At 73.1% G+C, this 54235-nt stretch carries 56 protein-coding genes and 1 pseudogene (2 of these 57 only partly in view); 31 read left to right on the forward strand and 26 right to left on the reverse strand.

Annotation, left to right across the window (positions count from 1 at the left end; genetic code table 11):
- From ACIRYZ_RS07900 to ACIRYZ_RS07910, 3 genes are all read left to right on the forward strand, one after another.
- Window positions 1–409: the 3' end of a hemolysin family protein gene (locus tag ACIRYZ_RS07900; RefSeq protein ID WP_402941045.1), read on the forward strand. The gene continues 935 nt to the left of window position 1, outside the view; 409 of the gene's 1344 nt are visible here — the last part of the coding sequence; the start codon falls outside the window, past its left edge; it ends in the stop codon at window positions 407–409.
- Window positions 406–1452 (forward strand): hemolysin family protein, encoded by a 1047-nt coding sequence (locus tag ACIRYZ_RS07905; RefSeq protein ID WP_402941048.1) that lies wholly within the window; start codon window positions 406–408, stop codon window positions 1450–1452. Before ACIRYZ_RS07900 ends, ACIRYZ_RS07905 begins: the two co-directional genes overlap by 4 nt.
- A 98-nt stretch (window positions 1453–1550) precedes the next feature.
- Window positions 1551–2537 carry an NAD-dependent epimerase/dehydratase family protein gene (locus ACIRYZ_RS07910; protein ID WP_402941050.1) on the forward strand — a complete coding sequence of 329 codons (987 nt, stop codon included), beginning with the start codon at window positions 1551–1553 and terminating at the stop codon, window positions 2535–2537.
- 52 nt (window positions 2538–2589) lie between these two features.
- On the opposite strand, the gene ACIRYZ_RS07915 is transcribed toward ACIRYZ_RS07910, so the two are convergent.
- Complete coding sequence (locus ACIRYZ_RS07915; RefSeq protein WP_402941445.1) at window positions 2590–4545, reverse strand: AAA family ATPase; 1956 nt, start codon at window positions 4543–4545, stop codon at window positions 2590–2592.
- A 421-nt stretch (window positions 4546–4966) separates the two neighbouring features.
- Window positions 4967–5599 carry a uridine kinase gene (locus ACIRYZ_RS07920; protein ID WP_402941052.1) on the reverse strand — a complete coding sequence of 211 codons (633 nt, stop codon included), beginning with the start codon at window positions 5597–5599 and terminating at the stop codon, window positions 4967–4969.
- A 213-nt stretch (window positions 5600–5812) separates the two neighbouring features.
- Between ACIRYZ_RS07920 and ACIRYZ_RS07925 the strand changes: the two genes are divergently transcribed.
- Complete coding sequence (locus tag ACIRYZ_RS07925; RefSeq protein WP_402941054.1) at window positions 5813–6976, forward strand: acyl-CoA dehydrogenase family protein; 1164 nt, start codon at window positions 5813–5815, stop codon at window positions 6974–6976.
- Between the two features lie 101 nt (window positions 6977–7077).
- Here ACIRYZ_RS07925 and ACIRYZ_RS07930 read toward each other — a convergent pair whose 3' ends face one another.
- Window positions 7078–7551, reverse strand: coding sequence for a hypothetical protein (locus ACIRYZ_RS07930; RefSeq protein WP_402941057.1), 474 nt, complete (start codon window positions 7549–7551; stop codon window positions 7078–7080).
- A 382-nt stretch (window positions 7552–7933) separates the two neighbouring features.
- Between ACIRYZ_RS07930 and ACIRYZ_RS07935 the strand changes: the two genes are divergently transcribed.
- From ACIRYZ_RS07935 to fxsA, 5 genes are all read left to right on the forward strand, one after another.
- A complete protein-coding gene (locus tag ACIRYZ_RS07935; RefSeq protein ID WP_045694655.1) occupies window positions 7934–8374 on the forward strand; it encodes an Lrp/AsnC family transcriptional regulator in 441 nt (146 codons plus the stop codon).
- A 31-nt stretch (window positions 8375–8405) separates the two neighbouring features.
- A complete protein-coding gene (locus tag ACIRYZ_RS07940; protein ID WP_402941059.1) occupies window positions 8406–10046 on the forward strand; it encodes an amidohydrolase in 1641 nt (546 codons plus the stop codon).
- A gap of 42 nt (window positions 10047–10088) precedes the next feature.
- Window positions 10089–10547 (forward strand): N-acetyltransferase, encoded by a 459-nt coding sequence (locus ACIRYZ_RS07945; RefSeq protein ID WP_402941061.1) that lies wholly within the window; start codon window positions 10089–10091, stop codon window positions 10545–10547.
- A gap of 159 nt (window positions 10548–10706) precedes the next feature.
- Window positions 10707–12356: an apolipoprotein N-acyltransferase gene (gene lnt / locus ACIRYZ_RS07950; RefSeq protein WP_402941063.1), complete on the forward strand. Its 1650-nt coding sequence runs from the start codon at window positions 10707–10709 to the stop codon at window positions 12354–12356.
- Window positions 12357–12411: 55 nt separating this feature from the next.
- On the forward strand, window positions 12412–12990 hold the full coding sequence (gene fxsA, locus ACIRYZ_RS07955) for an FxsA family membrane protein (RefSeq protein ID WP_402941066.1): 579 nt from the start codon (window positions 12412–12414) through the stop codon (window positions 12988–12990).
- A 199-nt stretch (window positions 12991–13189) separates the two neighbouring features.
- On the opposite strand, the gene ACIRYZ_RS07960 is transcribed toward fxsA, so the two are convergent.
- The 3 genes from ACIRYZ_RS07960 to ACIRYZ_RS07970 all read right to left on the reverse strand — a co-directional run bounded on the left by ACIRYZ_RS07960 (window position 13190) and on the right by ACIRYZ_RS07970 (window position 15760).
- Window positions 13190–13564, reverse strand: coding sequence for an RNA polymerase-binding protein RbpA (locus tag ACIRYZ_RS07960; protein WP_402941068.1), 375 nt, complete (start codon window positions 13562–13564; stop codon window positions 13190–13192).
- A gap of 276 nt (window positions 13565–13840) precedes the next feature.
- Window positions 13841–15454, reverse strand: coding sequence for a hypothetical protein (locus tag ACIRYZ_RS07965; RefSeq protein ID WP_402941071.1), 1614 nt, complete (start codon window positions 15452–15454; stop codon window positions 13841–13843).
- A 111-nt stretch (window positions 15455–15565) separates the two neighbouring features.
- Window positions 15566–15760 (reverse strand): hypothetical protein, encoded by a 195-nt coding sequence (locus ACIRYZ_RS07970; protein WP_355669189.1) that lies wholly within the window; start codon window positions 15758–15760, stop codon window positions 15566–15568.
- Window positions 15761–16145: 385 nt separating this feature from the next.
- Between ACIRYZ_RS07970 and ACIRYZ_RS07975 the strand changes: the two genes are divergently transcribed.
- From ACIRYZ_RS07975 to ACIRYZ_RS07990, 4 genes are all read left to right on the forward strand, one after another.
- Window positions 16146–16538: an ankyrin repeat domain-containing protein gene (locus ACIRYZ_RS07975; RefSeq protein ID WP_393028589.1), complete on the forward strand. Its 393-nt coding sequence runs from the start codon at window positions 16146–16148 to the stop codon at window positions 16536–16538.
- Between the two features lie 24 nt (window positions 16539–16562).
- On the forward strand, window positions 16563–17078 hold the full coding sequence (locus ACIRYZ_RS07980; protein WP_402941074.1) for a GNAT family N-acetyltransferase: 516 nt from the start codon (window positions 16563–16565) through the stop codon (window positions 17076–17078).
- A 29-nt stretch (window positions 17079–17107) separates the two neighbouring features.
- The gene (locus tag ACIRYZ_RS07985) at window positions 17108–18181 is read left to right on the forward strand and encodes a serine hydrolase domain-containing protein (RefSeq protein WP_402941077.1); all 1074 of its coding nucleotides are present in this window, start codon (window positions 17108–17110) and stop codon (window positions 18179–18181) included.
- A 128-nt stretch (window positions 18182–18309) separates the two neighbouring features.
- A complete protein-coding gene (locus tag ACIRYZ_RS07990; protein WP_402941079.1) occupies window positions 18310–18810 on the forward strand; it encodes an NUDIX domain-containing protein in 501 nt (166 codons plus the stop codon).
- A 7-nt stretch (window positions 18811–18817) separates the two neighbouring features.
- On the opposite strand, the gene ACIRYZ_RS07995 is transcribed toward ACIRYZ_RS07990, so the two are convergent.
- The 3 genes from ACIRYZ_RS07995 to ACIRYZ_RS08005 all read right to left on the reverse strand — a co-directional run bounded on the left by ACIRYZ_RS07995 (window position 18818) and on the right by ACIRYZ_RS08005 (window position 21194).
- Entirely contained in the window at window positions 18818–19474 is a 657-nt protein-coding gene (locus ACIRYZ_RS07995) for a vitamin K epoxide reductase family protein (RefSeq protein WP_402941081.1), read from the reverse strand.
- Between the two features lie 84 nt (window positions 19475–19558).
- Entirely contained in the window at window positions 19559–20374 is an 816-nt protein-coding gene (locus tag ACIRYZ_RS08000; RefSeq protein ID WP_402941083.1) for a DsbA family protein, read from the reverse strand.
- 145 nt (window positions 20375–20519) lie between these two features.
- Window positions 20520–21194 carry a hypothetical protein gene (locus ACIRYZ_RS08005; protein WP_393028595.1) on the reverse strand — a complete coding sequence of 225 codons (675 nt, stop codon included), beginning with the start codon at window positions 21192–21194 and terminating at the stop codon, window positions 20520–20522.
- A gap of 159 nt (window positions 21195–21353) precedes the next feature.
- Between ACIRYZ_RS08005 and ACIRYZ_RS08010 the strand changes: the two genes are divergently transcribed.
- On the forward strand, window positions 21354–22232 hold the full coding sequence (locus tag ACIRYZ_RS08010; RefSeq protein WP_402941086.1) for a CHAD domain-containing protein: 879 nt from the start codon (window positions 21354–21356) through the stop codon (window positions 22230–22232).
- 47 nt (window positions 22233–22279) lie between these two features.
- Here the strand turns inward: ACIRYZ_RS08010 and ACIRYZ_RS08015 are convergent, their stop codons facing one another.
- The gene (locus tag ACIRYZ_RS08015) at window positions 22280–23053 is read right to left on the reverse strand and encodes a uracil-DNA glycosylase (RefSeq protein ID WP_402941089.1); all 774 of its coding nucleotides are present in this window, start codon (window positions 23051–23053) and stop codon (window positions 22280–22282) included.
- A gap of 163 nt (window positions 23054–23216) precedes the next feature.
- Here ACIRYZ_RS08015 and ACIRYZ_RS08020 point away from each other — a divergent pair, with 163 nt between their 5' ends.
- Both ACIRYZ_RS08020 and ACIRYZ_RS08025 read left to right on the forward strand, forming a co-directional pair.
- Window positions 23217–24227, forward strand: coding sequence for a slipin family protein (locus tag ACIRYZ_RS08020; RefSeq protein WP_402941092.1), 1011 nt, complete (start codon window positions 23217–23219; stop codon window positions 24225–24227).
- A gap of 76 nt (window positions 24228–24303) precedes the next feature.
- Window positions 24304–24756 carry a CBS domain-containing protein gene (locus tag ACIRYZ_RS08025; RefSeq protein ID WP_402941095.1) on the forward strand — a complete coding sequence of 151 codons (453 nt, stop codon included), beginning with the start codon at window positions 24304–24306 and terminating at the stop codon, window positions 24754–24756.
- 672 nt (window positions 24757–25428) lie between these two features.
- On the opposite strand, the gene ACIRYZ_RS08030 is transcribed toward ACIRYZ_RS08025, so the two are convergent.
- Complete coding sequence (locus ACIRYZ_RS08030) at window positions 25429–26049, reverse strand: TetR/AcrR family transcriptional regulator (RefSeq protein ID WP_402941098.1); 621 nt, start codon at window positions 26047–26049, stop codon at window positions 25429–25431.
- Between the two features lie 72 nt (window positions 26050–26121).
- Here ACIRYZ_RS08030 and ACIRYZ_RS08035 point away from each other — a divergent pair, with 72 nt between their 5' ends.
- Together ACIRYZ_RS08035 and ACIRYZ_RS08040 are read left to right on the forward strand one after the other, a co-directional pair.
- Entirely contained in the window at window positions 26122–26628 is a 507-nt protein-coding gene (locus ACIRYZ_RS08035) for a DUF1453 domain-containing protein (RefSeq protein WP_402941100.1), read from the forward strand.
- Between the two features lie 48 nt (window positions 26629–26676).
- A complete protein-coding gene (locus ACIRYZ_RS08040) occupies window positions 26677–27270 on the forward strand; it encodes a hypothetical protein (protein ID WP_402941103.1) in 594 nt (197 codons plus the stop codon).
- On the opposite strand, the gene ACIRYZ_RS08045 is transcribed toward ACIRYZ_RS08040, so the two are convergent.
- On the reverse strand, window positions 27188–30067 hold the full coding sequence (locus ACIRYZ_RS08045) for an FAD-binding and (Fe-S)-binding domain-containing protein (RefSeq protein ID WP_402941106.1): 2880 nt from the start codon (window positions 30065–30067) through the stop codon (window positions 27188–27190). The two genes, ACIRYZ_RS08040 and ACIRYZ_RS08045, sit on opposite strands and share 83 nt — an antisense overlap.
- Before the next feature lie 96 nt (window positions 30068–30163).
- On the opposite strand from ACIRYZ_RS08045, the gene ACIRYZ_RS08050 reads away from it, so the two are divergent.
- Complete coding sequence (locus tag ACIRYZ_RS08050) at window positions 30164–30511, forward strand: hypothetical protein (RefSeq protein ID WP_402941108.1); 348 nt, start codon at window positions 30164–30166, stop codon at window positions 30509–30511.
- A gap of 6 nt (window positions 30512–30517) precedes the next feature.
- Here the strand turns inward: ACIRYZ_RS08050 and ACIRYZ_RS08055 are convergent, their stop codons facing one another.
- The 4 genes from ACIRYZ_RS08055 to ACIRYZ_RS08070 all read right to left on the reverse strand — a co-directional run bounded on the left by ACIRYZ_RS08055 (window position 30518) and on the right by ACIRYZ_RS08070 (window position 34969).
- Window positions 30518–31522 (reverse strand): glycosyltransferase family 2 protein, encoded by a 1005-nt coding sequence (locus ACIRYZ_RS08055; RefSeq protein ID WP_402941111.1) that lies wholly within the window; start codon window positions 31520–31522, stop codon window positions 30518–30520.
- A 198-nt stretch (window positions 31523–31720) separates the two neighbouring features.
- A complete protein-coding gene (locus ACIRYZ_RS08060) occupies window positions 31721–32413 on the reverse strand; it encodes a transglycosylase SLT domain-containing protein (RefSeq protein ID WP_402941114.1) in 693 nt (230 codons plus the stop codon).
- A gap of 634 nt (window positions 32414–33047) precedes the next feature.
- Window positions 33048–34487 carry an amino acid permease gene (locus ACIRYZ_RS08065; RefSeq protein ID WP_402941117.1) on the reverse strand — a complete coding sequence of 480 codons (1440 nt, stop codon included), beginning with the start codon at window positions 34485–34487 and terminating at the stop codon, window positions 33048–33050.
- 251 nt (window positions 34488–34738) lie between these two features.
- Entirely contained in the window at window positions 34739–34969 is a 231-nt protein-coding gene (locus tag ACIRYZ_RS08070; RefSeq protein WP_402941119.1) for a hypothetical protein, read from the reverse strand.
- A 117-nt stretch (window positions 34970–35086) separates the two neighbouring features.
- On the opposite strand from ACIRYZ_RS08070, the gene ACIRYZ_RS08075 reads away from it, so the two are divergent.
- Both ACIRYZ_RS08075 and ACIRYZ_RS08080 read left to right on the forward strand, forming a co-directional pair.
- On the forward strand, window positions 35087–36007 hold the full coding sequence (locus ACIRYZ_RS08075; protein ID WP_402941122.1) for a Ku protein: 921 nt from the start codon (window positions 35087–35089) through the stop codon (window positions 36005–36007).
- 59 nt (window positions 36008–36066) lie between these two features.
- Complete coding sequence (locus ACIRYZ_RS08080) at window positions 36067–36351, forward strand: hypothetical protein (RefSeq protein WP_393028621.1); 285 nt, start codon at window positions 36067–36069, stop codon at window positions 36349–36351.
- A 30-nt stretch (window positions 36352–36381) separates the two neighbouring features.
- On the opposite strand, the gene ACIRYZ_RS08085 is transcribed toward ACIRYZ_RS08080, so the two are convergent.
- Complete coding sequence (locus ACIRYZ_RS08085) at window positions 36382–37770, reverse strand: NADP-dependent succinic semialdehyde dehydrogenase (protein ID WP_402941126.1); 1389 nt, start codon at window positions 37768–37770, stop codon at window positions 36382–36384.
- 117 nt (window positions 37771–37887) lie between these two features.
- Window positions 37888–38169 (reverse strand): DUF6158 family protein, encoded by a 282-nt coding sequence (locus ACIRYZ_RS08090; protein ID WP_393028625.1) that lies wholly within the window; start codon window positions 38167–38169, stop codon window positions 37888–37890.
- Between the two features lie 152 nt (window positions 38170–38321).
- On the opposite strand from ACIRYZ_RS08090, the gene ACIRYZ_RS08095 reads away from it, so the two are divergent.
- Genes ACIRYZ_RS08095 through ACIRYZ_RS08105 form a run of 3 tightly spaced genes read left to right on the forward strand, consistent with a single transcriptional unit; the run spans window position 38322 to window position 40433 of the window.
- Window positions 38322–38915 carry an ArsR/SmtB family transcription factor gene (locus ACIRYZ_RS08095; RefSeq protein ID WP_402941130.1) on the forward strand — a complete coding sequence of 198 codons (594 nt, stop codon included), beginning with the start codon at window positions 38322–38324 and terminating at the stop codon, window positions 38913–38915.
- Window positions 38912–39385, forward strand: coding sequence for a hypothetical protein (locus ACIRYZ_RS08100; protein ID WP_402941133.1), 474 nt, complete (start codon window positions 38912–38914; stop codon window positions 39383–39385). The genes ACIRYZ_RS08095 and ACIRYZ_RS08100 overlap by 4 nt, the downstream gene beginning before the upstream one ends.
- 49 nt (window positions 39386–39434) lie before the next feature.
- A complete protein-coding gene (locus ACIRYZ_RS08105) occupies window positions 39435–40433 on the forward strand; it encodes an adenosine deaminase (RefSeq protein WP_402941135.1) in 999 nt (332 codons plus the stop codon).
- Between the two features lie 70 nt (window positions 40434–40503).
- On the opposite strand, the gene ACIRYZ_RS08110 is transcribed toward ACIRYZ_RS08105, so the two are convergent.
- From ACIRYZ_RS08110 to ACIRYZ_RS08125, 4 genes are all read right to left on the reverse strand, one after another.
- Complete coding sequence (locus ACIRYZ_RS08110; protein ID WP_402941138.1) at window positions 40504–41151, reverse strand: vitamin K epoxide reductase family protein; 648 nt, start codon at window positions 41149–41151, stop codon at window positions 40504–40506.
- Window positions 41148–41942: a DsbA family protein gene (locus ACIRYZ_RS08115; RefSeq protein WP_402941140.1), complete on the reverse strand. Its 795-nt coding sequence runs from the start codon at window positions 41940–41942 to the stop codon at window positions 41148–41150. Before ACIRYZ_RS08115 ends, ACIRYZ_RS08110 begins: the two co-directional genes overlap by 4 nt.
- A 105-nt stretch (window positions 41943–42047) precedes the next feature.
- Window positions 42048–42707 carry a hypothetical protein gene (locus ACIRYZ_RS08120; RefSeq protein WP_402941143.1) on the reverse strand — a complete coding sequence of 220 codons (660 nt, stop codon included), beginning with the start codon at window positions 42705–42707 and terminating at the stop codon, window positions 42048–42050.
- 98 nt (window positions 42708–42805) lie between these two features.
- The gene (locus ACIRYZ_RS08125; protein WP_402941145.1) at window positions 42806–43279 is read right to left on the reverse strand and encodes an SRPBCC family protein; all 474 of its coding nucleotides are present in this window, start codon (window positions 43277–43279) and stop codon (window positions 42806–42808) included.
- Window positions 43280–43511: 232 nt separating this feature from the next.
- Between ACIRYZ_RS08125 and ACIRYZ_RS08130 the strand changes: the two genes are divergently transcribed.
- Window positions 43512–44381: an Fpg/Nei family DNA glycosylase gene (locus tag ACIRYZ_RS08130; protein ID WP_402941148.1), complete on the forward strand. Its 870-nt coding sequence runs from the start codon at window positions 43512–43514 to the stop codon at window positions 44379–44381.
- Between the two features lie 33 nt (window positions 44382–44414).
- Here ACIRYZ_RS08130 and ACIRYZ_RS08135 read toward each other — a convergent pair.
- From ACIRYZ_RS08135 to ACIRYZ_RS08145, 3 genes and pseudogenes are all read right to left on the reverse strand, one after another.
- Window positions 44415–45637 (reverse strand): annotated as a pseudogene (locus ACIRYZ_RS08135) (RNA-guided endonuclease InsQ/TnpB family protein).
- 212 nt (window positions 45638–45849) lie between these two features.
- Entirely contained in the window at window positions 45850–46710 is an 861-nt protein-coding gene (locus ACIRYZ_RS08140) for an SAM-dependent methyltransferase (RefSeq protein ID WP_402941150.1), read from the reverse strand.
- Between the two features lie 338 nt (window positions 46711–47048).
- Window positions 47049–47234 (reverse strand): hypothetical protein, encoded by a 186-nt coding sequence (locus ACIRYZ_RS08145; protein WP_402941153.1) that lies wholly within the window; start codon window positions 47232–47234, stop codon window positions 47049–47051.
- Here ACIRYZ_RS08145 and ACIRYZ_RS08150 point away from each other — a divergent pair.
- The 5 genes from ACIRYZ_RS08150 to ACIRYZ_RS08170 all read left to right on the forward strand — a co-directional run bounded on the left by ACIRYZ_RS08150 (window position 47227) and on the right by ACIRYZ_RS08170 (window position 52372).
- Window positions 47227–47835, forward strand: a complete 609-nt coding sequence (locus tag ACIRYZ_RS08150) for a polysaccharide deacetylase family protein (RefSeq protein WP_402941155.1) — start codon at window positions 47227–47229, stop codon at window positions 47833–47835. The genes ACIRYZ_RS08145 and ACIRYZ_RS08150 overlap by 8 nt on opposite strands.
- A 188-nt stretch (window positions 47836–48023) precedes the next feature.
- Window positions 48024–48350, forward strand: a complete 327-nt coding sequence (locus ACIRYZ_RS08155; RefSeq protein ID WP_402941158.1) for a hypothetical protein — start codon at window positions 48024–48026, stop codon at window positions 48348–48350.
- A 147-nt stretch (window positions 48351–48497) separates the two neighbouring features.
- Window positions 48498–49580 (forward strand): class I SAM-dependent methyltransferase, encoded by a 1083-nt coding sequence (locus ACIRYZ_RS08160; RefSeq protein ID WP_402941161.1) that lies wholly within the window; start codon window positions 48498–48500, stop codon window positions 49578–49580.
- 152 nt (window positions 49581–49732) lie between these two features.
- Window positions 49733–50605: a sulfurtransferase gene (locus tag ACIRYZ_RS08165; protein WP_402941164.1), complete on the forward strand. Its 873-nt coding sequence runs from the start codon at window positions 49733–49735 to the stop codon at window positions 50603–50605.
- A 240-nt stretch (window positions 50606–50845) separates the two neighbouring features.
- Window positions 50846–52372: a M1 family metallopeptidase gene (locus ACIRYZ_RS08170; protein ID WP_402941166.1), complete on the forward strand. Its 1527-nt coding sequence runs from the start codon at window positions 50846–50848 to the stop codon at window positions 52370–52372.
- Between the two features lie 64 nt (window positions 52373–52436).
- Here the strand turns inward: ACIRYZ_RS08170 and ACIRYZ_RS08175 are convergent, their stop codons facing one another.
- Complete coding sequence (locus ACIRYZ_RS08175) at window positions 52437–53246, reverse strand: aminoglycoside N(3)-acetyltransferase (RefSeq protein WP_402941169.1); 810 nt, start codon at window positions 53244–53246, stop codon at window positions 52437–52439.
- 236 nt (window positions 53247–53482) lie between these two features.
- Here ACIRYZ_RS08175 and ACIRYZ_RS08180 point away from each other — a divergent pair, with 236 nt between their 5' ends.
- Window positions 53483–54235 carry the 5' portion of an MFS transporter gene (locus tag ACIRYZ_RS08180; protein WP_402941172.1) on the forward strand. It continues 561 nt past the right edge of the window, so 753 of the gene's 1314 nt are visible here — the first part of the coding sequence; it begins with the start codon at window positions 53483–53485; its stop codon lies off the right edge, out of view.

The following is a 54235-nucleotide window of genomic DNA, read 5'->3' on the forward strand; positions in this document are numbered from 1 at the left end:
GATGGCCATCGTGGTCGACGAGTACGGCGGCACCGCCGGCGTCGTCACCGTCGAGGACATCGTCGAGGAGATCGTCGGCGAGGTGCAGGACGAGCACGACCCGGCCGACCGGCCCGAGCTGCTTCCGCTGCCGGCCGTCGACGGCCGGCCCGCCTGGGAGGCCGACGGCCGCGCCCGGCTCGACCAGCTGGAGACCATCGGCCTGAACGCCCCCGACGGCCCGTACGAGACCCTGGCCGGCCTGGTCGCCGACCTGCTCGGCAAGCTCCCCGAGGTGGGCGAGCAGGCCGGGCTCCCCGGCTGGCGGTTCACCGTGACCGGCGTCGACCGGCACCGCACCAGCCAGGTCCGGGTGGAGCGCACCTCCGTGTCCGCGCTGTTCGGCGAGGACGAGGAGGGGACCCGATGACCGTGCTGCAACTGGGCCTCGCCCTCCTGCTGCTGCTCGGCAACGCCTTCTTCGTCGGCGCCGAGTTCGCCGTCGTCTCGGTGCGTCGCAGCCAGATCGAGCCGCTCGCCGAGGCCGGGCACAAGCGCGCCCGCGTCGTGCTGCACGCGCTGTCCAACGTCTCCGCGATGCTGGCCGCCGCCCAGCTCGGCATCACCGTCTGCTCGCTGGGCCTCGGTGCGCTCGCCGAGCCGACCATCGCCGCCGTGCTGGAGGGTCCGTTCCATGCGATCGGCGTCCCGTCCGGCCTGATGCACCCGCTCTCCTACGGGATCTCGCTCGCCGTCGTGGTCTTCCTCCACATGGTGATGGGCGAGATGGTGCCGAAGAACATGGCCATGGCCGGACCGGAGAAGGCCGCGCTCTGGCTCGGCCCGCCGCTGGACCGGCTGGCCCGCTGGCTCGCCCCGGTGATCCGGCTGCTCAACGCCTCCGCCAACGGCGTGCTGAGGCTGTTCCGGGTCGAGCCCAAGGACGAGGTCGAATCGGTCTTCACCACCGAGCAGCTGATGTACCTGCTGGTCGACTCCCGGGACGCCGGCCTGCTCGACGAGGATCGGCAGGAGCGCCTGGAGGACGCCCTGGAGCTGGGCCGGCGACCGGTCACCGACGTGCTGCTGCGGCCCGAGGAACTGGTCACCGTGGACCCCAAGATGACCGCCGCCGAGGTCGAGGCGCTCGCCCTGCGCACCGGCTTCTCGCGCTTCCCGGTCACCGACGGCGACCCGGCCGGCCACGGCTACCTCGGGTACCTCCACCTCAAGGACATCCTCGACGTGGAGGACCCGTCGGCGCCCGTCCCGGCCCGCCTGTGGCGGCCGATCACGGTGCTGCGCGGCGGCCTCCCGCTGGACGACGCCCTCGGCGCGATGCGCCGGGCCACCTGCCACCTGGCCGCCGTGCTGGACCAGGACGGCCGCACGACGGGCGTGGTGATGCTGGAGGACGTGCTGGAGGAGCTGGTCGGCGAGATGCACGACCCCGACCACCGCACCACCGCCTGAGGTTCCCGCTTTCGCTGACGGCGTGTCCGCCCGCGGCGATTCCGCCCAGAGCGTTCAGCGGTTCCCATGTCGGCCACCCTCGGAGCAGGGTGGTCGGCATGAGACTTCTGCTGCTGGGTGGAACCGAGTTCGTCGGACGCGCCGTCGCCGAGGAGGCCGTGGCCAGGGGCTGGGAGGTGACCGCCCTCAACCGCGGTACCCGGCCCGCGCCCGAGGGCGTGCGGGTGCTGGCGGGCGACCGCACGGCCGGGGACGGCCTGGCGGCGCTCGCCACGGGGGAGTGGGACGCGGTGGTGGACACCTGGTCCTGGGCCCCGGCGGCGGTGCGCGACAGCGCCCGGCGGCTGGCCGGCCGGGTCGGCCACTACGCGTACGTCTCCAGCCGGTCGGTGTACGACCACCCGCTGCGGGCCGGGGCGGACGAGACGGCGCCGGTGGTCCCCTCCTCCCCGGACCTGACCGGCGCGGTGGCCTACGCCGAGGCCAAGCGCGGCGCCGAACTGGCCCTGGAGGCGGAGTACGGCGGGCGCGCCCTGCTGGTCCGCGCCGGGCTGATCCTCGGCCCGTACGAGAACATCGGCCGACTGCCCTGGTGGCTGAACCGGATCGCCCGCGGCGGACCGGTGCTCGCCCCCGGCCCGCGCGACACGGCGCTGCAGTACATCGACGCCCGCGACCTCGCGATCTGGACCCTGGACGCGGTGGCGGCCCGCCTGAGCGGCCCGTACAACGTGGTCAGCCCCGCCGGCCACAGCACCATGGGCGAACTGCTGGCGGCCTGCGTCCGGGTCACCGGCTCGGACGCCGAGCTGCGCTGGACCGACCCGGAGCGGATCCTCGCGGCGGGCGTCGAGCCGTGGACCGAGCTGCCGATCTGGCTCCCGCCCGGCGAGCTGTACGACTTCCTGCACGGTGCCTCGGTCGCCCGCGCGGTCGACGCCGGGCTGCGCTGCCGCCCGGTCGCCGAGACGGTCGAGGACACCTGGGCCTGGCTGCGCTCCATCGGCGGCGACGCCCCCCTGCGCGCCGACCGGCCGAACGTCGGGCTCGACCCTGAGCGCGAGGCGAGGCTGCTCCAGGGGTGAGGTCGTAGGGGGAGCGCGTCGTAGGGGAGCGGGTGGGAGGGGGAACCGGTCGTCAGCCCCGGCCGTCGATCAGCTCCCCGTAGGCCTGCACCAGGTCCGGGAGTCGCAGCGTCGCCAGGTCCTCCCGGCCCGGCGGCTCGCGCAGCAGCGACAGCCGCAGGTCCCGGTAGGCGCAGGACTTCTCGTACAGGGTGCGGATGAACCGGCCGTTGCCCAGCTCGTCGATCCAGCCCTCGCGCACCACGTGGGTGCAGATGCTGGCCAGCTCCTCGGCCGCGTCGTCGTCCCAGCCGTCGCCGTCCCGGCCGGCCAGTGCCGCGCCGATCGCGGTCAGCTCGTTCGGGCGGTAGCTGGGGAAGTCGACCCGGGTGGTGAAGCGGGAGTTGAGGCCGGGGTTGGTGGCGAGCAGCCGGTTCATCCCCTCGGGGTAGCCGGCCAGGATCACCACCAGCCGGTCCCGGTTGTCCTCGGCCCGCTTCAGCAGCACCTGCAGCGCCTCGTCGCCGTACGCGTCGCCCTTGGTGTAGCCGGAGTTGGAGAGGCTGTACGCCTCGTCGATGAACAGCACGCCGTCCAGCGCGGAGTCGATCAGGTCGTTCGCCTTGACGGCTGTCTGGCCGAGGAACTCCCCGACCAGGTCGGCTCTTTGGGCCTCCACCAGGTGGTCGCCGGAGAGCAGGCCGAGGGCGTGGAAGACCCGGCCGAGGATCCGCGCCACGGTGGTCTTGCCGGTGCCGGAGGGGCCGGAGAAGACGAAGTGCCGCTTCGGCGGCTGGACCGGCAGGCCCTGTTCGGCGCGCAGCCGGCTCATTCGCAACTGGGCCGAGAGCGCCCGTACTTGCCGCTTCACCGGCTCCAGGCCCACCATCAGCGAGAGTTCGGCCAGTGCCGCGTCCAACTCCCGCTCGTCGCCCTCCGGCTGGGCGGGCGCGGGCTCGGGCGCGACCCGGGGCTGCGCCGCGCCGCGGACCGGCAGCGGGACGGGTGCGGCGGGGCCGGCCGGGAGGCCCGAGCCGGACCGCTCCCCGGCCGCCTGCGGCGCGCTGCCGCCCGTCGGCCCGGCCGGAGCGCCGTCCGCGATGCCGTCCGGCATGCCGTCGGTGATGCCGTCCGCGACGCCGTCGGTGACGCCGTCCACCAGGCTCGCGTCGACCGAGGGCCCGCCTCCCGGCGCGGCCGTCCCGGTCCCGAACTCCTCACCGTAGAAAGGCCCTTCGGCGTATCCGGTGTCGTCCCGGTACCCCGGCCCGGTCGTCTCCGCCCCGCCCGAGAGCCCGCCCGCCAGCAGGCCGTCCGCGAGCGCGTCCTCCGCCGCGATGGCCGCCAGCCGGGTCGCGGTGTCCATGAACGCCGGATCCGCCCGGTGCACCGCCCGGTACAGCGGCAGTGCCGCCGCACTGCGTCCGGCCCCCTCGTACGCCCGGGCCAGCCAGTACCGCAGCTCCTTGCGCTGCGGCTGCTCGGAGCGGCAGCGCGCCAGCGAGGCGGCCAGCGGCGCCTGCGCCTGGGCGCACATGTCGAGGCGGACCCGCGCCATCCCGGCGAACAGCCCGGCCTCTGTGCCCAGCAGCGGGTCGTCCAGCAGGTGGTCGGTGTCCCGGATCAGCTGCTCCCAGTCCTTGAGCAGATAGGAGCGGCAGGCGTACAGGAACTGGGCGGACGGGTCCTCGCTGGGCGCCGGGCACTGCTCCAGCGCCCGGTCCAGCTCGGCCAGGTGGCGGCCGTCCAGCCAGTGCGAGGCGTGCGCCAGCGCGAGGTCGCGGGCGTCCTCCAGGACGGGTTGCACCCACCAGCCCAGCCAGTACCAGGAGCTGAGCGGGCGCCGGTGCAGTCGCCGCTGCTCGCCGAAGCGCTTCTGGTGGTGGTACATGGCCAGCAGTGCCGCCGAGGTGTCGCTGCGCAGGGCGTGCAGGCCGAGCCAGGCGTCGGCCATGCCCGGGTCCAGCCGGACGGCGGCCCGGAACTCCTCCTCGGCGCGGGCGTAGGCGCCGGCCGTGTAGGCGTCCATGGCGCGCAGCCAGGCGCGGTCGGCGAGCCGGTCCGGGCCGCCCGCCGTGTTGTCGGAACTGTCCACCGTCGTCACTCACGCCCCCCGCGGTGTGGCCCGGGGCTCGGCCGGCGGTTCGCCTCAGCGTTGCCGGGCCGGTGGTCGGAAGCCCCCGGGGCGCATATGCGCCTGCCAGGAATCGTACCGGCGCGGGGCTGATCCGGAAGGGTGCCGTACGGGGTCAAATGGGATCGTGCACACGGTCGTTGAGCGGTCGGATGGCTGAAAAGCCGGGCAACGCCGACGGCGGGACACAACGTGTGAGGGGGCCGGACGACGCCCCCGGCTCACGGGGGAACAAGCCGGGGACGTCGGGTCCGAGGCGGCCGGAACAGTGCGTTCCGGCGGCTGAGGAGAACCTAGATCCTGGTGATGTCGCAGGTCAAGGGCTTGTTGAAGGTTCACCGACGGTGCCCGGCAGGATCCGTCCGGTCACCCCGTCCACGCGCGTGGCGGCGTACGGGCGGCTCGGGTCGGCGGCGAAGTGCGCCGCCTCCGCCCGCGCCCAGCCGGCCCAGAACTCGGCCAGTTCCGGACCGTCCCGCTCCTCGCCGCGCCGCCGGGCCGCGACGGCGTCCAGCTCCATCCAGATCACCCGGGCCAGCCGGGGGCGCACCTCCCGGCGCCCCGCGCCGACCCCCTCGACCAGCACCACAGGGGCGGCCGGCACCGCGGCGGTGGTCGCGAAGCGGCGCAGCGTCCAGTCGTACACCCGGTACGAGGCGTCCCGGCCGGCCGTCAGCGGCTCCAGCACCTGCTCGCGCAGCCGCCCGGTCCACTCGAAGTACTCGGTGTGGGTGGCCAGGTCGTCGAGGTGGACCACCGGCGCCCCGTCGAGCGCCGCCGCCAGCCGCCCGGCGAAGGTCGTCTTGCCGGAGCCCGCGTGCCCGTCCACCGCGACCAGCCGCACCGGTCCGCAGGAGGGCGGCAGCGTGCGCAGCTCGGCGGCGAGCGAGGTCAGCGGATCGCCGGTCGCGGGCGTACGGGGGGAGGGGAGGGTTCCGGAAACAGCCACAACGTCAACCCTACGGTGCCGTAGCCCACCACTGCGGACAGTTCATCTGTGCTGGTCGTGACGGCGGCGCGGGTTTCGGGCATACTCGCCTTCGCCAAGCCTGTGAACGGCCGTTCACCGAAACCCGGTGCCGGTCGGGCAGACCTGCCACACCCCGCGCCGGACCAGCCGACACCCTCGGTCCGGCGCCCGATCGAGGAGGCGACCGCCGCCATGACCCCCTCCCCCGTGAAAGCCGTGGAGCGCCAGCTGCCGAGCGAGGAGGCCCGCGAGCTGCTGAGCCTCACCCGGGACCTGGTCCAGCGCGAGCTGCAGCCGCGCGCGGCGGAGGACGAGGCCGTCGGCCGCTTCCCCCGGGAGGTCTTCCGCACCCTCGGCGAGGCCGGCCTGCTGTCCCTCCCGTACGACGAGAAGTACGGCGGCGGCGAGCAGCCGTACGAGGTGTACCTGCAGGTGCTGGAGGAGCTCGCGGCCGGCTGGCTGGCCGTCGGCCTCGGTGTCAGCGTGCACACCCTGTCCTGCCACGCGCTGGCCACCTTCGGCAGCGACGAGCAGCGCGAGCAGTGGCTGCCCGGCATGCTCTCCGGCGAGCAGCTCGGCGCCTACTGCCTCTCCGAGCCGCAGTCCGGCTCGGACGCGGCCGCCCTGCGCACCCGCGCCGACCTGGACGGCGAGGAGTACGTCGTCAACGGCACCAAGGCGTGGATCACCCACGGCGGGCAGGCCGACTTCTACAGCGCCCTGGTGCGCACCGGCGTCGAGGGCCCCAAGGGCATCAGCTGCCTGCTCGTCCCCGGCACCCAGCAGGGCCTGTCGGCCGCGCCGCCGGAGCACAAGATGGGCATGCGCTCCTCGCCGACCGCCCAGCTGCACTTCGACGGTGCCCGGGTCTCCCGCGACCGGCTGATCGGCGAGGAGGGCCAGGGCTTCCAGATCGCGCTCGCCGCGCTGGACTCCGGCCGTCTCGGCATCGCCGCCTGCGCGATCGGCGTCGCCCAGGCCGCGCTCGACCTCGCGGTGGACTACGCCCGCACCCGGAGCCAGTTCGGCCGCCCGATCGCCGAGTTCCAGGGCCTGTCCTTCATGCTCGCCGACATGGCCACCCAGATCGAGGCCGGGCGCGCGCTCTACCTGTCCGCCGCGCGGCTGCGGGACGCGGGCCGGCCGTTCTCCAAGGAGGCGGCGATGGCCAAGCTGTTCTGCACCGACACGGTGATGCGGGTGACCACCGACGCCGTCCAGGTGCTCGGCGGCTACGGCTACACCCAGGACTTCCCGGCCGAGCGCTTCATGCGCGAGGCCAAGGTGCTGCAGATCGTCGAGGGCACCAACCAGATCCAGCGGCTGGTGATCGGCCGCCACCTCACGAAGGCCTGACGAACCTTCCCCGATACGGCCTGCGGCCGTCACTCCAGGGTGCGGAGTGACGGCCGCAGGCGTTCTCGCCGGAGCGTCAATTCACGTACGGCGGGCGGCAGTCAGCGCCGCACCAGCCGCCGGCGCTGCTCCGGGATGACCGTCGTGACCGGCCGCGCGGCCTGGGCCTGACCGGCCGCGCCCCGCGCCGGACGGTGCACCAGCGCGTGCGAGAACGGCTGGGTGCGCCAGTCGAGCTCGCTCGGGAGCTTGAACAGCGCGTTGAAGCCGGCCGACTCGGCGTCCTCCGCTTCCTCGACCTCCGTCAGGTCGTCGGTCGGCGCACCCGAACCCGGGCAGATCGCGGGGGCGAAGGGGTTCCAGGCGGTGGGGAGCAGGGCGTGCTGCGGCAGCCGTTCCTCGTCCGCCACCAGGGCGATCGGACGGCGGCACTCGGGGCAGTGGACCCGGAAGACGTCCCAGGTCTCGACCTCGACGGGGTCGCTGCCCGGCGCGTGATCGACCGCGAGGTCGTCGCGGCCGGTCATATCGTCGGTCTCGTCGGCGCCCAGCACGCGCTGGTCAGTAGCAGGCATGAGGATCCCCCTAGGATCGGGCCCGGCGTGGTCGCTCAGGGCCACAACCAGCACTTCCCTGTGATTCGGGCTCATAACCCTGCGGCGATGTGCACCGTGATGCACCGGGTGTGTCCTTGGCCACACCGCGCGCCACATTCATCCGGCACTTGCCTGTCTGACACCTGCAGGCCTTCCAGTGATCCGCCAGTTCGCCTCCGTGCGCCCTTGACCTGGCGCCGACGTGCACCCTCCTTGCCTGCCCTCGGGCAGAAGGGGCCCACCCTCCGGCGCTCGTTCTCTACTCGTCGATCGTCGCTTCCGGCGCCGGCACGCCCTTCGGCCCGGGGCGATGCGCCACCGCGTGCGCCCCCGCACTCCCCAGCGGGTAGGTTTGCGCACTGTGGAGGATCTCGACCAACGCATCGTCCAGCTGCTCCTAGAAGACGGCCGGATGAGCTACACGGACCTGGGCAAGGCCACCGGCCTGTCCACCTCGGCGGTGCACCAGCGGGTGCGCCGCCTCGAACAGCGCGGGGTGATCCGCGGCTACACCGCGATCATCGACCCCGACGCCGTCGACCTGGCGCTGACCGCGTTCATCTCGGTCAAACCCTTCGACCCCAGCGCCCCGGACGACACCCCGGAGAGACTGGCCGGCCTGCCCGAGATCGAGGCCTGCCACAGCGTCGCCGGCGACGAGAACTACATCCTCAAGGTGCGTGTCGGCGCCCCCGGCGACCTGGAGGACCTGCTCGCCCGCATCCGCAGCGCCGCCGGCGTCTCCACCCGCACCACCGTCGTGCTCTCCACCCCCTACGAGGCCCGACCCCCGAAGCTCTGAGGTCGAACCGGTGGGGTGCAGACTTAGCGGCATGACCGAACGCACCCTCCCTCCTTGCCCGCCCTCGGGCAGGAGGGGCCCACGAACCGTCCTGCTGCGCGGCGGCGCCGTCTACAGCCCCGCCGACCCCTTCGCCACCGCGATGCTCGTGGAGGGCGAGCACATCGCCTGGGTCGGCAGCGACGGCGCCGCCGAGGCGTACGCCGCCACCGCGGACGAGATCGTCGAGCTGGACGGCGCCCTGGTCACCCCCGCCTTCGTGGACGCCCACGTCCACGCCACCTCCACCGGTCTGGCGCTCACCGGCCTCGACCTCACCGGCAGCCCCTCGCTGGCCGCCACCCTGGCGGCCGTCACTGCCTACGTCGAAGCCCGGCCCGAGTCCGGCGGGGTACTGATCGGTCACGGCTGGGACGAGAGCGGCTGGCCCGAGGGCCGCCCGCCCACGCTCGCCGAGCTCGACGACGCCGCCCGCGGCGCCGCGCTCTACCTCTCCCGCACCGACGTGCACTCCGCGCTCGCCACCACCGCGCTGCGCACCCTCACCGAGGGCCTCACCGAGCGGCCCGGCTTCGACGCCGAGGGTCCGCTCACCAAGGACGCCCACCACGCCGTCCGGCAGACCGCGCTCGCCCACCTCACCCCCGAGCAGCGCCGCCGCGCCCAGCGTGCCACCCTCGCCCGCGCCGCCGAACTCGGCATCGGCGCCCTGCACGAGTGCGCGGGCCCGGAGATCTCCTCCGAGGCCGACCTGGCCGCCCTGCTGGAGCTGGCCGCCGACCGCGAGGGCCCCGAAGTCTTCGGCTACTGGGGCGAGTTGGGCGGCATCGAGACCGCCAGCCGACTCGGCGCGGTGGGTGCCGGCGGCGACCTCTTCGTGGACGGCGCGCTCGGCTCGCGCACCGCCTGCCTGCACACCCCGTACGCCGACGCCGAGCACACCGGCACCGCCTACCTGAGCGCCGAGCAGGTCGCCGACCACGTCGCCGCCTGCACCGAGGCCGGGCTGCAGGCCGGCTTCCACGCCATCGGCGACGCCGCCGTGGCGGCGGTCGTCGAGGGCGTCCGCGCGGCCGGCGAACGGGTCGGTGCCGGCCGGGTCAAGGCCCTGCGCCACCGCGTCGAGCACGCCGAGGCCCTGGACGACAAGGCCATCGCCGCCTTCGCCGAGCTCGGCCTCACCGCCTCCGTCCAGCCCGCCTTCGACGCAGCCTGGGGCGGCCCGGACGGCATGTACGTGCAGCGCCTGGGCGCCGAGCGGGCCGCCGCTCTCAACCCCTTCGCCGCCATGCTGCGGGCCGGCGTCCCGCTGGCCTTCGGCTCGGACGCCCCGGTCACCCCGCTCGACCCCTGGGGCACCATCCGCGCGGCGGCCTTCCACCAGACCCTGGAGCACCGGATCTCGGTCCGCGCCGCCTTCACCGCCCACACCCGCGGCGGCTGGCGCGCGATCGGCCGCGACCAGGACGGCGTGCTGGTTCCCGGCGCGGTCGCCAGCTACGCGATCTGGGCCGCCGAGGAACTGGTCGTCCAGGCCCCCGACGCCCGGGTGGCCGGCTGGTCCACCGACCCGCGCTCCGGCACCCCCGGCCTGCCCGACCTCACCCCCGGTCGCGAGCTGCCAACCTGCCTGCGCACCGTGGTCCGCGGCCGCACCGTGCACCAGCGCTAAATCGGATGAGCCGGCGGGCCCAGCGCGCTTAGGTTGCTCACCATGACGACCGACCCCCTGGTACCCGCCGACTTCACCGTCCCGCGCGAGCTGCTCGCCCCGGAGTTCCGCCTGGAACCCCTGGGCGAGCAGCACAACGACTCCGACCACGCCGCGTGGACCGGCAGCATCGACCACATCCGCGCCACCCCCGGCTGGGCAGGCCGCGGCTGGCCGCCCGCGGACGGGATGCCGCTCGACCGCAACCTCGCCGACCTGCGCCGCCACGCCGCCGACTTCGAGGCCCGCACCGGCTTCACCTACACCGTCCTGGAACCGGACCGGGACGAGGTGATCGGCTGCGTCTACATGTACCCGGACCGCGAGGACCCGTCCGTGGTCTCGGTCAGCTCCTGGGTCCGGGCCGACCGCGCCGAGCTGGACGCCCCGCTGTACCGGGCCGTCTCCGGCTGGCTCGCCGAGCACTGGCCGCTGCGTGAGTTCCGCTACGCCGAGCGCTGATCCGAGCGCGGGCGGGCCGGGCGAAGGGGGCCAGCCGGAAGGGGGCCGGGGAGGGGGTGGGCCGTACCACCCTGACCTCACGCGACACCGACCTTCCGGGGTACCTTCTTCGGACAGCGTCCGAACAGCAAGCCCCAGGAAGATGGTGCGCCGGTGGCCATGCCCGTCACCCAGGAGCGGTCCGGGACCGCTCCGGAGCCGCTGGACCCGGCCCCCACACCCGGCAAGCCCGGCCGCGCCGCCCGCGCGCTCGCCAAGGTCCGCGCCGGGCTGCCCCGGACCGGCCTCGCCGCACTGGCCGGCCTGCTGCTCGCGCTGGCCTTCCCGCCCTACGACCTCTGGCCGCTGTCGCTGCTCGGCGTCGCCGCGCTCTCGCTGCTCACCCGCGGCCGCACCTTCCGCCAGGGCCTGTGGACGGGCTTCGCCTTCGGCCTGCCGTTCTTCCTGATGCTGCTCAGCTGGCTGCGGGTGGTCGGCTGGGACGCCACGGTCGGCCTGTCCGTCGTCGAGGCGCTGTTCCTGGCCCTGCTCGGCGGCGCGCTGGCGCTCACCTCCCGGCTGCCCGGCTGGCCGCTCTGGGCGGCCTGCCTGTGGATCACCCAGGAGTGGGCGCGCGACCGGCTGCCGCTCGGCGGTTTCCCCTGGGGCCGGCTCGCCTTCGCCAACACCGCCACCCCGTTCACCCCGCTGGCAGCGATCGGCGGCGCGCCGCTGGTGACCTTCGCCGTCGCCCTCTCCGGTGCCCTGCTGGCCTGGGCCGCGCTGCGCCTGCGCGGTCCGCGCAAGGCCCCGAGGGCGGCTGCGCTGGCGGCGCTCGGCGCGGTGGCCGCGCTGCTGGCCGGCTACCTCGTGCCGGTGCCGACCGCCGCGAACGACACCGTCAAGGTCGCCATCGTCCAGGGCAACGTGCCCAACCCGGGCATGGACTTCCTCGGCCGCCCGATGATGGTCCTCAACAACCACGCCTCGGCCACCGAGCGGCTGGCCGCCGACATCCAGGGCGGCAAGCTCCCGCGCCCCGACGTCGTGATCTGGCCGGAGAACTCCTCCGACCTGGACCCGTTCAGCGACCCGCTGGCCCGCCAGCGCATCGACGAGGCGGTCCAGGCCGTCGGCGTGCCCACCCTGGTCGGCACCCTGGTGGACGGCCCGGACGCCCAGCACGTCCAGAACGAGGGCATCGTCTGGGACCCGGTCACCGGCCCCGGCGCCTCCTACACCAAGCAGCACCCCGTCCCCTTCGGCGAGTACGTCCCGTTCCGCGCCCAGCTGATGAAGGTGATCACCCGCCTCCAGCGGGTCGCCCGCGACTTCTACCCGGGCGACCACAACGGCGTGATGCAGCTCGGCCCGGCGAGGATCGGCGACGTGATCTGCTTCGAGGTGGCCTACGACGAGATCGTCCGGGACACCGTGGACAGCGGCGCCCGCGTCCTGGTGGTGCAGACCAACAACGCGACCTACGCCGAGACCGGTCAGCCCGAGCAGCAGCTCGCGATGAGCCGGCTGCGCGCGGTCGAGCACGGCCGGGCCGTCCTGATCGCCGCCACCAGCGGCATCAGCGCGGTGATCGCCCCGGACGGCACGGTCGAGCAGCGCACCCAGGAGCTGACCCCGGCCGAACTGTCCGCGACCGTCCCGCTGCGCGACGGCACCACGGTGGCCGACGAGGTCGGCGCCGCCCCGGAGTGGACGCTGGCGATCGGCGGCCTGCTGGCCTGCGGCGCCGCCGTGCTGGTCGGCCGCCGCAAGAAGGCCGGCGCCGGAACACCCGCCGCCGGGGAATCGTTGCACCAGGTGGTGCCGTAGCCGGCCCGGACCCCCCGTGCGGCGCGCAGAGCACCGCTTGGAGTGGATTCGTACCGTGACCCAGCAAGCTACCCCCACGCGTCCGGCCCCGCGGAGCAGGCTCCGACGGGTGCTGCCGCTGCTGATCACCGCCTGGCTGGTGCTGGAGATCTGGCTGCTGGTCCTGGTGGGCTCGTGGCTGGGCGGCTTCGCCGTCCTGCTGCTGCTCATCGCCGGCGGGGTGATCGGCGGCTCGCTGATCAAGCGGGCCGGGCTGAAGGCGCTGTCGGCGGCCATCGAACAGAGCAAGAACCCGCAGTCCCAGCAGCCGCAGACCGGCACCAGCATGACCGTGCTGGCCGGGCTGCTGCTGATCATCCCCGGCTTCCTGTCGGACCTGATCGCCCTGACCCTGCTGTTCCCGCCCACCCGGGCGCTGTGGCGGGCCGCCGGGCGCCGGATCGCGGACAAGGCGCTGCGCAGCACCTCCACCGTCGGCGCCGACCCGTTCGCGGACGCGATGCGGCTGCAGGAGCAGATACGCATCCACCGACCGGACGGCAAGGTGATCCAGGGCGAGGTGGTCGAGCCGGACGCCGGCCCGCGCGGCCCGCAGGGCCCGGACATCACCTACCGCCCGCCGATCACGGGCTGAGCCGCACGGACCGACACGGGCCGCCCGACCGGGCGGCCCGTTGCCGTTCCTGGCCCGTTGCCGTTCCTGGCCCGTGCCGTTCCTGGCCCGTGCCGTTCCAGGGCAGTACCGCTCCGGACACCCCGGACAACGCGAAAGGGACCCTGGTGACCAGGGTCCCTTTTCGCGTCCTCCCGCCCAGCGGCGGGAGAGAGGTGTGTCAGGCGCTCTTACGGGTGTCCCGCGGGTGCACCGCGAGGTTCATCCCGCCGGAGCGGAGCACGGCCAGCCGCTCGGCCAGCACCTCCTCCAGTTCCTCGCGCGTCCGGCGCTCCATCAGCATGTCCCAATGGGTGCGCGTGGGCTTGACCTTCTTCTCCTCCGGCTCGTCACCGTCGAGAAGTGCCGCCTCCTGCCCACAGAAGCGGCATTCCCAGGTCGCGGGGATCTCCGCCTCGACCGAGAAAGGAACCTCGAAACGGTGTCCGTTCTGACATGAGTACTCGACGGTCTGGCGGGGAGCCAGATCGATACCACGGTCGGTCTCGTAGCTAGTGGCCCCGAGTCGCGTGCCGCGGAGAGCTCGCTCGCTCATGAATCGTGCCTCCCGGGCTTATGGCCCACAGGACTAGTGGTCGCTGTTCTTCGTCGTTCGGTCAACGCTCGGCTTCCGACGAAGATTCCCGTCCCGGGACATGCGTCGTCTGTCGTGCCGTCCCTGTTTGTACCCACCAGCGCCCGATTTGTCACATCTGGCCGGTGATATCACCCCAGGTGTCACCTATTTCACATCTGGTGATCGGTCGGCCTTTCCGTGTCGAGCGTACCGGGACGGGATTCGACGGCCGTCGCCGCCCCCTCTTCCCCGTGTTCAGGAGATCGGTCGGGAACGGATCATCGGCTCGGTCTTGCCGAGGTCGACCGGGTGGGCTCCGGGCGCGCCGTCGGCCGGGGTCGTCGGCGGGTGCTCCGGACGGGGCGGCGTTCCCGGAACGGCCTCGGTCCGGCTGTCGCGGTGCGGCAGCAGGGCGATCACCGCGTCCCGCAGCTGCGGCGGGGCCTCGTCGTCCAGCGGGTCGACGGTGGTGGGCACCTGGAGCCGGACCGGGGCGCCGTTGCCGATCCGGGCGTAGCCGCGGCCGATCGGGGCGTGCGCGGCGGGCGCGATGTCCAGCGGTGCGCCGAGTGCGGCGTGGCTCTCCTCGGGCCCGGCCGGGCCGAGCACCACCCGGGCCCGGGTAGTGGTCCGGACGGTCGGGGTGAGCCGGCCCCGGGCCTCGATGTCGTCGGCGATCACCACGGTGACGCGGGCGGCCCGGCCGTGCCGCAGCGGCAGCTCCAGCAGGTCCTGGGGGTCGGGGCGGCCCTCGGCGTGGGCGAGCTCGCTCAGCTCGGTCGGGTGGTCCAGCAGCAGCCACAGCGGCCGGGTGGCGTCCTCCGGCGGGGCGGTCCCGGCGTGCCGGGCGGCGTTCAGCGCGGCGAGCCGGCGGTCGGTCTCCCCGGCGGCCCACTCCAGCGCGGCCAGCGCGCCGTGCAGGCTGGTCTCCACGGTGTACACGCCGGGCCGGTTCACCAGGCAGGCGTGCTCGCCGGTGCCGGCGCCGTCGATCACCACCAGGTCGGCGTACGGGAGGGCCTGGAGCGCGAGCGAGCGCAGCAGGCTGGAGGTGCCGTAGCCGGCGACCCCGAGGGCCAGCAGGTGCGGCTCGGAGGAGCGCGGGCCGGTGCGCCAGACCACCGGCGGCTGCTGGGCGGTGGTGCCGCCCTGGCTGACCGGGATGGTGCGGGCGGTGCCGTCCTCGTCGGTGAAGCCGAGCACGATCTCGCCCGGGGCGGCCACGAAGTGCTGGGCGACGATGTCGGTGGCCAGCGGTGTCAGCGCGGCGATGCGCAGCCGGTTGGACTCCTCGTCCCAGTCGAAGCGGTACTCCCGGGCCCGCCCGGCCTTGCCCTGGACGACCTGCTCGATCCGCGCGCGGGCGGCCGGCTCGGTGTCGGTGAAGTACGCCGGGTAGCCCAGCTCCAGCCGGGAGAGCCGGCCCTCGCCGTCGAACTCCCAGGAGCTGAAGGCGCTCTTGTAGCTGCCCTCGAAGTGGTACAGCGGGTTGGCTTCCTCGGGCCCGCCCAGGTAGGGGATGAGCGCCGAGTAGAGGGCGCTCAGCTTGATCTCGGTGACGTCGGGCGCGGGCGGGGCGGGCGCGGCCTTGGGGGGCCGGCCGGCCCAGGCGGAGCTGGCCATCAGGGCGATCAGTGCGAACAGCAGGCCGTGCGGCAGCAGGTAGATGCCGATCAGCGTCGCGGCGGTCAGGAACAGGGTCGGGCCGCGGCGCTCCTGCGGGGTGGCCTGCCAGCGGGTCCTGGCCCAGTCGGCGTGGTGACGCAGGCCCCGGCCGATCACGGCGAGCGGGACGAACATGTCGGAGGCGTGGTCCCCGGCGGTTCGGGCGATCTCGCGGCCCTTGGTGAGATGGCGGTGGAGCGGCATTCCGTGACTCCCCGGGCGAGTGGGACGGGTGGGGTGAGGGAGGACTGCTCGGGTACGACGGGGCCCGGGGCGGTGGGATCCGCGCCCGGGCCCGTACGGGGAGTGGCGGTCCTAGAACTTGATGCCGCCGAGCAGGCTCGCCAGGCTGGCGCCGCCCGCCGTGATGCTCGGGGCGATCGAGGAACCGGCGATGTAGAAGCCGAAGAGAGCGCAGACGATGGCATGCGACATCTTCAGGCCGTCTCTGCGGAAAAACAGAAAGGCGACGGTGCCGAACAGGACGAGCGCGGAGACATTGAGGATCACGTTCTGCTCCTCGGGGAGGGGACGGGGACAGTGTTACTTAAAGTGCCCTAATCGTGACAAAAAGTAATAGCTGATGGAACGGTGCAAACGGGTGGTTCTGCCGTTCAATGCCGCCTGGGAGAACGGACGGGGGGTATGCGAACCGGCCGGGGTGGGGGCCTTGTGCCGCGCGGATTCGGTGCGGGAGGCATTCCCGGGGAGTGGGCGGGAGGTTTCCGGGGGCTCCGGGAAGTCGCTCGAACGGCTGCGCAACCCGCGCGGCCGGGTGTCCCGCCGGGGCCGGCCGTCATCCGGAATCCGGACACCGGCTGGCCCAGTTTCGCGTCGGCCGATACGGTGCGGTACGCACCGCTCCCTCGCCAGTTCCCAGGAAAGGCAGCCCGCCATGACCGATGCCCCCGATGCCGAGGTGATCGCGCTCGCCGGGAAGCTCTTCGACGCCGCCCGGGCCGGAGACACCGATACCCTGACCGCCGCCGTCGACGCGGGCGTCTCCGCGGACCTCACCAACGGCAGCGGCGACACCCTGGTCATGCTGGCCGCCTACCACGGCCACACCGCCACCGTCGAGGCGCTGCTTGCGCGCGGCGCCGACCCGAACCGTGCCAACGACAAGGGTCAGACCCCGCTGGCCGGAGCCGTCTTCAAGGGCACCGTGGACGTCGTGGACGCCCTGCTGGCCGGTGGCGCCGACCCGAAGGCCGGCTACCCCTCCGCCGTCGAGGCCGCCGCGATGTTCGGCAAGACCGAGCTGCTCGCCCGGTTCGAGGGTCGCTGAGGCGGGATCGTAGGCTTTCCAACCATGGAGAGCACCGCCACCAAGGACACCGGCACCGTCGAGTTCCGCGTCACCGGTTACGCCCACCCCGACGCCCAGGCCCTGTCGGCGGAGGTCCAGCAGGAGTACGTCCGCCGCTATGGCGAGCCGGACGACACCGTGATGCACCCCGAGGACTTCGAGGCGCCGGCCGGACTGTTCATGATCGCCTACCTGGACGGCCGCCCGGTCGCCTGCGGCGGCTGGCGGGCCAAGCAGGCCGGGCCGGACGGGCTGCGCGACGGCGACGCCGAGCTGAAGCGGATGTTCGTGATACCCGACGCCCGCGGCCGCGGCCTGGCCCGGGCGGTGCTGCGCCGCCTGGAGCGGACCGCCGTCGAGGCCTCGCGCACCCGCTTCATCCTGGAGACCGGCACCGAGCAGCCCGAGGCCATCGCGCTGTACGAGTCCGAGGGCTACGTCGCGATCCGGAAGTTCGGCATCTACAAGGACCACCCGCTGAGCGTCTGCCTCGGCAAGGAGCTCGTCGAGGCGGTCTGAGCGGCCGCCGCGCCGGGTAGACACCCGTGGTGAGCCACCGACCCCCCGAAGCCGAACGACTCCCCGCCCTGGCCGAGCCCGGCGGGGAGTTGGACCGACTGCTCCGGGACGGCGTGCGCACCGTGGGCGCGGGCGCCGTCTGGGCCGTCGGTGACGCCGGCGGCACGCTCGGCGGCGGCAGCCACGGCGTGCTCGGGCAAGGCCCGTACGCGGGGCTCGTGCCCGGGCCGGACACGCTGTACGACCTCGCCAGCCTCACCAAGATCGTCGCGCTCTGGCCCTGCGCGGGCGTGCTGCGGCAGTCCGGTCGGCTGCCACTGGACGAACCGCTCGGCCGCTGGTGGCAGCCCGCCGCGGGGCACCCGTCCGGAGCCGTGACGGTGCGTCAACTCCTCGCGCACACCGCCGGAATGCTCCCGCGCACCCGCTTCGAGCGGCGCTACGGGCGGGACCTCGCGGCGATCCGGACCGGGGTGATCGCCGCCCCGCTGCACCGTGAACCGGGCGCCGCCGTCGAGTACACCGACCGCGCCGCCGTGCTGCTCACCTACCTGGTCGAGGACCTTGGCAGTGCGCCGCTGGACCGACTCGCCGCGCGCTGGGTCTGGCGGCCGCTGGGCATGGCCGACACCCGGTACGGCCCGCTCGACACCGCGGCGACCGCCCGTACCGCGCCCACCGAGTACGAGGAGTCGGTCGGCGCCCATCTGCGCGGTGTGGTGCACGACCCCTCCGCCCGGCTGCTCGGCGGGGTCTCCGGCAACGCCGGGGCCTTCTCCACCGCCCGCGACCTCGCCCGCTTCCTCACCGCCCTGCTCGCCCCGCCGCCCCAACTGCCCTGGGGCGAACCGTGGATCACCGAATCACTGCGCGAGCAGACCGGCGGCCTCGCCCCCGCCCGCGGGCTGTCCTGGCTGTACGCCCCCGGCACCGAACCCGCCGAGGGCACCTTCGTCCACTACGGCTTCACCGGCACCGGCATCTGGGTCTCCCGTCGGCTCGGCCGCTGGGCGCTGCTGCTCACCAACAAGGTGCACTACGACCGGACCACCCAGCCGCTCACCGACCTGCGCAACGCCTTCCGGCGCGCGGTGTTCGGTTAGGCCCCGGGGCCCGGGACCCAGGAGACGGGCCCTGGCACCCGATCGGGTGGATTAGGTGCGAACCGCCTTTGGCGCGGCGGTGATCGGGCACGGTGGCGGCGACAGGAGCACCCGGCGGAGGAGGCGCGATGACGGAGACCTGGGCCCTCTCGGAGGAGGAGTGGCTCGCCGGGATAGTGCGCGCCTACATCGGGTGCAGCGTGCTGCTCACCGACGAGCAGGGCAAGGTCCTGCTGCTGCAGGCCAGTTACCGCGATCAGTGGCAGTTCCCCGGCGGCGGGATGGACCCGGGGGAGGCACCCGCCGAGTGCGCCGCGCGGGAACTGCTGGAGGAGACGGGGCTGGTGGCGGGCGAACTGCGGCTGCTGGTGGTGGAGTGGCGCGAGGCGATCCCCGACCAGGGCCGACACGCCCACCCGGCCGTGCACTTCATGTTCGACGGCGGCACGGTCGAGGCGAATGCGGCGGTCCGCCTCCAGGTCGAGGAGATCGCCGACCACGGCTACTTCACCCCCGCCCGGGCCGTCGCCCTGCTGCACCCCTGCGCGGCGCGCCGGCTCACCGGGGCCCTGGAGGCCCGGCGGACCGGCGTCGCCGCACTGCTGCACTCGGCGGGGTACGTGGGGTGAGCGGGTCTCAGACCAGGGTGCTCCAGTAGTACCAGAACCGGTTGAGGACCAGCAGCGCGATCACCGCCGCCCACAGCACCGGCAGCGCCCAGTGGTAGCGTGCCGCCTCCCGGACGACCGCCCGCATCCTCGGCCCGACCGGGATCACGCCCGTCCGCAGGTTGTGCAGGGTGGTGTACCAGAACAGCGCCACCACCGTCGCCCACACCACCATGCAGTACGGGCACAGCGCGCCGATGTCGTACAGCGCCTGGACGATCAGCCAGTGTGTGAACACGACGCCCAGCACCGTCCCGCCTTGCAGGCCCAGCCAGAACCAGCGCCGGTACGCGGCACCGGCCAGCAGCCCCGCGCCGATCGCCGCCAGCGCGCCGAAGGCCGCCAGGCCGAGCAGCGGGTTGGGGAAGCCGAACACCGAGGCCTGCTCGGTGCGCATCACCGAACCGCAGCTGATCACCGGGTTGATGTTGCAGCTGGGGACGTAGGAGGGGTTCTCCAGGATGCGGAGCTTGTCGAAGGTCAGGACGGCCGAGGCGGCCAGCCCGATCAGCCCGCTGAGGAACAGCAGGATCGCGAAGGCCCGGCTCGCGCCGATCGCGGCTCGGCCGGCGTCGGCGGCGTCGGGGGCGGGCTGGGACAGGTGAACGGTGGTCGCGGCGGTCATGGAAGCACTCCGGTGGCTGGCTCGGAAGGGCCGGCCCGGCCGGGAGTTCGGCCGGGCCGGTGGTGCCGTGCGGTGCGGGCCGGCCTACTGGAGGCCGGCGGCCTGCTTGACCTGCGCGGTGAACTGCTCCGGAGTCGCGGCGGAGTTGCCGGCGAACACGTTGATCGGCTTGCCGTCCACCTTGACCGTCGGAGTGCCCGTCACCCCGCTGTCGTTGAACGCGTCGGCGACCTTCGCCGCCCACGGCGCGTAGGTCTTGTCGGTGACGGCCTTCACGAAGGCGTCCGTCTTCAGCCCGGGCACCTGGCCGGCCAGGTCGAGGAGGTGGTTGACGTCGCCGAAGGCGTCGCTGCGCTCGTCCGGCTGGTTGGCGTACAGCACGTCGTGGAACGCCTTGAACTTGTCCACGCCCTCGTTGAGCGCGGCGCCGGCCGCCGCCAGCGCGGTGCGCGAGCCCTTGCCGCCGAGGTTCTTGTCGAGGAAGGCGGCCAGGTGGAACTCCACCTTGATCTGGCCCTCCTGGGTGATCTCCTTGACGGTCTGGCCGTTCGCCGCCTCGAAGTGCTTGCAGACCGGGCAGCGGAAGTCCTCGTACACCTCCATGGTGTGCGGGGCGTCGGCCTTGCCGTAGGTGATCACCGTGCCGTCCGGGCCGGAGGCGTTGGCCGGGACGACCAGCGGGGCGGCGGAGGAGGCCGCGGAGGCCTTGTCGTCCTTCTTCGAGCCCGTGTTGATCGCGAGCGCGACACCGCCCGCGAGGGCGAGGACGACGACGGCGGAGACGGTCACGACGATCCGCTGACGGCGCTTGGCCGCCTGCTGCTCGCGGCGCTGCGCCTCCTGGATCCGCTCACGGGCGCTGATGCGCTTGGCCTGCTGCTTGGTCGGGGACTGAGCCACGGGAAAGTCAACTCCTGTACGCGGCGCGCGGGTGCGCGCGGGGAGCCGCACACGCGGGTGCGGCGGGGTCGGTGAACGCGGGAGTCGTGCGCACTGCCTGCGGGCGTACGGGATGTACGGGACGGAACCCCGGTACGTGACCGGGTCAGCAGGCAGGCGCGAAGGAGGGCGGACCACGCCGGGGCGCCGGGCTCAGCACCACGTCCTCGCGGCGCGGCCGCTCACGGTCCGACACCGGCAGCGGCACCCGCAGCACCGGGCGCGCCGGGGCGGGGAGCAGCAGGACGACCAGCGCCCGCAGCGGACGGGTCAGCGACTGGCGCAGCGCGCGCAGCGCCCGGGCCAGGCCCGACAGCGCTGCGTCGCCCAGCCGCAGCCAGGCCGAGGCGGCCAGCGCGATCGCCAGGTGCACCACCAGGAGCAGCAGCTGGGTCGCGGCGGGCGCCAACTGCCCGGCGTGGCCCAGCGGGCCGCCCAGCAGCGAACCGTCCATCGAACCGCCGCCGCAGACCAGCAGGTTCACCCCGCGCGCGGACACGTGCTCGGACAGGACCGGCCCACAGCCGGTCTGGCCCAGGTTGAAGGTGGTGTTGAGCAGCAGCTCGACCGGCACCATCACAGCGGAGATGTGCAGCAGCCGCCGCTCCCCGCCGGCCAGCGCGGCCACGACCAGGAAGACGACGACGCTCGCCGTGGCCACCAGCGACAGCGGCAGCGGGCGGCCGGTGATGACCACCTGGCCCAACGCGGCCATCGGCACGGCGAGCGCGGTGAACACCGCGGCCCGCAGGGCCCTGGTCGCATGGGTGGAGGTCGTCACGCTCGGGAGTATGCCATGGCACTGACGCCCGGCACGAGGGCGCATGGTCGTTCGCGCTCGCATGACGTCCCCTCAGCGGCCCGAGCGGGGTCGACAGCGGTCGGCGCGCGACTAGCCTGGAAGGCGTTCCCGGCGACCCCGACGAGGGGGTGGACGCACATGGCGAGGCCCGAAACCACGGTGGGACAGGTGCTGCTCGACCGCATCGAGGCCCAGGCCGTGGTGCTGGCCGGTCTGGACGAGGCCGTCCGGGCGGACGAGCCCGACGCGGTCCACCGGATGCGGGTCGCCTGCCGGCGGCTGCGCAGCGCCCTGCGGACCTTCCGTCGGCTCCTCGCCCCCGGCACCACCGACGGTGTCGTCGCCGACCTGCGCTGGCTGGGCGCCGCCCTGGGCCGCGCCCGGGACCGCGAGGTGCTCGCCGAGCGGCTGGCCACTCAGGCCCGCGAGCTGCCGGCCGAGTGCGGACCGGAGCGGGTCGCGGGCGCGCTGGAGCGGTGGGGCGAGGCCGAGTACCGCCGGGTCCGGCCCGAGGTGGTCGCGGCCCTGGACAGCCCCCGTCGCCGCGCTCTGGCCGAGGCCCTGACCACCCTGCTCGCCGACCCGCCACTGCGGCGGCGTGCGGCCCGTCCGGCCGTCCCCGAGCTGTCCCGGGTCGCGGCCCGTGAGCAGCGCCGCACGGCCGAGCGGGTCCACGCCGCCCTCACCGCCGACCCGGAGGACCGCGACCGGGCGCTGCACGAGGCCCGCAAGTGCGCCAAACGGGCCCGCTACGCCGGCGAGACCGCCGCCGCGGCGGTCGGCCCGGCGGCCGAGCTGTACGCGGAGCGGATGAAGGCCGTCCAGGAGGTCCTGGGCGAGCACCAGGACGCGGTGGTCGCCGCCGCGGCCCTCGCCGCCCAGCCGGACGCGGGTGGCGAGCCCTTCGGTTACGGCGCCCTGTACGCCCGCCAGCTCGCGGCGGCGGAGGCCGCGCGCGGCCGGCTGGCGGAGGTGTGGGCGCCGGCGGGGGAGCGGAAGCTGGCGCGGTTCGGGTAGGGCCCGTCCCCCGGGTGCGGCCGGTCCGGCCGCGGTGTCGGGACGGGCTACCGGGGGCTGAGCCCCGCCGAGCGGGCGGCGTCGCGGAGCAGCTCGCGGAGAATCGTCGTGGTCAGGCGGCCGGTGTTGGTGTTGCGCGGGCTCACGTGGTAGCAGCCGTAGAGCCGCAGGTCGGGGCCGCCGTCACGGGCGGGGAGGGTGACCCGCGCGGCGTGGCCGAAGGCCGGGCGGGGGCGGGGGACCTGCCAGCCGGCGTCGGCGATCGCCGGGAGCACGGCCTGCCAGGCGAAGCCGCCGAGGGCGACGACGGTTCGTACGGTGGGGCGCAGCAGTTGCAGTTCGCGGGTGATCCAGGGACGGCAGGTGTCGCGTTCGGCGGTGCTGGGCTTGTTGTCGGGCGGGGCGCAGCGGACCGGGTCGGTGATCCGCACGCCGTACAGTTCCAGGCCGTCGCCGTAGCGGACGGACTCGGGGCGGTTGGCGAGCCCGAGGTCGTAGAGGGCGGCGTAGAGGAGGTCGCCGGAGGGGTCGCCGGTGAAGATCCGGCCGGTGCGGTTGGCGCCGTGGGCGGCGGGGGCGAGGCCGACCAGGACGAGCGGGGCGTCGGGCGGGCCGAAGCCGGGGACGGGGCGGGCCCAGTAGTCCCAGTCCTGGTAGGCGCGGCGCTTGGTGCGGGCGGTCTCCTCGCGCCAGTCGACCAGGCGGGGGCAGGCCCGGCAGCCGGTGACGACGCGGTCCAGCGCGGTGAGTCCGGCGGCCCGGGCGGCGGCCTCGGCGGGGTGGCGGGGGTGGCCGGGGTCGTCGGCGGGGGACTGCGGCATGGCCCGATCCTAGGGTCTGCGCTCCGAGGGTCCGCAGGACGTCGCGTTCCGGCGTCAGCCGGGCAGGCGTAGCGTGGAATCAGTTGCTCCGGTGGCCCCCGGCCGGGCCGGGTCGGCGGTGGCCGGACGCGCCGGTGTGCGCGGAGGCCGCGAGGAGGCCGTGATGATCGTCGATGCGGTGCTGGGGACACTCGGGGGGCTGGCCGGGCTGGGGGCGCTGTGGGCGGCCATGAGCATCCGGGTGGTCCAGCAGTGGCAGAAGGGCGTGGTGTTCCGCTTCGGGCGGGTGCGCGAGGAGGTCCGCCGGCCGGGGCTGGTCGCGCTGATGCCGATCGCGGACCGGCTGCGCCGGGTGAACGTGCAGATCGTGACGATGCCGATCCCGGCGCAGGAGGGCATCACCCGGGACAACGTGACCGTGCGGGTGGACGCGGTGGTCTACTTCCGGGTGCTGGACCCGGTGAAGGCGACGGTCAACGTGCAGGACTACAACTTCGCGATCTCCCAGGTCGCGCAGACCTCGCTGCGGTCGATCATCGGCAAGAGCGAGCTGGACGACCTGCTGGCCAACCGCGAACCGATCAACCAGGGGCTGGAGTTGATGATCGACAGCCCGGCGCTGGGCTGGGGCATCCAGATCGACCGGGTGGAGATCAAGGACGTCGCGCTGCCGGAGTCGATGAAGCGCTCGATCGCGCGCCAGGCGGAGGCCGAGCGTGAGCGGCGGGCCCGGATCATCACGGCGGACGGCGAGTACCAGGCCTCGGCCCGGCTGTCGGAGGCGGCCGCGGTGATGAGCGCGACCCCGGCGGCCCTGCAACTGCGGCTGCTGCAGACCGTGGTGGAGGTGGCGGCGGAGAAGAACTCGACGCTGGTGCTGCCGTTCCCGGTGGAGCTGCTGCGGTTCCTGGACAGCGCGACGGAGTCCCAGCAGCGCGATCTGCTGGCGGCCGCGGCGGTCGCCGCCGCCGCGAAGTCCGCGGAGCAGGCGGTGGAGAGCGGCGAGGTCCCCGAGGCGGAGCTCGGCCGCGAACCGGCCACGCACGAACTCCCGCCGCTGGAGGAGCTGTTGTCCCACTCGCCGCTGGAGAGCACGGACCTGGAGCGCGGACGCGCGGAGGCGGACGGTCAGGCCGGGGCACAGGAGCGCACGGAGTCGGAGGCGGCGTCCTGACGGGTGCCCGGTGGCGTGCGCCATCGGCCCGGACCACGATGGACGAGAGGGAGCAAGCCAGGTCAGGAGGCGGACCATGACCAGAGCCAGCGACATCATGCACCCGGGCGCGGAGTGCATCCGCGAGCACGAGACGCTCGCGGCGGCCGCCCGGATCATGCGGGAACGGCATGTGGGCGCACTGCCCATCTGCGGGGAGAACGACAAGCTGCTGGGCATCGTGACCGACCGCGACATCGTTCTGCGCTGCGTCGCGGAGGGGCGTGACCCGGCGCAGGTGACGGCGGGCGACCTGGCGCTGGGGCGGCCGATGACGGTGGAGGCGGACGAGGACTGCGAGCAGGTGCTGCGCGTGATGGAGCAGTACCAGGTCCGCCGGCTGCCGGTGATCAACCACCCGGAGCACAAGCTGGTCGGCATGATCAGCGAGGCGGACATCGCGCGCGGGCTGCCGCAGGCGCGGCTGGCGGAGTTCGTGGCTGCGGTGTGCGCGGAGGAGCCGCCCAGGAAGGAGGCGTTGCAGGCCTGACCCGGCTGACCGGAGACTCGACCGGCCCCGGTGGGGCGTCGGTGATCGCGAAGTGCGTAAGCCCAAGATCTATCCCGCAAGCCGTGTCGGCCTCAGGGAGGAGATCTGCGGCGGGATCGGTCTCGACCACGAACGATGCCCAGTACCTACCCGCCGGGTCCTTGATCACCGTCACCGACGATGGCTCGGACGGCAGCCGCCGGGACCACGTGACCTTCACGTCGCCGACCTTCGGCAGGCGCAGCCGGTCAGCGTCGGTGATCGACCAGCGGTCCGAGCGGGTGTAGCGGGCACTCTGCCGGTTGTCCCGGCGGGTCTTGAAACGGGGCGGCTCGATCTTCGGGCCGCCGCGCTTGCCCGTGATGCTGTCGAAGAAGTTCCGCCATGCCCGGTCCTGGTCGCGCAGGGACTGCTGCAGCACACCCACCGGCGCGCCGGACAGCCACTCACGCTCAGGCGCCTTCTTCGCCGGATCGGTCGGCGGCGCACCGATCAGCGTCCTGCGTCAATATGTCGAGCAGCAGAACCGGCCTGGCTGACCGGGATGGACGGCGGTCCGCCTTGACGGCGAAACGCCACTTCCCGTCCTACTCCGCAGACAACGGGCTTCACCCCCGAGCTGAAGCCCGAGGCTCCCGCCGCTTTCCTGGTGGCAAGACCGTTGGCGTGCTGTCAGGCAGCGGCCAGGGTGTCCAGGTGGCGGCGGAGCACCGTGCACAGTTCGTCCGGCCCGACCAGGTCGGGGTGCTGGACGGCCTGCAGGGTGAGGCCGTCCAGCAGGGCGGAGAGGCGGCGGGTCTCGATGCCGAGGTCGAGGCCGGGGGCCAGGCCGCCGGCGCGTTCGATCTCGACCAGGACGTGCCGGACCAGCGCGTCCAGGCCGGTCTGCAACTCGGCGGCGCGGGGCCGCAGTTCGGGCCGGGTGCGGGCGGCTGTGACGAACGAGAGCCAGAGGGCGGACTCCTCCCGGCGCTCGGCGTCCAGCGGGAGGGTTTCGGCGAGCAGCCGCACGGTCTGTTCGCGCCGGTCGGTGCCGGGAGGCTGATCCGGGTCGAGCAGGGTGCGGGCGCGGGTGCGGATGCGGGCGTCGATCCGGCGGGCCAGCTCCTGCATCGCGAAGATCATCAGCTCGGAGCTGCCGGCGAAGTAGTGCCGCACCGAGCCGATCGCGAGTCCCGCCTCGTCGGCGACGTTGCGCAGCGAGGCGTGCTCCAGGCCCTCCCTGGCCGCGACGCGCAGGACGGCGTCCGCGACGGCCTGGCGGCGTTCCACGGGGTCGACGATCTTCGGCATGTTGCCGTTATAGCACGGGCGAGCTAAATTGCTGATTTAGCACGGTCGAGCTATAAAAATCGGGGAGCGGGAATGAGCAACTGGGTGCACGTGGGGCTGATCGCCGCGGTGGTCGTCGTGGTCGTGATCCGGCGGCTGCGCGGCGAACCGCTGAACGCCCGCGACCTCTTCGGGTCGCCGGTGGTGCTCACCGGCCTCGGCCTGTGGGCGCTGTCGCAGCACCGCGGCCTCGGGGTGGGGGGCTACGTCTGGGTGGGCGTGGGCGCCGTGCTCGGCACCGCGTTCGGGGCGGTCCGCGGCGCCACCATCCGGGTCTACGAACGCGAGGGGGTGCTGTGGCAGCGCTACACCGGCTGGACCTTCCTGATGGCGGCGGTCTCGCTGGCGGTGATGACGGGCTTCGCGATGCTCGCCGAGCACAACGGCCTGGCCGCGGACGCCCGGCCGGTGCAGCTGTCGATCGGCGTCGGCTTCCTGGGGGAGGCGCTGGTGGTGGGCCATCGGGCGCTTTCCTCCGGGGCTCCGTTCGCGCCCGAGCGCAAGGACTCGGGCTCGTCGCCCGATTCGGGTCGATCCTGACGGTAACTTTGGTTGCCGAAAGGGTTGTCGGTAACTACAGTTGTCATCATGACTGCCGTGGAGATTGCCCCAGAGGAGCAGGCGGAGCTGGCCAAGGCCCTCCTCGACGCGCTCAACCCCCTTGCCGCCGCCGTGCGGTTCCGGGCCACCGGGCTGCCCGAGGAGCGGATGTGGAACGCCGACCCGGCCGAAGTCGCCCTCTCCGTCCTGTCCGCCTGGAAGCTGGTGGACGCCGAGGTCAAACGGCTCACCGCGATCGCGGCCGCCACCGCCGGCTCCTACGGCGCCAGTTACGAACAGCTCGGCGCCGCCTGGGGCATCACCCGGCAGGGCGCCCGGAAGAAGTGGCCCGAGGCCGTCAGTCGCCCGGCGGCCCGGCCGGGCTCGCTCGAACTGTTCGGCGGTACCGCCGAGTTGCTACGGGACGAGGTCGCTGAGGGCTGGCGCTGGACGGCGGTCGGTGCCGACGGGACGAGCGGCGGGGCGGCCACCGGCTACCCGACCCGGGAGGAGGCCGCGGCACACGCCGGGGCCTTCCTCGCCGAGCACGCCCAGCCACTCACAGGGCCCGGGCGATCAGCTCCGCCAGGTGCAGCGCCCGCCGGCCGTCGGCGAGTTGGGAGATCTGGGTGCGGCAGCTGAAGCCGTCCGCCAGTACCACCGTCTCCGGCCCGGCCGCCCGGACCTCCGGCAGTAGGACCCGCTCGGCGATCGCCTCGGACACCTCGAAGTGCCCGCTCTCGAAACCGAAGTTGCCCGCCAGTCCGCAGCAGCCGGAGTCCAACACCCGGTTGTGCAGGCCGAGTCGGGCCTCGACCCGGCGGTCCGCGGCGCTGCCGAGCACCGCGTGCTGGTGACAGTGGGTCTGGGTGACGGCGTCCAGCGGGATCCGGGGGAGCGGGGCGTCGGGGGCGTACTCGTCGATGAACTCGGCGAAGGTGCGGGTGCGTTCGGCGAGCGGGCGGCCGTCCGCGCCGAGCAGCCGGGGCAGGTCCTCGCGCAGGGTGGCGGTGCAGCTGGGGTCCAGGCCGACCACGTGGGTGTCGGCCGGGAGCCCGGCCTCCGCCAGCGTGCGCAGGCTGCGCCGCAACACCCGTCGGGCGGTGCCGAGTTGGCCGGTGGAGTACCAGGTGAGGCCGCAGCAGACCGGACCGTCGGGCAGCCGGACGTCGAAGCCCAGGTGCTCCAGCACCTCGACGGCCGAGCGCAGCACGTTCGGCTGCAGGTGGTTCGAGAAGGTGTCCGGCCACAGCAGCACCGGCCGGGCGCCCGTCGGGGCCGGGTGGGCGGCGCGGTGCCGCCGGTACCAGCGGGTGAAGGTCTCCGGCGGGAAGACCGGCAGCACCCGGCGCCGGTCGATCCCGCCGAGCCGCTTGAGCAGGGCGCCGGCCGGGGAGCGGACCAGCGAGTTCGCCGCCGCGGGCGCGATCGCCACCGCCCGCAGCCACAGCGGCAGCCAGCCCATCGAGTAGTGCGCGAGCGGACGCGGCCGGTGCCGGTAGTGCTGGTACAGGAACTCCGTCTTGTAGGTCGCCATGTCGACGTGCACCGGGCAGTCGCTGGCGCAGCCCTTGCAGCTCAGACAGAGGTCCAGCGCCTCCCGGACCTCCGCCGAGCGCCAGCCGTCCGGGATCGCATCGCCGCGCAGCATCTCGGCGAGCAGGCGCGCCCGGCCCCGGGTGGAGTGCCGCTCCTCGCCGGTGGCCATGTAGCTCGGGCACATCACCCCGGTGGTCGGGTCCACGCACTTGGCGACGCCCACGCAGCGGTGCACCGCCTTGGCCAGGCTCCCGTCGTCCTGCTCGTACGACAGGGCCAGCGGCAGCGGGCGGCGCGGGCCGGTGACGAAGCGCAGGTCGGCGTCGAGCGGGCGCGGGTCCACCAGCGCGCCCGGGTTGAGCAGGTTCCCCGGATCCCAGATCCGCTTGAACTCGCCGAACAGGTCGATGACCTCGGGCGGATACATGCGCGGCAGCAACTCGGAGCGGGCCTGCCCGTCGCCGTGCTCACCGGAGAGCGAGCCGCCGTACGACACCACCAGATCGGCCGCCTGCTCCAGGAACTCCCGGAAGACCAGCACTCCTTGGGGCTCGTCCAGCGGGAAGTCGATCCGCAGGTGCACGCAGCCGTCGCCGAAGTGTCCGTACGGGACGCCGCGCAGGCTGTGCCGGCGCAGCAGGGCACGAAGGTCCCGCAGGTAGTCGCCGAGCCGCTCGGGCGGGACGGCGGAGTCCTCCCAGCCGGGCCAGGCCTCGCCGCCCCCCGGCAGCCGGGTGACGATCCCGGCGCCCGCCTCCCGGACCGCCCACAGCTGGCGCTGCTCCACCGGGTCGGTGACCAGCGCGACGGTGGCGGAGGGCTCGCGGCGCACCGCGTCGGCGAGCCGGCGGGCGGCCTGGTAGGCCTCCAGCGCCGTGGCGCCGCCGGTCTCCAGGAACAGCCAGCACTCGCCCGCGGGCAGCCGGTCCAGCGCGGGCGGACGCGGGCCGGCGGCGAGCAGTGCGGCGATCAGGTCGGCCGCCATGCCCTCGGCGGTCAGCGGACCGAGCGGCAGCAGCGCCGGGACGGCGTCGGCGGCGGCGCCCTCGTCGGGGTAGCCGGCCACCACCAGGGCGCGCGCCGGTGGGTCCTCGACCAGACGGACGGTGGCGCCGAGCAGCAGTGCGCAGGTGCCCTCGGTGCCGGTCAGCGCCCGGGCCAGGTCGTGGCCCTGCTCGGGCAGCAGCGCGTCCAGCGGGTATCCGGAGGTGCGGCGCGGCAGTTGGGGCATGCCCTGCCGGATGGTGGCCAGGTTGCGGTCGGTGAACTCCTGGAGCAGCCGGTGCAGTTGACCGGCCCGCCCGGGTGCGGAGCGCAGCGCTGTCCGCTCGGCGGCGGTGAGCCGGCCGCCGACGGTCAGCTCGGTGCCGTCCGCGAGCAGCAGCTCCAGCCGCTCCACGTTGTCCGCGGTGCGCCCCCAGGCGAGCGAGTGGGAGCCGCAGGAGTCGTTGCCGATCATGCCGCCGATCGTGCAGCGGCTGTGGGTGGACGGGTCCGGGCCGAAGCGCAGTCCGTACGGCTTGGCGGCGCGCTGGAGGTCGTCCAGCACGGTGCCGGGCTGAACGCGCGCGGTGCGGGACTGCGGGTCGATCTCCAGCACCGAGCCGAGGTGGCGGCGGAAGTCCAGTACCACCGCGCCCGGGCCGATCGCCTGCCCGCCGATGCTCGTCCCGGCCCCGCGCGGCACCACCGGTACCCGGTACTCGCGGCACAGCGCCAGCGTCGTGCGCACGTCGTCCAGGTCGGCGGGCTTGACCACGCCGAGCGGCAGCTGCCGGTAGTTGGAGGCGTCGTGGCTGTAGACGGTCCGCTCGGCGGCGCCGAAGCGGACCTCCCCGCGCAGCACGGCGGCCAGCTCACGGGCCAGCGCGGCCCCAGGGGCGGCGGACGGACGGCTCACCAGGGACCTCCCGGGCGGGTGCGGCAGCGGCTCCGCCGATGATCGCAGCCGGGGCGCCGTACGGGTACCGGGCGCGACGGGGGTACCGCCGTAGGGGTGGCGTGTGGCACCCTCGGCGTTCAGCTCCAGCCGCGCGCCCACCACGACCTGCTGGACCTGCCGGTCGAGCTGTCGGCGCGGCTCGGTCCGATGCTGCAGCGCGTCGAGCGCGCGGTGCTGTCGCTCGGCGGCATCGGCCGGGTTCACGTGAACCGCTGGGGCGACGGCGGCGCGCACCTGCACCTGTGGCTGATCGCCCGGCCCGAGGGCCTGACGCAGCTGCGCGGCTCCACGCTGCCGCTGTGGATGGACGTGCTGCCGCCGCTGCCCGCCGAGGTGTGGGCCGAACGCGCCCGCCGGATCGCCGCCGCGATGGCGGCCGAGGGAGGGGCGGCGCACGTCTGAGGCCGGCTACTTCCGCCCGGTGATGGTGCCGCGCGCGATGTGCGAGAGCTTGGCGACCTCGAAGGCCGGGTAGGCGCCGCCGGCCAGCAGCGAGAACTTGATCCCCTCGCGCCCGCCCGGCTTGCGGTGGCCCGGGGGCTGGAAGCGGCGGTGGTGCTCGGCGGCCCGGTGGAAGAACTGCGGGCGCTCGGCCCGGGAGACGCAGCCGGCCAGGTCGAAGACGAACAGGTAGTGCCGGATCATCCGGACGAACAGCGCGTCACGCACCGCGTACAGGTGCGGCTGGTCCTCCAGCAGGGCGAAGCTGCGCTCGTACTGGTCGAACAGGTCGAAGACGCTGCTGCCGGGGCCGCCGGCCGGGTGGACGGTCTCCCGGCGGCGCAGCTGGACGCACTCGCGCGGCAGTACGGCGGCCTTCTGGGCGCCGATCAGCGCCGCGTGGGCGACCGGGACCTCCTCGTACCTGCCGTCGGGGAAGGCGAGCTTCAGCTCCTCCCAGTGGCCGCGGCGGATCAGCCGGTCCCAGATCAGCGGTGGCGCGCCGAACAGCGCGGGCTGGTCGAAGGGGCCGAACACCTCGGGGCCGGTCTCGGCGAGCAGCGCCTCGGCGCCGCCGGGCCAGTCGCGGTCGTTGTGGCGCCGGGAGTGGCCGAACAGCAGCACGTCCACCGGGCCGGTCTGCTTGAGCCGGTCGGCGAGCGTCTGGAGGGCGTCCCGGGGCAGCAGGTGGTCGGCGTCGAGGAACAGCAGGTACTCGCCGGCGGCCCGCGCCGCGCCCGCGTTCCGGGCCACCCCGACCCCGACCGCCGCGTTCAGGTGCAGTGCCGACACCCGCGGGTGCTGTGCCGCGTACGCGTCGGCGAGCCCGCCCGGGGTCTCGGGGGAGCGGTCGGCGACCACGATCACCTCGACGTCCGCCAGGGTCTGGGCGAGCAGCGAGTCCAGGCAGTCGGCGAGCTGTCCGTGCTGGTCGTGGGCGGGGAGCACGACGCTGATCAGGGGTGAGGGCATGACGCCGGAGCGTAAGAGGGCGCGCGAACCGTGGCAAAGCCCTGACGGTGCGTAACTCAGGGCAATAGTGACAAATCGTACGACCGTGCGCCATATCTTCACGCCGCCTTCTGGGCGTGCACACGCCGACCGGCAACGTGGCACGGCCCGCGACGCGGGGTGCGCGTCGCGGGCCGGGGGTGCCGAGCGGGGGTCGGCTCAGTACCAGTGGTGGGCCTGCCAGAACGACCAGGCGGAGCAGGGGCTGCCGTAGCGGGTGTTCATGTAGTTCAGGCCCCACTTGATCTGGGTGACCGGGTTGGTGCGCCAGTCGGCGCCGGCCGAGGCCATCTTGGAGCCGGGCAGCGCCTGGACCAGGCCGTAGGCGCCGGAGGAGGCGTTGACGGCCAGCGGGTTCCAGCTGCTCTCGCGGAACACGATGTTGCTGAAGCACTGCAGCTGGCCGGCCGGCACGATCTGCGCGGCGATCTGCTGCGGGGTGCCGGAGTAGCTGCTGAGGTCCTGGCGCTGCTGGGAGCGGGAGGCGGCGGCGTCGGCCTGGGCCTTGGCGTCCGCCTGGGCCTTCGCCTCGGCCTCGGCCTGGGCCTCGGCCTGGGCCTGCGCGGCGGCCTGGGCCTGCGCCTGGGCGGTGGCGTCCGCCTCGGACTTGGCCTGGGCGGCCTGGGCCTCCTGGGTGGCCTGGGTGGCCTGCTGGGCAGCAGCGGCAGCGGTGCCAGCCTGGGCCTGGTCGGCGGCCGGCTTGCCATCCGCCACGACGGCGGCCACCGGGGCTACGGCCTCGGTGTTGTGCGCGGGCTGCGGGATGGCGAGGGCAGCGGTGGCGGCGCCGGAAACCACGAGGGTGGCGATGCCGGTGATCAGGGAGTTGCGGCGGGCATGGCTGAGCTGCATGAAGCGGGCGGTCCTTTTCCGTCGGGGGGCCGTGCCGGTGGCACTGGGCTCGGGGCTTCGCGTGGGCTCCGGGTGAGCGGGGCCCGCGCGGCCGTCCGGGACGGCCGTGGCGCCCCGACGGTGGCGGCGGGGCTGGCGGGCTGCGCACGGCGGACGGGCCGGCCGGCGCTGCCTGGCGACGGGCCATTCTTGGCAGGGCCGAGGGCGGGTGGCAAAGGTGCTCGCTACTACGCCGGGTAGTGGCTGCGGGGAGGGCGCGGCCGGGCATGGCGGGTAGTTTGGTGCGATTTGTTCGAATTGCTCACCTGTGAGTCGCGGGCGGGCGGCAATAGCGGGACGCGAGGGTGCGAGGGCCGGTGGCCTGCGTTCTTCGGGCCGGGCGCGGCGACTGCGGGCGCGGCCGGGTTCCGGTCGGGGCGGCGGGACAGCCGGTGGGCCCGAGGCGTCCACTACCGAGGACCGTAGATGCGAAACCCCCTGTGCGCGGGCTCACATGTTTGCGGCGCCGACTTCGGCGCAGAGTGACCGCTTCGTCACCTGCGCGGGCTGATCCATCGGCCCGGAACGGCAAACCGGGCCCGGGAGCCTCCGCAACGGCTCCCGGGCCCGGCGTTTCTGGCGCGGCCTGGACGGGTCAGGACTGCGCGGCGACCGCCGCCCGTCGGCGTCGGCCGACCACGGCCGAGGCCGCGATCACGACTACCGCGGCGACCAGGGACAGGTACATCTGCTTGCGACCGTCGGCGTCGGTGAACATGTACGCCATCACGAAACCGATCATGCCGATGGCGACCCAGGTCAGGTACGGGTACAGCCACATCCGGACGGTGTGCCGCTCGGGCATCTCGCGCTCAATGATCTTGCGCATCCGCAGCTGGGTCGCGCAGATCACCAGCCAGACGAACAGCGCGACCGCCCCGGAGGAGTTCAGCAGGAAGGCGAACACGGTCTCCGGGTAGGCGTAGTTGAAGAAGACGGCGATGAAGCCGAACACCACCGAGGAGAGGATGGCCACCCGCGGCACGCCGCGCGAGGTCACGGTCGCGAAGGCCTTCGGGGCGTCGCCGCGCTGGCCGAGCGAGAAGGCCATCCGGGAGGCGGTGTACATCCCGGAGTTGAGGCAGGAGAGCACCGCCGTCAGCACGATCACGTCCATCACCTGGCCGGCGTGCGGGATGCCCACGTGGTCCAGTACGGCCACGTACGGGCTGGCCTTGACGTCGGCGGAGTCCCAGGGCAGGAGGGTCACCACGAGCAGGATCGAGCCCAGGTAGAACACACCGATGCGCCAGATCACGCTGTTGGTGGCCTTGCTGACCGCCTTCTCCGGGTCCTCGGACTCGCCGGCGGCCAGGGTGACGATCTCGCTGCCCATGAAGGCGAAGACCACGGTGAGCATGCCGGTGAACACCGCGCCCACGCCGTGCGGCAGGAAGCCGCCGTGGCCGGTCAGGTTGCTGGTGCCGACCGCGTGGGTGCCCGGCAGCACGCCGAAGGCGGCGAGGGTGCCGATCACCAGGAACGCGGCGATCGCGACCACCTTGATGCCGGCGAACCAGAACTCGAACTCGCCGTAGGAGGCGACCGAGAACAGGTTGGTGGCGGTCAGCACCGCCATCACTATCAGCGCCCAGCCCCACTGCGGCACGCCGGGCACCCAGTTGTTGAGGATCTTGGCGCCGGCGGTCGCCTCGACCGCGAGCACGACGACCCAGAAGAACCAGTACAGCCAGCCGATGGTGAACCCGGCCCAGCGGCCCAGCGCGCGGTCCGCGTACGCCGAGAAGGAGCCGCTCTGCGGGTCGGCCGCCGCCATCTCGCCGAGCATCCGCATCACCAGCACGACCAGCACGCCGGCCAGGGTGTAGGAGAGCAGGATGCCCGGGCCGGTGGACGCGATGCCCGCGCCGGAGCCGACGAACAGGCCGGCGCCGATCACGCCGCCGATGGCGATCATCGACAGGTGGCGGTTCTTGAGCCCGGCCTTCAGGTGGCCGTCGCCGCCGTGCCCGATCGGGCCCGACTGGCCGGGAGCCGAGTCGGCTACCGCCGGCTTGGTGGTCTTCGCACTCATCAAGGGTGCCCTGTGCCTTTCCAGCGCGGCATGACCCTCGGCTCGTCGCGCCGAAGGGTGGGGGACAGACCCGCGCAATGCGGTGAAACGTAACTTCTACGCCCGAGTATCGGAACAATTTTTTGATAACTGTTCGCTTACCGAACACAAAGGGCCAGGTCAGAGTGGGTGCGGAGGTGGCGGGAAAAGCTCAAATCTGACCAGTCGTCAGGGTGGCGGAAGGTCGCCAGGCCCTGTGGGAGATCCGGAACTCAGCCCGGGCGGAGCTCCAGGACGGTGATCAGTTCGGCGTCCGCCGGTCGCCCGGTGAGGCGGGCGGCCAGGATCCGGGGGATGTCGGACTCCTGGGAGTGCCCGGGCAGCAGCGTCACCTCGGCCCGCCGCGCCACAGCCTCGCCGCGCACCGCGTACGCCACCCGGTACGTGGTCCGTTCCGGCGGCGGCGCCGGGCCGCCGAGGCTCCTCCGGCTCCGGACGGTCATCCGCATCGACCTCCTCCGGCCCATTGTGGACGCGGTGTGGCCGATCGACGCAAACCCGGGCAGAGTGGGAGTCTCGGGGTAATCCCGACGCCGCTCGGCCGTTTCAGGAGCGACCCCATGCAGACCACCTGGAAGGGGACGATCAGCTTCGGGCTGGTCAGCATCCCCGTCCACCTCTACTCCGCGACCCAGGAGCACGACGTCCCGCTGCACCAGGTGCACGCCAAGGACGGCGGTCGGGTGCGGATGAAGCGGTACTGCGAGCGGGAGGAGAAGGAGGTCCCGTACGCCGAGATCGCCAAGGGCTACGAGTCGCCGGACGGCCGGACCGTCACCCTCACCGACGAGGACCTCGCGGACCTGCCGCTGCCCAGCAAGAAGATCATCGACGTGCTGGCCTTCGTGGACGCGGGCGAGATCGACCCGCTGATGTTCTCCAAGGCGTACTACGTCGGCGTCGCCGACCAGGCGGCCGCCAAGCCGTACGCCCTGCTGCGCGACGCGCTGGTGGACTCCGGGCAGATCGCGGTCACCAAGATCGCGCTGCGGACCCGGGAGTCGCCCGCCGTGCTGCGGGTGCACGACGGGACGCTGGTGCTGCAGACCTGCATCTGGCCCGACGAGGTCCGCCCGGCGGCCGGGATCGCGCCCGAGGGGAACGTCACCGTCCGGCCGCAGGAGCTCAAGATGGCGCGGTCGCTGATGGACACCCTCTCCGAGGACTTCGACCTTTCCCAGCTGCACGACGACTACCAGCAGGCGCTCCAGCAGGTGATCACCGCCCGGCTGGACGGCGTCGAGCTGCCGCACGAGGAGGAGCCCGGCCCGGCGCCGGACAACGTGATCGACCTGATGGAGGCGCTGCGCAGCAGCCTCAAGCAGGCCAAGGGCGGACGGGCGCCGGCCGCGGAGCCGCAGGAGGAGCCCGCGCCCCGCAAGCGAGCCCCGGCGAAGAAGACCGCCGCGGCCGCCAAGAAGACCTCCCCGGCGAAGAAGGCGCCCGCCCGTAGGTCCACGGCTCCGCGCAAGGCCTCCTGACCTCCGGGCCAGGCGTTCCGTCCCGTCCACCGTCCCGTCCAGCATTGGAGGCGATCCCGATGGACCTGCTCACCTACAAGGAAGCCGAAACCGGCCCCGACGCCCCGCCGAACCCGAGCCTCGGGCACCGGGCGTGGCGCTGGCTGCTCAGCCTCAGCCCCACCGTCGTGACCTTCATGGTCGCGCTCTCGATCGGCCTGGCCATGGTCGGCGTCCAGACGAACTGGGCGCCGATGCTCGGCCTGATGGCCTTCTTCTGGTTCCTGACGTTCATCGCCCTGGCCGGCGTCCTCGCGCGCTGGGCGACGCCCGGCCGGGGCAGGCACCGGATGGCGGCCTCCTGACCCGGCCGGTGGAACGGCGTCCGGGAGGGCTCAGCCGATCCACACCGTGGTGACGTTGCAGAACTCCCGGATGCCGTGCCCGGACAGCTCCCGGCCGAAGCCGGAGCGCTTGACGCCGCCGAAGGGCAGCGCCGGGTGGGAGGCCGTCATGCCGTTGAAGAACACCCCGCCGGCCTGGATGTCGCGGACGAAGCGCTCCTGCTCGGCCTGGTCGGTGGTCCAGACGTTGGAGCTGAGCCCGAACGGGGTGTCGTTGGCGACGGCCACCGCCTCGTCCAGGTCGGCGACCCGGTAGACGGTGGCGACCGGGCCGAAGGTCTCCTCCAGGTGGATCCGCATCGCCGGGGTGATGCCGGTCAGCACGGTCGGCTCGTAGAAGTAGCCGGTGTCCCAGCCCATCGGGCGGCCGCCGCCGCACTCGACCCGGGCGCCGTGGGTGCGGGCGTCCTCGACCAGCTCCTCCAGGTCGTCCCGGCCCTGGCGGCTGGCCAGCGGGCCGACGTCGGTGGCCTCGTCCATCGGATCGCCGACCCGCAGTGAGCGCATCGCCTCGGTGAAGGCCGCGGTGAAGCGGTCGTAGACGTCCGTGTGCACGATGAAGCGCTTGGCGGCGATGCAGGACTGGCCGTTGTTCTGCACCCGGGCCCGGACGGCGGTGCCCACCGCCGCCTCCAGGTCGGCGCTCGGCATGACCACGTACGGGTCGCTGCCGCCCAGCTCCAGCACCGCCTTCTTCACCTCGTCCGCCGCGGCGGCGGCGACCGACCGCCCGGCCGGCTCGCTGCCGGTGAGGGTGACGGCGGCGACCCGGCGGTCCCGGACCACGCCTTCGACCGCGCCCGAGCCGATCAGCAGGGTCTGGAAGCAGCCCTCGGGGAAGCCGGCCCGCCGGAACAGCTCCTCGATCGCGAGCGCCGTCCGCGGCACGTTGGAGGCGTGCTTGAGCAGGCCCACGTTGCCCGCCATCAGGGCCGGCGCGGCGAAGCGGATCACCTGCCAGAACGGGAAGTTCCACGGCATCACGGCGAGGACGGGCCCCAGCGGGCGGTAGCGGACGTACGCGCGGGCGGCCCCGGAGTCGGCCACGTCGGCCTGGGCCGGGTGCTCGTCGGCGAGCAGCTCCTCGGCGTTCTCGGCGTACCAGCGCATCGCCTTGGCGCACTTGGCGGCCTCGGCCCGGGCGGCGGCGAGCGGCTTGCCCATCTCCTCGGTCATGGTGCGGGCGACGGCCTCCTGGTCCTGGTCCAGCAGGTCGGCGGCCCGGCGCAGCAGCTCGGCGCGGGCGGCGAAGGAGGTGTTGCGGTAGCTGTGGAAGGCGGCCTCGGCGCGGGCCAGCCGCCGCTCGATCCCGGCCGCGTCGAGCGGTTCGAAGGTCTGGACGGTCTCGCCGGTCGCGGGGTTGACGCTGGCGATGGGCATGCGGGGCTCCCTGATGGGTCCGGGTCCGGTGCGTCTGCCCTCACACCCTCCCCGACGGCCCGCCCCGGGCGCGCCACCGCCGCCCGGCGTGTCCCGCCGGGGGTGAGGGCCGGCCCGTCATTCCGGCAGTGACTCCACTCGCGCCGCCGCCTCCCGGGCCCGGGCTCCGGCCCTGGTGCGGGCCGCGGTCACCTGCCGGTTGGGAAAGCGGTGCAGGTACTCGGCCTCCAGCTCCCCGGTGCGCAGCGTGTGGCGCTTCAGCGCCTCTTCCGAGCCGTAGAGGAAGGTCTCGTGGCGGGTGCGGTGCAGCTGCTCCAGCTCGTGCAGCAGGGTGTCGTTGCCCAGAGCGTGCGGGGAGATGCCCTCGGGCCGGATGTGCGGGTCGTTGGCGTGCCGCATCTCGGTACCTCCTCGGCGGAAGCCCCCTTTACCCGGTGCCCGGTGACCCCTTCTCGTACACCCGTGCTGGTGGGTGGGATGTGCCTGCGAATTGCACAAGGGATGTTGTAAAAGGGCTGTCGTACAAGAGCTCTTGTGGATATCCTCCAGCCATGGACGACACGACGGACCAACCGCGCGGCACCCGGGAGATCTCCGACTCCCGGGTGCTCGCCGCCCTCACCCACCCGCTGCGCCGCCGACTGCTCGACCTGCTCAAGGTGCACGGCCCGGCCACCGTCGGGCAGCTCGCCGAGCGCACCGAGCAGGCGGTCGGCAACGTCAGCCACCACCTGAAGGTGCTGGCCGAGAGCGGACTGATCGCGGAGGCGCCCGAACTCGCCCGGGACCGGCGCGAGCGCTGGTGGCGGCTCGCGGACAAGGACCTCAGCTGGACCCGGGTCGACTTCGACGGCGACCCGGTCGCCGAGGCCGTCGCGGACGCGGCCGGGTCGATCCTGCTGGAACGCCAGGTCGAGCTGGTCCGCGAATGGGCCGTGCGGCGCGGCGGGTACGGGCCCGACTGGGGGGACGGCTGCTCGGTGGCCACCCAGGCCTGGCTGCGGCTCACCCCGGACGAGGCCCGGGAGCTGGCGGCCGACCTCCACGCGGTGATCCAGAAGTGGGCCGACCGGCCGGTGCCCCAGGACGGGCGGGAGCGCGAGACCGTCCTCGCCTTCTCCCACAGCGTCCCGGCCAAGCCGTGACCACCACCCTCTCCCCGCCGTCCGAAAGCCCTCAAGTCCGGTCCCGCTGGGGCCTGTTCGCCCAGCGCGACTTCCGGCTGCTGTGGGCGGGACAGACCGTCAGCCGGCTCGGCAGCAGCATCACCTCCATCGCGCTGCCGCTGGTCGCGGTGCTCTACCTGGTCGGGCTGCTCTTCGTGGTCGCCGCGGTGGTGTTCGTCAACATCGTGCTCGCCAGCTTCCGGCAGTCCTACACCCCGCCCGCACTGCTCAGCCGGGTGAGCGCCACCTTGATGTTCCCCAACCACGCCACCATCCCGCTCGGCGCCCTGGCGGGCGGCGAACTGGGCGCGGTGATCGGGCTGCGCGCCACCATGTGGGTGATGACCGGCTTGCTGGCGCTGTGCGGCGCGCTCCCGCTGCTGTCGCCGCTGCGCACCGTCCGGGAGCTGCCGACCACGCCCCCACAGCCGGGAGAGATCATAGGATGAATTCCTCCCTATCTTCGGGTTCGCCCCACTACCTCCGGACAGATCGCTGATGCCGCTTCCCAAGGCCGAACTCCACCTGCACATCGAAGGCACCCTGGAGCCCGAACTCGCCTTCGCCCTCGCCGAGCGCAACGCCGTCGCGCTCCCGTACGCCGACACCGAGGAGCTGCGGAAGGCGTACTCCTTCAGCGACCTGCAGTCCTTCCTGGACCTCTACTACGCGCTGATGGCCGTGCTGCGCACCGAGCAGGACTTCGCCGACCTCGCCGAGGCGTACCTGGCCCGGGCCGCCGAGCAGGGCGTGCGGCACGCCGAGCTCTTCTTCGACCCCCAGGCGCACACCGCCCGCGGGGTGCCGCTCGGCGTGGTGGTGGACGGGCTGACGCGGGCGCTGTCGCGCAGCCAGGAGCGGTACGGCATCAGCACCCAGCTCATCATGTGCTTCCTGCGCGACGAGTCCGCCGACTCGGCGCTGGAGACCTTCGAGGCCGCCCGCCCCTACTTCGACCGGATCTCGGGCATCGGCCTGGACTCGGCCGAGGTCGGCAACCCGCCGGCGAAGTTCCGCGAGGTCTACCGGCGGGCCGCCGAGGCCGGCCTGCGCCGCGTCGCCCACGCGGGCGAGGAGGGGCCGGCCTCGTACATCACCGAGGCGCTGGACGTCCTCGGCGTGGAGCGGATCGACCACGGCCTGCGCTGCCTGGAGGACGGCGAACTCGTCGCCCGCCTGGTCCGCGAGCAGATCCCGCTCACCCTCTGCCCGCTCTCCAACGTCCGCCTGCGCTGCGTCGACACCCTCGCCGACCACCCGCTGCGCGAGATGCTCGACGCCGGCCTGCTGGTCACCGTCAACTCCGACGACCCGGCCTACTTCGGCGGCTACGTCGAGGACAACTTCCGCGCCGTCCGCCAGGCTCTCGCCCTCGACGAGGAGACCCTGCGCCGGCTGGCCGCCAACTCCTTCCGCGCCTCCTTCATCGACGACCGGCGCCGGGCCGAACTCCTCGCCGAGGTCGAGAAGTTCACCTTCGCCCCGGTCGAGGGCTGACCAACCGGGCCGGGGGCGGCGGGGACCACCGCCGCCACCGGCCGTGGCAGGAGGGGGCGGCGGAGGGGGATCAGATCAGGGTGCTCCAGTAGTACCAGAACCGGTTGAGGACCAGCAGCGCGATCACCGCGTACCACAGGGCCGGGACGACCCAGTGGTAGCGCGCGGCCTCCCGCACGACCACCCGCGCCTTCGGGCCCACCGGGATCACCCCGCTGCGCAGGTTGTGCAGGGTGGTGTACCAGAACAGCGGGATCACCGCCGCCCACACCACCATGCAGTACGGGCAGAGCGCGCCGATCCGGTACAGCGCCTGGTACATCAGCCAGCTGACGAAGCCGATCCCGAAGAGCGTCCCCGCCTGCAGGCCGAGCCAGAACCAGCGCCGGTACGCCGCCCCGGCGAGCAGCCCGGCGCCGACCGCGACGACGACCCCGAAGCCGACCAGGCCGATCAGCGAGTTGGGGAAGCCGAAGGCCTCCGCCTGGTCGCTGCGCATGATCGAGCCGCAGCTGATGATCGGATTGATGTTGCAGTTGGGGACGTACGACGGGTCCTGCAGCAGCCGGATCTTGTCCAGGGTGAGGACCGTCGAGGCGACCAGGCCGACCAGGCCGCCGATCACCAGCAGCCAGGCGAACGGACGGCTCGCGCCGTAGGCCCGCGCGCCGTAGGTCCACGCGGCGTTCGTCCGCGCGGCGGGGGCGGCGGCCGTCACCCGGTCACCTGCTTGACCAGCGCCGTGAACTGCTCGGGGGAGGCGGCCTTGCCGCTGCTGAGGACGTCCAGCTTCTTGCCGTCCAGCTTGACGGTCGGGGTGCCGGTCACGTCGCTCTTGTCGAACTCCTCGTTGACCTTGGCCGCCCAGGGCGCGTAGGTGCCGTCCTGGACGGCCTTGACGAAGGCGTCGGTCTTCAGCCCGGGCACCTGGCCGGCCAGGTCGAGGAGGTGGTTGACGTCGCCGAAGGCGTCGCTGCGCTCGTCCGGCTGGTTGGCGTACAGCACGTCGTGGAACTGCTTGAACTTGTCCACGCCCTCGTTGAGCGCGGCGCCGGCCGCCGCCAGCGCGGTGCGCGAGCCCTTGCCGCCGAGGTTCTTGTCCAGGAACGTCGCCAGGTGGTACTCGATCTTGTACGTGCCGTTGTCGGCGAGCTGCTGGACGGTCTTGCCGGTGGTGGTCTCCAGCTGCTCGCAGAACGGGCAGCGGAAGTCCTCGTAGACCTCCAGGGTGTGCGGGGCGTCGGCCTTGCCGTAGGTGATCACGGTGCCGTTGGTGCCGGTGGCGTTGGCCGGGACGACCAGCGGGCCGTTCGCGGCGGCGTCCGAGGAGGAGCCGGAGGAGCCGCCGACGGCGAAGGCCATGCCCGCCGCGAGGGCGAGCACGGCGGCGCAGGCGCCGCCGACCACGACCCGGCGGCGCATGCGACCGGAGCGCTCGGCCTGGGCGCGGGCGGTGCGCATGCGCTCGGTGGCGGTGGTCTGCTTGTCGGTCTTACGGGTGTTGCTCATGGGGTGTCGTCCTGTGCTCTCGTGTGCTCTCGGGCATGCGCGGGCGCGGGCGCGACGGATCGGCGTCCGCGCGGGGGAGCGAGGACCGGCCGAGCGAAGGGATGCTCAGGCGGCCAGGGCGAACACCGGCGGACCACGCCGGACGGCCGGACGGACGACCACGTCCTCGGCCGGGACCAGCACGCGGCTGGCCCGGGGGAACGGCACCCGCGCCACCGGGCGGGCCGGGACGGGCGCGGCGAGCAGCAGCAGCCAGCGGGCGGCGGCCGGAAGATGGCGCTGCAGGAACTCGCCCAGCATCCGGACCGCGCGGGCGAGCCCGGTCAGGGCGGCGTCCGCGCGGCGCAGCCAGAACGCGCCGGCCAGCGCGATCACCGTGTGCAGCAGCAGGAGCAGCAGGACGCCGGTCTGCTGGGAGACGCCGTGGCCGAGCAGGAACCCGCCGAGCGAGCCGCCGCCGCACAGCAGCGGCTGGAAGCCGCGCGCGGCGCCGGGCGGCAGGGAGGGGCAGGTGCTCTGCGCGAGGTCGAACAGTGCGCTGACGCCCAGCTCCAGCGGCAGGAACACCGCCGCGATCGCCGGGTAGCCGCGCTCGCGGCCGGCCAGGGCGAAGGCCACGACGAACACGGCGACGGAGGCCAGCCCCATCGTGCCGACCGGCAGCGCCCGGCCGGTGACCAGCACCTGGCCGAGCCCGGCGAGCAGCACGACCAGCGCGGCGAAGACCGTCGCGCGGAGCGTCCTGGTGACCGGGCCGATGTCCATGGCATCCGAGTCTGCCACAGGTTGAAAGCGGAACGGTCGGCCGGACGGCGGGCTGTGAACAGCCTCACCGCCCGTCCTGAGCTGGGCTTATGTGGTTCTTACGAGGCCTCGTGGGAGTCCTTCCGGTGACCGTTGGCGGCACTCACCCGGGCCTCGACCAGCTCCCGGAAGTGCTCCAGGTCCTCGCGCACCGCCCGTTCGATCGCCCCGGCCTGAGCGAAGCCTCGCGGGCCGCCGAACTCCCGCTGCACCGCCTCCGGGTCGTACTCCACCCGGATCTGCAACCGGGTGTGCCGGGCGTCGAGCGGCAGCAGCGCGAAGGCGCCGCGCAGATGGGCGGAGTTCAGCGTCCGCCAGGACATCACCCGGCCCCGGCCGAGATCGGTGATCTCGGTGTCGACCGAGTGCTCGGTACCGCTGACCTGCACCCCGAGGTGCGCGAGGTTCCGGCCGTGCGGGTGCGCGCTGCGGACGCCGTCCACGAACTGCGGGTACTCGCGCACCCGGTGCAGCTGCTCCCAGGCGGCGAGGACGGGGGCGGCGATGTCGATCTGTTCCTCAAGAGTGCTCATGAGCCCTCCTCGCTGCGCTGGGTGGGCGCTCGGCACAACGCGCGCCCCTCGATGAATCTTCCCCGGCCCTCGGCCGGGAGGACGCCCATGCCGCGCTCCCTCATTGCGGGGCCTCCTCGGGTCCCAGCCTGCTCTTCGGGACGGGGGGAGGCAAAAGGGGGGCCGGGTCAGGTGGTGGGGAGGGGCGGCCGACGCAGGAGCGGCGCGGCGCGGGGTGGGGGAGACTGGGCGCATGCCGGAGCTGCCCGAGGTGGAGGCGTTGAGCGCCTTCCTGTCCGAGCGACTGACCGGGCGCGTGATCGCCCGGGTGCAGCCGGTGGCGATCAGTGCGCTGAAGACGTACGACCCACCGGTGACGGCCCTGGAGGGGCGGACGGTCGGGCCGGTGACCCGGCACGGCAAGTTCCTGGACATCGAGGTCGGCGGGTTGCACCTGGTCGTCCACCTGGCCCGGGCCGGCTGGCTGCGCTGGAAGGACGGCCTGCCCGCCGAGCCGCCGCGTCCGGGCCCGAGGAACCCGCTCGCCCTGCGGGTGCGCCTGGAGGGCGAGGCCGGGGACGGCTTCGACCTCACCGAAGCCGGGACGAAGAAGGGGCTCGCCGTCTACGTGGTGAAGGACCCGGCCGAGGTGCCGGGCGTGGCCGGGCTCGGCCCGGACCCGCTCGACCCCGGCTTCACCTTCGACGACTTCGCCGCTCTGATGCGGGGCGACCGCCGCCGGCTCAAGGGAGTGCTGCGCGACCAGAGCGTGCTGGCGGGCGTGGGCAACGCCTACTCGGACGAGGTGCTGCACGCGGCCCGGATGTCGCCGTACAAACTGGCGGTCAGGCTGACGGAGGAGGAGACGGCGCGGCTGTACGAAGCGCTCGGCAGCACGCTGCGCGACGCGGTGGAGCGCTCGCGCGGGCTGGCGGCGGAGGAGCTGAAGGCGGAGAAGAAGCTCGGGCTGCGGGTGCACGGGCGGACCGGCCGGCCCTGCCCGGTCTGCGGGGACACCGTGCGGGAGGTGTCCTTCACGGACTCCTCGCTGCAGTACTGCCCGACCTGCCAGACCGGGGGCAGGCCGCTGGCGGACCGGCGGCTGTCGCGGCTGCTGAATTGACTCCTCCCCCGCCCGAGGCGGGGGATTCCTGGCTCACGCTGCCTCGACGTCCAGCGGACGTTGTGGTCTTCCGCGATCGGCACCAGCCGGGTTGAGACCAGCCCGGACGAGCATTACACGCGCGGAGTTCTTGTCCCTGGGGGACGAGACTCCGCACGCGGTGCACGTATAGATCCGTTCGGAGAGGGGGAGGCGGTGCTTGGCTCTCGCACCGCAGTGCGCGCAGTCCATCGTGGTGTGCGCGGGGTTGACCAGGTGCACGGTCCGGCCGTGCTTGCGGGCCTGCTCTAGCAGGGCCGTCTTGGTCGCGCCGATGGCGGCGTCGGCGGCCTTGCGGGCCATCGTGGTACGGCCCAGGAACGTCGGCCGGAAGTCCTCCACCGCCAGGGCGTCGTGGTCGCGGACGACGGATTTGGCCCACTTGCGGGCGGTGTCCCGGCGCTGGTTCGCGATCTTCCGCTGCAGCTTCGCGGCCTGCCTCTGGGCCTTGCGGTAGCCCTTGGTCTGCGCCTTGCCCTTCGGCTGACACCTGCGGGCCATCTGCCGCTGGTAGTGGGCGAGTTTCCGTGCGGCGCTCTTCCCGTACTGGGGGTGGGGAAGGTCGTGGTCGTCGCTGGTCGTGGTGGCAATTTCCTTGACGCCCCAGTCGATCCCGATGGCACGGCCGCTGGCGGGCAGCGGCTCGACGGCCGCAGGACCACGAAGCTCGCGTACCAGTGCCCGACGGCGTCCTGGTAGACCCGGACCGAGGAAGGATCGCCCGGAAGGTCCCGCGACCACACCACGGTCACCACGATGCCGCCCGCGAGGTGCAGATGGCCGTCCTTGATCCGGAAACCACGCCGCGTGTAGTTCAGCGACGGCCGCGCCTCGCGCTTCCGCTTCGGCTTCGGCATCCCAGCGCGCCGACTCGGCGGCAGCCCGGCCTTGATGTCCTTGAGCGCCTTGGCTCGGGACTTGGCGAAGTCCCGGACGGTCTGCTGCTGCGGAACCGACGCACCCTCCCGCAGCCACGCCATCGCGCCGCGCGCCTGCGTCAGGAGCTTGTCCAGATCGGCCGGCCCACAGCTGCGCTTCGCCTCGGGGTCGGTTCGGTTGCGCAGGCGGATCTTCCGGGACATGTGAACGCACTCGTTCCACACCCACCGGCACCTGCCCCACTCCGCACCCAGCAGCACGGACGCTGTCGACGACACACGCAGGCGGTAGGTGTACCGGGCGTGCCCGGCGTCCTCCGCAACCTGTTGCATCGTCATGACCCGCAACCTAGCGGACCCCACTGACAACGAGAGAGGCCAGTACAGATGCGCAGAGGACTTTGTCGCTTCGCGGCTTCAGCCTAAGAACTCTCCCCCACCCTCCGGGCGGGGGGACCTCCATCTCTCCCCGCCGAGGCCGGGAGCGTCCTGGGAGAGATCCGGTGACACCTCGGCGGGGCGGTCCGGGGGACCGCCCCGCTCGCGGCTGGTCAGCGCTTGACGGCGACGCCGCCCCAGTAGTACGCCGCCTTCGGGTCGGCCGGCGGCTCGCCGTCCGGGCGCCAGGCCAGGACCGGGGCGACGCCCGGCTCGACCAGCTCCCAGCCGTCGAAGAAGCGGAGCACGTCGTCGTAGCCGCGCGGCACCAGGGTCATCCCGCCGGCCCGGGCCGCCTCGGCGACCTTGCCGACCGCCTCCGGGTCGAAGTCCTGGGTGGGGGTGGTGAGGGCGAGACAGCTGCCGACGGGCAGGGCGTCGCGCAGCGCGGCGACCCGGCCCCACGGGTCGTCCTCGTCGGCGATCAGCATCAGGACGGCGATCATCAGCAGGCCGACCGGCTGGGTGAGGTCCAGGGTGGAGGTGAGCGCCGGGTCGACGAACAGTTCCTCGGGCTTGCGCAGGTCGGCGTGGATGTAGGTGGTACGGCTGGCCGGGCTGGAGACCATCAGGGCGCGGGCGTGGGCGAGCACGATCGGGTCGTTGTCGACGTAGACCACCCGGGTGCCGGGGCTGACCGCCTCGGCGATCTCGTGGGTGTTCGGCGAGGTGGGGATGCCGGTGCCGAGGTCGAGGAACTGGTGGATGCCGTGTTCTCGGGCCAGGTAGCGGACCGCCCGGCCCTGGAAGGCGCGGTTGGCCTTGGCCATCTCCTTGACGCTCGGCACGGCCTCCTCGATGGCCTGCCCCATGGCGCGGTCCGGCGGGAAGTTGGTCTTGCCGCCCAGCCAGTAGTCGTACACGCGCGCTGAGTGCGGAGTGGTGGTGTCGACGCCGAAACGTTCCCACTGGCTCAGCTCGGTGGCGTCCTCGTCCTGCGGGCCCTGCTGGGGGAAGTCCTGACTTGTCGTCATGGCCACGTCCTCTGATGGCAGATCATCACACTGGGGAGCACAGCGTAGCGGCCTCGGCGGGAGGCCGGGCGTCCGGTCGGGGAAGAGCCGGGGAAGGGCCGGGTGCGCGGGGTGTACGGCCGGTCGCCCTGGGCCGTCGGAGTGGTGATCGGGTCCGTCGGAGTTGCCCTCGGAGATCGGCGGTGACCGACGGGGGAAGCATCCAGAATGCTGTCAGATCGTCAGATTAAAGCCTCGGTGGCATCTCGGATCACCTCGCGTAGGTTGCTGCTGGTCGCCGCGGGGATGTCCCTGCTGGGCGCGGCCGCCGGTTGCAAGAGCCCCTGGAACGAGGGGGATCACGCCTCCTCGGCGGCCGGTCCGCAGACCCCGGCGGCGGGTGGGCCCGGCGCCCCGGCGCCCTCGGCCGTGTCGTTCGGGACACCGTCGCCGTGGCCGTCCGTCTCGCCCGCCACGCCCTCACCGGTGCCGCCCTCCGGCTCGGCCTCCGCGCCGGGTCCGGAGCCCGTTCGCCGGGTGCTCACCGATGCGGAGAGCAAGCCGGTGTACGAGCTGGACCCGGCGCAGCGGGTGGTGGCGCTCACCATCGACGACGGCCCGGACCCCCGGTACACGCCCGCCGTGCTGGACCTGCTCCAGCAGCACGGGATCCGCGCGACCTTCTTCCTGATCGGCGAGAACGTCGTCGAGCACCCGGGTCTGGTGAAGGAGATCGCGGACCGCGGCCATCACATCGCCAACCACACCTGGACCCATCCGGACCTGCGGCACATGTCCGAGGACAAGGTCCGGGACGAGCTGGAGCGCACCTCCGACCTGCTGCACCGGACCACCGGCCGGCAGCCCACCTGGTTCCGCGCGCCGGGCGGGGACTGGTCACCGGTGTCACTCAAGGTGAGCGCCGACCTCGGGATGCGGAACCTGGGCTGGTCGGTGGACCCGCGGGACTGGGCCCAGCCGGGCACCTCGGCGATCACCGACCGGATCCTCAAGGACGTCCGGCCCGGGTCGATCGTGCTCAACCACGACGGCGGCGGGGACCGCTCGCAGACGGTGGCGGCGCTGAGGCTCTACCTCCCGGCGCTGATCGACTCCGGGTACCTGTTCACGGCGCCGCCGAACTGACCTGCGGAATCCGGGAATCGGGCATCTGATACGGGCAGGCATTGGTGGGTGTGGCGAGTAGCGGCTTTGCCCTTTAAACCACTCGAACGAGTGGATTGGGAGAACCGTTTCTGCGGATTTTGGGCCTCTAGGGTGATCTCGCACCAATTCCTTTGGTACCCCGGGTACCACCTGAAAGGCCCTCACTCATGCGTCTCCGCAATGCCGCGCTCGCCGTCGCCAGTGCCGTCGCCCTCGTCATCGCCGTTCCGATGTCCGCCGACGCCGCCACCGGTGATTTCCTCTACAAGGTCGGTCGGGGCGTTCCGACCGGCCTCGCCGACCCGGAGAGCGGTAAGTGCGTCAACCTTCCGTTCACCACCGAGGAGGCGCCGGGCTTCGCTCCGGAGAACTTCACCACCTCCACGGCGACGGTGTTCCTGGACTTCGACTGCAACGGTGACACCTTCTACGTCATGAACCCGGGAAAGAAGCTCGGCGACCGGCTGAAGCTGCGCTCGGTGATCTTCTCCTGACCCATTGACGCTTCTCCGGTCCGGCCGGTCTCCGGCGACGTGCGGGGCAGTTCGGCGATCGCCTGGAACCGTCGGACTGCCCGCCCGGACCGCATGCGCGTAGCGTGACAGGGAGGGGGTCGCCGTCCCGGCTACGGAGGAGGAGCGATGTCCGTACGGGAGCTGGATGTGGCGAAGCAGGAGGACTTCGCCGGACGGGTGCTGGAGGTCCTGAACGATGCTTGCCTGGGACTCCTGACCAGCATCGGCCACCAGACCGGGCTCTTCGACCTGATGGCCGGGCTCGCGCCGTCGACCAGCGAGGAGATCGCCCGCGCCGCCGGGCTGAACGAGCGCTACGTGCGCGAGTGGCTGGGCGGCATGGTGGTCGCCGGGTTCGTCGAGTACGACCCGCGACAGCACACCTACACGCTGCCACCCGAACACGCGGCGTCACTGACCAGAGCGGCCGGCCCGGCGAACCTGGCGGGCATGATGCCGTTCCTCGCGATGATGGGCGAGGTCGAGCAGGAGCTGCTCGGCCACTTCCGCACCGGCGGCGGAATGCCGTACTCGGCCTACCCGCGCTTCCAGCAGCTGGAGGCCGAGGAGACCGCCCGGGTGTACGACCTGGCCCTGGTGGACGCGATCGTGCCGATGGTGCCCGGGCTGACCGAGCGGCTGCGGGCCGGGATCGACGCGCTGGACGTCGGCACCGGGCAGGGGCACGCCGTCACCGTGCTCGCGAGGGCGTTCCCCGCGAGCCGGTTCACCGGGATCGACATCTCCGCCGAGGGCGTCGCCGCCGCCCGTGAAGCGGCGGCCGAACTCGGCCTCCACAACGCCTGGTTCGAGGTCGCCGACTGCGCCGAGCTGACCGGCAGGTACGACCTGGTCACTGCCTTCGACGTGATCCACGACCTGGCCCGGCCGACCCGCACCCTGGCCGCGATCGCGGGCGCGCTGCGGCCCGACGGCGTCTTCCTGATGGGCGACATCGACGCCAGCAGCAAGCTGGAGGAGAACATCGACCACCCGCTGGCGCCCGCGCTGTACACCTTCTCGACCTTCTTCTGCATGACGGTCTCGCTCGGTGAGGACGGCGAGGGCCTCGGGACGGTCTGGGGCGAGCAGACGGCCCGGCGGATGCTGGCGGAGGCCGGGTTCCGGTTGGTGGACGTCAAACGCGTCGAGGGGGACGTGCTGAACCTGTACTACCTGGCCCGGCTGGACGGCGCGGCGGGCGGCTGACGGGACCGGTCCGGGCCGGAGTGGACCGGGCCGGAGGGCCGGCGTAGCTTCGAACTGTCCGGCCCGGTCGCCGGCGCCTCGCCGTGCCCAGCGCGGCCTGCCCCGCCCGTGGTCGGGCACCGCAGCCTGGGCAGAGCGAAGGAGGGCCTGGGATGACCGGCAACGGCTACGCGCACCCCGAGGCGCTGGTGCACACCGAGTGGCTGGCCCACCACCTGGACGACGGGACGATCCGGGTCGTCGAGGTGGACGAGGACAACACCGCCTACGACCGGGACCACATCCCCGGCGCGGTCGGCTGGAACTGGACCACCGACCTGCACAGCCAGGTCGGCCGCGACTACGTCGACCGCGAGGGCGTCCAGCGCCTGCTGCGGGCGGCCGGGGTGGAGGACGACACCACCGTGGTGCTGTACGGCGGCAACAACAACTGGTTCGCCGCCTACGCCTACTGGCTGCTGCGGCTGCGCGGCTTCGGGCCGGTGCGGCTGCTCGACGGCGGGCGCAAGAAGTGGGAGCTGGAGGGGCGGGAGCTCACCCGGGAAGTGATGGACTACCAGCACACCGGCTACCGGCTGACCGGGCCGGAGCGGCCCGAACTGCGGGCGCTGCGGGACGAGGTGCTGGCCAAGGCCGAGGTGTTCGCCAAGCCCGGAGCGGACGCGGTGCTGGTGGACGTCCGCTCCCCGGCGGAGTTCCGGGGCGAGCTGATCGCGCCGCCGCACCTGCCGCAGGAGCAGGCCCAGGTGCCGGGGCACATCCCCGGGGCGGTCAACGTGCCCTGGTCGCAGGCGGCCAACGACGACGGGTCGTTCCGCTCGGCCGAGGAGCTGCGGGCGCTGTACGCGGGCAAGGGCGTGGAGGAGGAGCGAGAGGTGATCGCCTACTGCCGGATCGGCGAGCGGTCCGCGCACACCTGGTTCGCGCTCACCGAACTGCTGGGGTACCCGCACGTGAAGAACTACGACGGCTCGTGGACGGAGTACGGCTCGTTGGTCCGGGCGCCGGTGGTGCTGGGGGCGTAGCGGAACGTCCTCGGGGCGGGGCCGTCGGCGCGGCGGCCGTCGGCGCGGCGGCCGGCGGGGCGGCCGTTCGGGTCGCACGGCCGTGGGGCGTGGGTGACGGCCGGGACGGGTGACAGTACTGCGGCGGCGTCATTTCGGCGCGTTTCTTTTCATGAACATCTCACAATCAGGGAGTGGACCGAGGGCCACCGGGACAAGGATCGATCCGACCCATCGTTCCGGTGATCCTGGAGGACCACGTTGCGCAAGAGGCTGATCGTCTCTGCTGCCAGTGCCCTGAGCCTGTTCCTGGCCGTCCCCGCCTCGGCCGCCGACTTCCAACCCGGCGCGGCCGGGGTCGGCGACCCCTACTACCCGACCTACGGCAACGGCGGATACCGCGTCTCGCACTATGACATCCGGCTGAAGTACCAGCCCGCCACCGACGAACTGGAGGGCACCACCACCATCCTCGCCACGGCGACCCAGGACCTGTCCCGGTTCAACCTCGACTTCGCGCTGAACGTCTCGGAGGTCCGGATCAACGGGCGGCCCGCGACCTTCGCCACCAGCGGCGAGCAGGAGCTGGAGATCACCCCGGCCCGGCCGCTGGCCAAGGGCAGCCAGGCCACCGTGGTGGTCCGCTACAAGGGCGTGCCGTCCACCGTGAAGAAGTACGGCTTCACCGCCTGGCTGCGCACGCCGGACGGCGCGGTGGCGGCGGGCGAGCCCGAGTCCGCCTGGTGGTGGTTCCCGAGCAACGACCACCCGAGCGACAAGGCCACCTTCGACGTCTCGGTGCAGGTGCCGGACGGCAATCAGGTGATCAGCAACGGCATCCTGACCGGCACCACCTCGCAGGCCGGCTGGACCCGCTACAGCTGGCGTGAGAACAAGCCCCAGGCGACTTATCTGGCCACGCTCGCGGTCGGCAAGTTCGACATCAGCACGGACACCACGCCGAGCGGGCTGCCGGTCTACAACGCGTACAGCAAGGACCTCGGGGACAACGGGGACGCGGCCCGGGCCAGTGTCGAGCGCACCGGCGAGCTGGTGGACTGGCTGAGCGGCATCTTCGGTGACTACCCGTTCAGCTCGGTCGGCGGCTACGTCCCCAACGTCCCGACCGGCTTCGCCCTGGAGACCCAGACCCGGGTCTTCTACAGCCCCCGGCAGTTCGCCAAGGGCGCCAACACCTCGGTGGTCGTGCACGAGCTGGCCCACCAGTGGTACGGCGACAGCGTCTCGCTCTCGCGCTGGAGCGACATCTGGCTGAACGAGGGCTTCGCCCGGTACGCGCAGTTCCTCTGGTCCGAGCACGAGGACGAGGGCACCGCGCAGGAGCTGGCCGACTACGTCTACGCCTCGCACCCGGCCGACGACCCGTTCTGGACCGTCAAGCCGGGCGACCCGGGCGCGGAGAACCAGTTCGCGAGCGCCGTGTACGACCGGGGCGCGGTGGCCATCCAGGCGCTGCGCAACGCCGTCGGGGACGAGAAGTTCTTCCAGATCCTCAAGGGCTGGCCCACCGAGCGGCGCTACGGCAACGCGACCATCCCGGAGTTCCAGGCGTACGCGGAGAAGGTCTCCGGGAAGAAGCTCGGCGACCTCCTCAACACCTGGCTGTTCACCGCCGCCAAGCCCGCCGTCGGGCCGGTGCGGGCGGGCACCCCGGCCGCGGCCTCGCTGGCGCCGGGCGCGGACCGGGGTGACGGGCAGCTGCCGGTGGAGCCGAAGTCCTGGAAGAAGATCCAGGACACCAACTCGCTGCACGACGAGCAGCACTGACGCCGAGCCGCGTAGCTGGGTGACGGACACGGCCCGGCCGCTCACGGAAACGTGAGTGGCCGGGCTACGCCGCTCCGGGGCCGTCCGCCGCCAGGAGTTCGGTGAGGCGGCGGACGGCGAAGGGTATGAGCTCGCGGACCGGGACGAGACGGCAGGGCGCGTTGCCGACCAGCACCTCGCGGATGCCGGCCTGATCCTCGAACTCCCGCCCCACGACCGGGAAGTGGGTGTCGTTGTCGTTGCCCACGTCGAGCGTCTCGATCCAGACCCGCTCGCCCTGGATCCCCATCGGGAAGCGGCGAAGCTTGAGCCGGCGGTTGGGGACAAAGGTCTCGGCGTAGTGCAGGAAGGTGTTGCGGTTGTGCCCGACGCCGATCAGCAGCACGTACCCGCCGAGGTCGTGCAGGGCGCCGAAGGGCGACTCCCGGCCGACGGCGAAGCCGAGTGAGCGGCGGGCGGTGACCTCCCGGGCGTGGGCGCCGACGGCGGCGACCGAGGCCTGCGGGTGGGTGCTGCGGAGGCTCTCCGGCAGGGCGCGCAGCGCCTCGGCCACCGCGCCCATCCGGGAGGGCAGGTCGGGGTGGAACAGCGGGACGGCGGCGCGGAGTTCGGCGACCTCGGGGGTGGGCACGCCGGTCTGCTCCGGCGCCGGGTCGCAGACCGTGCCGGTGGTGAAGGCGGGCGCCGCGACGGTGCCGCCCGGCCCGACCGCCTCGCGCAGGCTGGCCACCACGGCCTGCGCGCCGCCCTCGACCCGGCCGAGGCTGGAGAGCGAGGAGTGCACGATCAGCGCCATGCCCTCGCGGACGCCGACCCGGCGCCAGCCGTCCACGAGTTCGGCGGTGGTGAGTGGGCTGCTGCCCGGTGTGGTCATGGTGTTGCCCCCTGGTGATGGTGTGTCAGGGGTGACCGTAGCGGGCGGCACTGACAATCGGTCGACGGAGGAGGCGCCGCCGGGGGTGGGGGCGCCCGCCTGGCCGGGGCGGGCCAGGGGCGCAGTGTCCGCCGGTCGCCGAGGGTTCCGCCGGTCGCCGGGGGTTCCCCATGTCTCTCGATATGAAGTATCTTGACATCGAGATTGATGGTGATCGTGAAACGGGGGACCTGCGGATGCGGGGGAACGGACTGTTGGCGCAGCTGCGGCGGCCGCCGGGTGGGCGGGACGCGCGGATCATGCTGCTGGCGGAGGGCGTGGACCGGACCGGGACCGGAGTCTGGGCGGCGGCCTCGGTGCTGTACTTCACCTACGTCTGCGGGATGGACGCGGGCCGGCTCGGGCTGCTGCTCGGAGTCGGCGCGGTGGCGGGGATCGCCGGGTCGCCGCTGGCCGGTCGGGCGGCCGAGCGGCTGCCGGTGCGCGGGCTGCTGATCGGATGCCACCTGCTGCGGCTGGGGACGATGGGCCTGCTGCTGGTGGTCGACCACTACGCCGCGCTGCTGGTGGTCGTCGCCCTGACCTGCCTGGCCGAACGGGGCGCCAAGACCCTGGAGATGCTCTTCGCCACCCGGGTCGCGGGTGAGCGGCGCAGCACGTACCAGGCGCTGTTCCGCAGCGTGGCCAACGCCGGGTACGCGGTCGGCGCGGGCATCGCGGCGATCGGCCTGGCGGTGGGCACCACGACCGCCTACCGCGCGCTGATCGTGGCCAACGCGCTCTCGTACGTCCTGGCCGCGGCGATGATCTGGCGCACCGAGGAGCCGGGCGGGCGGGGGCTGGTGACGGCTGCCGCCGGGTCGGTGGACGGAGCGGCTGCCGGATCGACGGCCTGTGGGCCGTCGGCGGGCGAGCCGTCCGCCGCGCCGAGCCCCTGGCGGGACCGCGGCTACCTGCTGTTCGTCCTGCTGGACCTGCCGATGTGCCTG

It is taken from the genome of Kitasatospora sp. NPDC101155 (assembly GCF_044768305.1).
Classification (GTDB): Bacteria; Actinomycetota; Actinomycetes; order Streptomycetales; family Streptomycetaceae; genus Kitasatospora.

Bases quoted from the DNA above. Each gene is read 5' to 3' on its own strand.
- ACIRYZ_RS07905 (WP_402941048.1), top strand. From the start codon at position 406: ATGACCGTGCTGCAACTGGGCCTCGCCCTCCTGCTGCTGCTCGGCAAC.
- ACIRYZ_RS07910 (WP_402941050.1), top strand. From the start codon at position 1,551: ATGAGACTTCTGCTGCTGGGTGGAACCGAGTTCGTCGGACGCGCCGTC.
- ACIRYZ_RS07915 (WP_402941445.1), bottom strand. From the start codon at position 4,545: ATGGACGCCTACACGGCCGGCGCCTACGCCCGCGCCGAGGAGGAGTTC.
- ACIRYZ_RS07925 (WP_402941054.1), top strand. From the start codon at position 5,813: ATGACCCCCTCCCCCGTGAAAGCCGTGGAGCGCCAGCTGCCGAGCGAG.
- ACIRYZ_RS07930 (WP_402941057.1), bottom strand. From the start codon at position 7,551: ATGCCTGCTACTGACCAGCGCGTGCTGGGCGCCGACGAGACCGACGAT.
- ACIRYZ_RS07940 (WP_402941059.1), top strand. From the start codon at position 8,406: ATGACCGAACGCACCCTCCCTCCTTGCCCGCCCTCGGGCAGGAGGGGC.
- ACIRYZ_RS07945 (WP_402941061.1), top strand. From the start codon at position 10,089: ATGACGACCGACCCCCTGGTACCCGCCGACTTCACCGTCCCGCGCGAG.
- lnt (WP_402941063.1), top strand. From the start codon at position 10,707: ATGCCCGTCACCCAGGAGCGGTCCGGGACCGCTCCGGAGCCGCTGGAC.
- ACIRYZ_RS07960 (WP_402941068.1), bottom strand. From the start codon at position 13,564: ATGAGCGAGCGAGCTCTCCGCGGCACGCGACTCGGGGCCACTAGCTAC.
- ACIRYZ_RS07965 (WP_402941071.1), bottom strand. From the start codon at position 15,454: ATGCCGCTCCACCGCCATCTCACCAAGGGCCGCGAGATCGCCCGAACC.
- ACIRYZ_RS07975 (WP_393028589.1), top strand. From the start codon at position 16,146: ATGACCGATGCCCCCGATGCCGAGGTGATCGCGCTCGCCGGGAAGCTC.
- ACIRYZ_RS07980 (WP_402941074.1), top strand. From the start codon at position 16,563: ATGGAGAGCACCGCCACCAAGGACACCGGCACCGTCGAGTTCCGCGTC.
- ACIRYZ_RS07990 (WP_402941079.1), top strand. From the start codon at position 18,310: ATGACGGAGACCTGGGCCCTCTCGGAGGAGGAGTGGCTCGCCGGGATA.
- ACIRYZ_RS07995 (WP_402941081.1), bottom strand. From the start codon at position 19,474: ATGACCGCCGCGACCACCGTTCACCTGTCCCAGCCCGCCCCCGACGCC.
- ACIRYZ_RS08010 (WP_402941086.1), top strand. From the start codon at position 21,354: ATGGCGAGGCCCGAAACCACGGTGGGACAGGTGCTGCTCGACCGCATC.
- ACIRYZ_RS08015 (WP_402941089.1), bottom strand. From the start codon at position 23,053: ATGCCGCAGTCCCCCGCCGACGACCCCGGCCACCCCCGCCACCCCGCC.
- ACIRYZ_RS08020 (WP_402941092.1), top strand. From the start codon at position 23,217: ATGATCGTCGATGCGGTGCTGGGGACACTCGGGGGGCTGGCCGGGCTG.
- ACIRYZ_RS08025 (WP_402941095.1), top strand. From the start codon at position 24,304: ATGACCAGAGCCAGCGACATCATGCACCCGGGCGCGGAGTGCATCCGC.
- ACIRYZ_RS08030 (WP_402941098.1), bottom strand. From the start codon at position 26,049: ATGCCGAAGATCGTCGACCCCGTGGAACGCCGCCAGGCCGTCGCGGAC.
- ACIRYZ_RS08035 (WP_402941100.1), top strand. From the start codon at position 26,122: ATGAGCAACTGGGTGCACGTGGGGCTGATCGCCGCGGTGGTCGTCGTG.
- ACIRYZ_RS08040 (WP_402941103.1), top strand. From the start codon at position 26,677: ATGACTGCCGTGGAGATTGCCCCAGAGGAGCAGGCGGAGCTGGCCAAG.
- ACIRYZ_RS08055 (WP_402941111.1), bottom strand. From the start codon at position 31,522: ATGCCCTCACCCCTGATCAGCGTCGTGCTCCCCGCCCACGACCAGCAC.
- ACIRYZ_RS08060 (WP_402941114.1), bottom strand. From the start codon at position 32,413: ATGCAGCTCAGCCATGCCCGCCGCAACTCCCTGATCACCGGCATCGCC.
- ACIRYZ_RS08065 (WP_402941117.1), bottom strand. From the start codon at position 34,487: ATGAGTGCGAAGACCACCAAGCCGGCGGTAGCCGACTCGGCTCCCGGC.
- ACIRYZ_RS08070 (WP_402941119.1), bottom strand. From the start codon at position 34,969: ATGACCGTCCGGAGCCGGAGGAGCCTCGGCGGCCCGGCGCCGCCGCCG.
- ACIRYZ_RS08075 (WP_402941122.1), top strand. From the start codon at position 35,087: ATGCAGACCACCTGGAAGGGGACGATCAGCTTCGGGCTGGTCAGCATC.
- ACIRYZ_RS08080 (WP_393028621.1), top strand. From the start codon at position 36,067: ATGGACCTGCTCACCTACAAGGAAGCCGAAACCGGCCCCGACGCCCCG.
- ACIRYZ_RS08085 (WP_402941126.1), bottom strand. From the start codon at position 37,770: ATGCCCATCGCCAGCGTCAACCCCGCGACCGGCGAGACCGTCCAGACC.
- ACIRYZ_RS08090 (WP_393028625.1), bottom strand. From the start codon at position 38,169: ATGCGGCACGCCAACGACCCGCACATCCGGCCCGAGGGCATCTCCCCG.
- ACIRYZ_RS08095 (WP_402941130.1), top strand. From the start codon at position 38,322: ATGGACGACACGACGGACCAACCGCGCGGCACCCGGGAGATCTCCGAC.
- ACIRYZ_RS08105 (WP_402941135.1), top strand. From the start codon at position 39,435: ATGCCGCTTCCCAAGGCCGAACTCCACCTGCACATCGAAGGCACCCTG.
- ACIRYZ_RS08115 (WP_402941140.1), bottom strand. From the start codon at position 41,942: ATGAGCAACACCCGTAAGACCGACAAGCAGACCACCGCCACCGAGCGC.
- ACIRYZ_RS08120 (WP_402941143.1), bottom strand. From the start codon at position 42,707: ATGGACATCGGCCCGGTCACCAGGACGCTCCGCGCGACGGTCTTCGCC.
- ACIRYZ_RS08125 (WP_402941145.1), bottom strand. From the start codon at position 43,279: ATGAGCACTCTTGAGGAACAGATCGACATCGCCGCCCCCGTCCTCGCC.
- ACIRYZ_RS08130 (WP_402941148.1), top strand. From the start codon at position 43,512: ATGCCGGAGCTGCCCGAGGTGGAGGCGTTGAGCGCCTTCCTGTCCGAG.
- ACIRYZ_RS08140 (WP_402941150.1), bottom strand. From the start codon at position 46,710: ATGACGACAAGTCAGGACTTCCCCCAGCAGGGCCCGCAGGACGAGGAC.
- ACIRYZ_RS08155 (WP_402941158.1), top strand. From the start codon at position 48,024: ATGCGTCTCCGCAATGCCGCGCTCGCCGTCGCCAGTGCCGTCGCCCTC.
- ACIRYZ_RS08160 (WP_402941161.1), top strand. From the start codon at position 48,498: ATGTCCGTACGGGAGCTGGATGTGGCGAAGCAGGAGGACTTCGCCGGA.
- ACIRYZ_RS08165 (WP_402941164.1), top strand. From the start codon at position 49,733: ATGACCGGCAACGGCTACGCGCACCCCGAGGCGCTGGTGCACACCGAG.
- ACIRYZ_RS08175 (WP_402941169.1), bottom strand. From the start codon at position 53,246: ATGACCACACCGGGCAGCAGCCCACTCACCACCGCCGAACTCGTGGAC.